This window comes from Methanosarcina sp. DH1 (assembly GCF_020804205.1).
In the GTDB taxonomy this organism is placed as follows: Archaea; Halobacteriota; Methanosarcinia; order Methanosarcinales; family Methanosarcinaceae; genus Methanosarcina; species Methanosarcina vacuolata.
Map to the genome: position 1 here is coordinate 1 of NZ_WJBJ01000001.1, position 57671 is coordinate 57671.

The 57671-nt window shown below is 38.3% G+C and carries 49 protein-coding genes and 1 pseudogene (1 of these 50 running past the window's edge); 20 read left to right on the forward strand and 30 right to left on the reverse strand.

The window, feature by feature from the left end; all coding sequences use genetic code 11:
- Together FXW07_RS00005 and FXW07_RS00010 are read left to right on the forward strand one after the other, a co-directional pair.
- On the forward strand, positions 1-424 hold a 424-nt coding region (locus tag FXW07_RS00005), incomplete at its 5' end, for a GAF domain-containing protein (RefSeq protein ID WP_229393132.1).
- Positions 425-948: 524 nt separating this feature from the next.
- Entirely contained in the window at positions 949-1389 is a 441-nt protein-coding gene (locus FXW07_RS00010) for a pyridoxamine 5'-phosphate oxidase family protein (RefSeq protein ID WP_229393134.1), read from the forward strand.
- A 472-nt stretch (positions 1390-1861) separates the two neighbouring features.
- Here FXW07_RS00010 and FXW07_RS00015 read toward each other — a convergent pair whose 3' ends face one another.
- Positions 1862-2614, reverse strand: a complete 753-nt coding sequence (locus FXW07_RS00015; RefSeq protein ID WP_229393136.1) for a fasciclin domain-containing protein — start codon at positions 2612-2614, stop codon at positions 1862-1864.
- A 367-nt stretch (positions 2615-2981) separates the two neighbouring features.
- Between FXW07_RS00015 and FXW07_RS00020 the strand changes: the two genes are divergently transcribed.
- The 6 genes from FXW07_RS00020 (at position 2982) to FXW07_RS00045 (ending at position 8495) form a co-directional block, all read left to right on the forward strand.
- A complete protein-coding gene (locus tag FXW07_RS00020) occupies positions 2982-3659 on the forward strand; it encodes an SAM-dependent methyltransferase (protein ID WP_229393138.1) in 678 nt (225 codons plus the stop codon).
- A gap of 247 nt (positions 3660-3906) precedes the next feature.
- Positions 3907-4311, forward strand: a complete 405-nt coding sequence (locus FXW07_RS00025) for a pyridoxamine 5'-phosphate oxidase family protein (protein ID WP_229393140.1) — start codon at positions 3907-3909, stop codon at positions 4309-4311.
- 90 nt (positions 4312-4401) lie between these two features.
- Positions 4402-4641, forward strand: coding sequence for a hypothetical protein (locus FXW07_RS00030; protein WP_229393265.1), 240 nt, complete (start codon positions 4402-4404; stop codon positions 4639-4641).
- A 101-nt stretch (positions 4642-4742) separates the two neighbouring features.
- The gene (locus FXW07_RS00035; protein ID WP_229393142.1) at positions 4743-4892 is read left to right on the forward strand and encodes a hypothetical protein; all 150 of its coding nucleotides are present in this window, start codon (positions 4743-4745) and stop codon (positions 4890-4892) included.
- Positions 4893-4999: 107 nt separating this feature from the next.
- Positions 5000-5854 (forward strand): DUF1638 domain-containing protein, encoded by an 855-nt coding sequence (locus FXW07_RS00040; protein WP_229393144.1) that lies wholly within the window; start codon positions 5000-5002, stop codon positions 5852-5854.
- A gap of 451 nt (positions 5855-6305) precedes the next feature.
- On the forward strand, positions 6306-8495 hold the full coding sequence (locus FXW07_RS00045) for a CHASE4 domain-containing protein (protein WP_229393147.1): 2190 nt from the start codon (positions 6306-6308) through the stop codon (positions 8493-8495).
- A gap of 270 nt (positions 8496-8765) precedes the next feature.
- Here the strand turns inward: FXW07_RS00045 and FXW07_RS00050 are convergent, their stop codons facing one another.
- The 5 genes from FXW07_RS00050 to FXW07_RS00070 form a co-directional block, all read right to left on the reverse strand.
- Complete coding sequence (locus FXW07_RS00050; RefSeq protein ID WP_229393149.1) at positions 8766-9437, reverse strand: YkgJ family cysteine cluster protein; 672 nt, start codon at positions 9435-9437, stop codon at positions 8766-8768.
- A gap of 581 nt (positions 9438-10018) precedes the next feature.
- The gene (locus FXW07_RS00055) at positions 10019-10981 is read right to left on the reverse strand and encodes a transglutaminase domain-containing protein (protein WP_229393151.1); all 963 of its coding nucleotides are present in this window, start codon (positions 10979-10981) and stop codon (positions 10019-10021) included.
- Between the two features lie 508 nt (positions 10982-11489).
- A complete protein-coding gene (locus tag FXW07_RS00060) occupies positions 11490-12734 on the reverse strand; it encodes an ABC transporter permease (protein ID WP_229393153.1) in 1245 nt (414 codons plus the stop codon).
- Positions 12735-12863: 129 nt separating this feature from the next.
- Positions 12864-14288, reverse strand: coding sequence for a COG1361 S-layer family protein (locus FXW07_RS00065; RefSeq protein ID WP_229393154.1), 1425 nt, complete (start codon positions 14286-14288; stop codon positions 12864-12866).
- Positions 14289-14297: 9 nt separating this feature from the next.
- A complete protein-coding gene (locus tag FXW07_RS00070; protein ID WP_276573339.1) occupies positions 14298-15254 on the reverse strand; it encodes an ABC transporter ATP-binding protein in 957 nt (318 codons plus the stop codon).
- A 1607-nt stretch (positions 15255-16861) separates the two neighbouring features.
- Here FXW07_RS00070 and FXW07_RS00075 point away from each other — a divergent pair.
- Positions 16862-17386, forward strand: a complete 525-nt coding sequence (locus FXW07_RS00075) for a DUF4405 domain-containing protein (RefSeq protein ID WP_229393155.1) — start codon at positions 16862-16864, stop codon at positions 17384-17386.
- Positions 17387-17647: 261 nt separating this feature from the next.
- Here FXW07_RS00075 and FXW07_RS00080 read toward each other — a convergent pair whose 3' ends face one another.
- Positions 17648-18703 (reverse strand): restriction endonuclease, encoded by a 1056-nt coding sequence (locus FXW07_RS00080; protein ID WP_229393156.1) that lies wholly within the window; start codon positions 18701-18703, stop codon positions 17648-17650.
- A gap of 795 nt (positions 18704-19498) precedes the next feature.
- Here FXW07_RS00080 and FXW07_RS00085 point away from each other — a divergent pair.
- The 3 genes from FXW07_RS00085 to FXW07_RS00095 all read left to right on the forward strand — a co-directional run bounded on the left by FXW07_RS00085 (position 19499) and on the right by FXW07_RS00095 (position 23026).
- Positions 19499-20083, forward strand: coding sequence for an isochorismatase family protein (locus tag FXW07_RS00085; RefSeq protein WP_229393157.1), 585 nt, complete (start codon positions 19499-19501; stop codon positions 20081-20083).
- Positions 20084-21095: 1012 nt separating this feature from the next.
- Positions 21096-21260 (forward strand): hypothetical protein, encoded by a 165-nt coding sequence (locus tag FXW07_RS00090; protein ID WP_229393158.1) that lies wholly within the window; start codon positions 21096-21098, stop codon positions 21258-21260.
- A 71-nt stretch (positions 21261-21331) separates the two neighbouring features.
- Positions 21332-23026 (forward strand): DNA/RNA non-specific endonuclease, encoded by a 1695-nt coding sequence (locus FXW07_RS00095; RefSeq protein WP_229393159.1) that lies wholly within the window; start codon positions 21332-21334, stop codon positions 23024-23026.
- Positions 23027-23613: 587 nt separating this feature from the next.
- On the opposite strand, the gene FXW07_RS00100 is transcribed toward FXW07_RS00095, so the two are convergent.
- A complete protein-coding gene (locus FXW07_RS00100) occupies positions 23614-24345 on the reverse strand; it encodes a hypothetical protein (protein ID WP_229393160.1) in 732 nt (243 codons plus the stop codon).
- Positions 24346-25334: 989 nt separating this feature from the next.
- Between FXW07_RS00100 and FXW07_RS00105 the strand changes: the two genes are divergently transcribed.
- Positions 25335-25934 (forward strand): type I restriction-modification enzyme R subunit C-terminal domain-containing protein, encoded by a 600-nt coding sequence (locus tag FXW07_RS00105; RefSeq protein ID WP_229393161.1) that lies wholly within the window; start codon positions 25335-25337, stop codon positions 25932-25934.
- Positions 25935-25990: 56 nt separating this feature from the next.
- Here the strand turns inward: FXW07_RS00105 and FXW07_RS00110 are convergent, their stop codons facing one another.
- The 4 genes from FXW07_RS00110 to FXW07_RS00125 all read right to left on the reverse strand — a co-directional run bounded on the left by FXW07_RS00110 (position 25991) and on the right by FXW07_RS00125 (position 30545).
- Positions 25991-27379, reverse strand: a complete 1389-nt coding sequence (locus FXW07_RS00110) for a hypothetical protein (RefSeq protein ID WP_229393162.1) — start codon at positions 27377-27379, stop codon at positions 25991-25993.
- A gap of 213 nt (positions 27380-27592) precedes the next feature.
- On the reverse strand, positions 27593-28381 hold the full coding sequence (locus FXW07_RS00115) for a hypothetical protein (protein ID WP_229393163.1): 789 nt from the start codon (positions 28379-28381) through the stop codon (positions 27593-27595).
- A gap of 372 nt (positions 28382-28753) precedes the next feature.
- A complete protein-coding gene (locus FXW07_RS00120; protein WP_229393164.1) occupies positions 28754-29023 on the reverse strand; it encodes a hypothetical protein in 270 nt (89 codons plus the stop codon).
- A 211-nt stretch (positions 29024-29234) separates the two neighbouring features.
- Positions 29235-30545, reverse strand: a complete 1311-nt coding sequence (locus FXW07_RS00125) for a DUF4352 domain-containing protein (protein WP_229393165.1) — start codon at positions 30543-30545, stop codon at positions 29235-29237.
- Between the two features lie 658 nt (positions 30546-31203).
- On the opposite strand from FXW07_RS00125, the gene FXW07_RS00130 reads away from it, so the two are divergent.
- Positions 31204-31398: a hypothetical protein gene (locus tag FXW07_RS00130; RefSeq protein ID WP_229393166.1), complete on the forward strand. Its 195-nt coding sequence runs from the start codon at positions 31204-31206 to the stop codon at positions 31396-31398.
- Positions 31399-31705: 307 nt separating this feature from the next.
- On the opposite strand, the gene FXW07_RS00135 is transcribed toward FXW07_RS00130, so the two are convergent.
- The 6 genes from FXW07_RS00135 to FXW07_RS00160 all read right to left on the reverse strand — a co-directional run bounded on the left by FXW07_RS00135 (position 31706) and on the right by FXW07_RS00160 (position 40867).
- Positions 31706-33142, reverse strand: coding sequence for a hypothetical protein (locus FXW07_RS00135; protein WP_229393167.1), 1437 nt, complete (start codon positions 33140-33142; stop codon positions 31706-31708).
- A gap of 544 nt (positions 33143-33686) precedes the next feature.
- Positions 33687-35114, reverse strand: a complete 1428-nt coding sequence (locus FXW07_RS00140) for a hypothetical protein (RefSeq protein WP_229393168.1) — start codon at positions 35112-35114, stop codon at positions 33687-33689.
- Positions 35115-35483: 369 nt separating this feature from the next.
- Positions 35484-35906 (reverse strand): isoprenylcysteine carboxylmethyltransferase family protein, encoded by a 423-nt coding sequence (locus FXW07_RS00145; protein WP_197078755.1) that lies wholly within the window; start codon positions 35904-35906, stop codon positions 35484-35486.
- Positions 35907-36802: 896 nt separating this feature from the next.
- Positions 36803-38830, reverse strand: coding sequence for a M3 family oligoendopeptidase (locus FXW07_RS00150; RefSeq protein ID WP_229393170.1), 2028 nt, complete (start codon positions 38828-38830; stop codon positions 36803-36805).
- A gap of 394 nt (positions 38831-39224) precedes the next feature.
- A complete protein-coding gene (locus tag FXW07_RS00155; RefSeq protein ID WP_229393172.1) occupies positions 39225-40121 on the reverse strand; it encodes a mechanosensitive ion channel family protein in 897 nt (298 codons plus the stop codon).
- Positions 40122-40123: 2 nt separating this feature from the next.
- On the reverse strand, positions 40124-40867 hold the full coding sequence (locus tag FXW07_RS00160; RefSeq protein ID WP_229393173.1) for a DUF432 domain-containing protein: 744 nt from the start codon (positions 40865-40867) through the stop codon (positions 40124-40126).
- Positions 40868-41016: 149 nt separating this feature from the next.
- On the opposite strand from FXW07_RS00160, the gene FXW07_RS00165 reads away from it, so the two are divergent.
- Positions 41017-41178: a hypothetical protein gene (locus FXW07_RS00165; RefSeq protein ID WP_229393174.1), complete on the forward strand. Its 162-nt coding sequence runs from the start codon at positions 41017-41019 to the stop codon at positions 41176-41178.
- Positions 41179-41259: 81 nt separating this feature from the next.
- Here FXW07_RS00165 and corA read toward each other — a convergent pair whose 3' ends face one another.
- Positions 41260-42324: a magnesium/cobalt transporter CorA gene (gene corA / locus FXW07_RS00170; protein WP_229393175.1), complete on the reverse strand. Its 1065-nt coding sequence runs from the start codon at positions 42322-42324 to the stop codon at positions 41260-41262.
- Positions 42325-42750: 426 nt separating this feature from the next.
- On the opposite strand from corA, the gene FXW07_RS00175 reads away from it, so the two are divergent.
- Both FXW07_RS00175 and FXW07_RS00180 read left to right on the forward strand, forming a co-directional pair.
- Positions 42751-43671 (forward strand): hypothetical protein, encoded by a 921-nt coding sequence (locus tag FXW07_RS00175; RefSeq protein ID WP_229393176.1) that lies wholly within the window; start codon positions 42751-42753, stop codon positions 43669-43671.
- Between the two features lie 504 nt (positions 43672-44175).
- Positions 44176-45231 carry a mechanosensitive ion channel family protein gene (locus tag FXW07_RS00180; protein WP_229393177.1) on the forward strand — a complete coding sequence of 352 codons (1056 nt, stop codon included), beginning with the start codon at positions 44176-44178 and terminating at the stop codon, positions 45229-45231.
- A 133-nt stretch (positions 45232-45364) separates the two neighbouring features.
- Here the strand turns inward: FXW07_RS00180 and FXW07_RS00185 are convergent, their stop codons facing one another.
- From FXW07_RS00185 to iorA, 3 genes are read right to left on the reverse strand one after another with little or no spacing between them, the layout of a single operon-like run.
- A complete protein-coding gene (locus tag FXW07_RS00185; RefSeq protein WP_229393178.1) occupies positions 45365-46672 on the reverse strand; it encodes a phenylacetate--CoA ligase in 1308 nt (435 codons plus the stop codon).
- A 25-nt stretch (positions 46673-46697) separates the two neighbouring features.
- On the reverse strand, positions 46698-47297 hold the full coding sequence (locus FXW07_RS00190) for an indolepyruvate oxidoreductase subunit beta (protein WP_048120785.1): 600 nt from the start codon (positions 47295-47297) through the stop codon (positions 46698-46700).
- Positions 47294-49174: an indolepyruvate ferredoxin oxidoreductase subunit alpha gene (iorA, locus tag FXW07_RS00195; protein WP_229393179.1), complete on the reverse strand. Its 1881-nt coding sequence runs from the start codon at positions 49172-49174 to the stop codon at positions 47294-47296. The genes FXW07_RS00190 and iorA overlap by 4 nt, the downstream gene beginning before the upstream one ends.
- A gap of 945 nt (positions 49175-50119) precedes the next feature.
- Between iorA and FXW07_RS00200 the strand changes: the two genes are divergently transcribed.
- Complete coding sequence (locus tag FXW07_RS00200; protein ID WP_229393180.1) at positions 50120-50362, forward strand: hypothetical protein; 243 nt, start codon at positions 50120-50122, stop codon at positions 50360-50362.
- Positions 50363-50381: 19 nt separating this feature from the next.
- Here FXW07_RS00200 and FXW07_RS00205 read toward each other — a convergent pair whose 3' ends face one another.
- From FXW07_RS00205 to FXW07_RS00220, 4 genes are all read right to left on the reverse strand, one after another.
- Positions 50382-50597: a hypothetical protein gene (locus FXW07_RS00205; protein WP_229393182.1), complete on the reverse strand. Its 216-nt coding sequence runs from the start codon at positions 50595-50597 to the stop codon at positions 50382-50384.
- Between the two features lie 18 nt (positions 50598-50615).
- Positions 50616-50828: a hypothetical protein gene (locus tag FXW07_RS00210; RefSeq protein WP_229393184.1), complete on the reverse strand. Its 213-nt coding sequence runs from the start codon at positions 50826-50828 to the stop codon at positions 50616-50618.
- Between the two features lie 721 nt (positions 50829-51549).
- Positions 51550-52032, reverse strand: coding sequence for an Ig-like domain-containing protein (locus FXW07_RS00215; protein ID WP_229393186.1), 483 nt, complete (start codon positions 52030-52032; stop codon positions 51550-51552).
- A gap of 51 nt (positions 52033-52083) precedes the next feature.
- A complete protein-coding gene (locus tag FXW07_RS00220) occupies positions 52084-52437 on the reverse strand; it encodes a hypothetical protein (protein WP_229393188.1) in 354 nt (117 codons plus the stop codon).
- 1130 nt (positions 52438-53567) lie between these two features.
- Between FXW07_RS00220 and FXW07_RS00225 the strand changes: the two genes are divergently transcribed.
- Both FXW07_RS00225 and FXW07_RS00230 read left to right on the forward strand, forming a co-directional pair.
- Positions 53568-54068: a PASTA domain-containing protein gene (locus FXW07_RS00225; RefSeq protein ID WP_229393190.1), complete on the forward strand. Its 501-nt coding sequence runs from the start codon at positions 53568-53570 to the stop codon at positions 54066-54068.
- Positions 54025-55437 (forward strand): tetratricopeptide repeat protein, encoded by a 1413-nt coding sequence (locus FXW07_RS00230; RefSeq protein WP_229393192.1) that lies wholly within the window; start codon positions 54025-54027, stop codon positions 55435-55437. Before FXW07_RS00225 ends, FXW07_RS00230 begins: the two co-directional genes overlap by 44 nt.
- A 207-nt stretch (positions 55438-55644) precedes the next feature.
- Here FXW07_RS00230 and FXW07_RS00235 read toward each other — a convergent pair.
- The 4 genes and pseudogenes from FXW07_RS00235 to FXW07_RS00250 form a co-directional block, all read right to left on the reverse strand.
- Positions 55645-55967: pseudogene (locus FXW07_RS00235) on the reverse strand (IS1 family transposase); the annotation flags it as partial.
- A gap of 58 nt (positions 55968-56025) precedes the next feature.
- Positions 56026-56313, reverse strand: a complete 288-nt coding sequence (locus tag FXW07_RS00240) for a hypothetical protein (protein WP_229393194.1) — start codon at positions 56311-56313, stop codon at positions 56026-56028.
- Between the two features lie 109 nt (positions 56314-56422).
- On the reverse strand, positions 56423-56821 hold the full coding sequence (locus FXW07_RS00245; protein ID WP_229393196.1) for a molybdopterin dinucleotide binding domain-containing protein: 399 nt from the start codon (positions 56819-56821) through the stop codon (positions 56423-56425).
- Positions 56821-57671, reverse strand: the 3' portion of a protein-coding gene (locus FXW07_RS00250) for a formylmethanofuran dehydrogenase subunit B (protein WP_229393198.1). 397 nt of this gene lie beyond the right edge of the window; only the last 851 of its 1248 coding nucleotides appear in the window; its start codon lies beyond the right edge, outside the window; the stop codon is at positions 56821-56823. The genes FXW07_RS00245 and FXW07_RS00250 overlap by 1 nt, the downstream gene beginning before the upstream one ends.

Below are 57671 nucleotides of genomic sequence, written 5' to 3' on the forward strand. Positions count from 1 at the left end.
GATAGATSAGATCAATGCTGGAGGAATTTATCTTATCGATGAAGAAACAGGAGATATGACACTTGCCATTCACCGTGGTTTTTCTCCTAATTTTGTCGAGTATGCCTCCCATTACAGTGCCAATTCCCCTAATACGAAACTTGTTATGATAGGGCAGCCTGTATACAAACAACACATAGATCTGCTTCTCACGTCAAGAGACGATGCACTCAGACATGAAAATCTCAGGGCTACCGCAGTTATCCCCGTAAAATCAAGAAAAAAGGTTATTGCAGCTTTTTGTCTTGCTTCGAGCCTTGAATTCGAGATTCCGGATAGCGTGCGCACTGTCATTGAAACCATTGCAACACAATTTGGAGTCTTCATATCTCGTATCCGCCTGGAAGAAAAATTAAAAGAATGCAGAAAGAAGAGAAAGTCTTAAATAAGACTTCTTTTTGTTCTTCCAATCCTTTTTAAATCTCTTCAGTCATTTCTTGTTTTCTTTTGGCCTTTATTTTAACTTCCTTCGGCCTTTCTTTAACTCTTTCAGTCCTGTGTTATCTCTGTAAGTCTTATTTCACTATCTTTTTGATATACTCTGGGAAAAATCATGAAGCTATAACCTTGATACTACCACCGACTGAAGATATAAGTAAAATTTATAAATTTTGTCCCTCTAAACTGTATGGGGGAAAGACAGAATGAACCGCGTTTTTCCTTTTTTGTATTATAGGACTAAAAGTTTGTTTAAGGACTTTTAATTATTACATGACTTAATACTTATTACAGAGTCTATTAGAGAGTTAGAGAGTCGAAAATTGTTCAAGATTGGAAGTCATAAGATTGGAAGTCATATCACGGGATTAGAAAAACTACGCCGAATTTATAATATTAATGGCAGAACCGGGGTAAAAATCCAATCAATTGGGGTTTTAGCTGAGAGCTACAAACATTTTGGTGGGGACTATGGCAGAAAAGCTTAAAGATAAGATTTACGAGTACCTTTCAAATCATTACTACCTGAACCTTGCAACCGTAAGCCCGCAGGGCAGGCCAATGGCACATACAATGGCATATGTATCCGAAGATGCTATTGTATACGTGGCAACCAATAAGAATACCCGGAAAGTCCAGAATATTATGCAAAATCCTTATGTAGCATATACTGTCGACGAGGATGATCCAGACTGGTTTGATATGAAGGCCCTTCAGATTGAAGGAAAGGCATCAATCGTTACCAATGAAAATGAACTCCGAGAAGTAGGGGAAATAATGGCAGCCAAATTTCCGGTTGCTGCAGACATGCCCCCTGACCCGGAGAGTATCATGATAAAAATCGAGCCAGAAGTTATCTATTATCTTGATTACAGCGTTAAGTTCGGGTACAGGGAGCAGGTGAACCTATAAAACCTGCATTTTAATTTTTGGGAACAGCCAATGCTGAAAATAATCCCTTCGTACTTAATGTGATTTATTTTCATGCTTCTGAGATCTCCTGAACTCTTCTATGCAATTGTCTTAAAGTTTGTGAGCAATCAGATGATAAAAGCCTGGCCGACGAGATTGAATAAAACTTGACTAATAGAATAATAATTGGCTAGCAAAACTGAACAAAAAAGGTCGCTGACAGTAAGCTGACTGACAGGATAACTATCTAAGAAGTAAGGTAAAAAAGGAATAAAAGAAGCAAATCAAAGTTATCTGAAGTCAATATGATCTTTAAATCAACATGATCTTTAAATCAATATGATCTTTAAATCAACACGATCTTTAAATCAACATGATCTTTAAATCAACATGATCTTTAAATCAACATGATTTTTAAATCAACATGATCTTTGAATCAACATAAGCTTTGCTTCTGTTCCGGGTTTCTATTTCAGACTTCTAATGGAATCACTACTTTGTCAATCCCATGTATTACTCCATTAGCTGCAACGATGTCAGGCTCTATTACAGTTGCATCTCCTACCATTATCATTCCGTCAGTTGTGGTATTCACAGCCAGCTTTTCGGTCTCCAGGGAAGACAAAGAATCAATATTTTTAAGATCTGCAACCCTGTATTCTCCATTGATCACATGATAGGTTAACACACGGTTCAGCTTATTTCTATCATTACGAAGGTCGTCAAGCATGCCTTCTGGAAGGCTCTCAAAAGCTATGTCAGTAGGAGCAAAAACAGTATAAGGCCCTCCTTCATTAAGAGTATATTCAAGTCCTGCATCCCTCGCAAGTGAAGCAAAGGTTGTATATCCTGCTTCTTCTGCAGTATAAATAATTGTCTGATTGTTATCCAGGACCTGGTTTTCAGAAGAAGTTTCATTGCCCTGGCCCGAGTTTTCTTCATCCAACACTCCCTGGCTCGAGTTCTCTTCACCCGGGATTATGACTTCTTTCCCTTCATCCAGGGAAGTTTCTTCCTGACCAGACAGTAACCCTTCTCCAGTGTCCCCATCTGCCGATTCTGTAACTTGTTCTGTTACACCAGGGGTAGCACCTTCTACCGGAGTTACCATTTCTTCACTCCTGGTCTTATTTTCCTGAGCATTTTCCGCACAGCCGGAAATAAATACTATTGCTAAAAGTAAAACTACAAGAGTTCCAGATTTTCTAATATTTTTTCCCCCCAAATATATATTTAAAAGATATACTTTATAATTAAATTTTCATTTCATAATACATGTTCTTTTGATATAATCTTATCTATATTTGCAGGAAAATTATGTTAAAAAGACAGCTAGGCCACTGAAAAGTAAATTCTCATTTACGCTGGTGTCCGCCGAGCTGGAGATTAACATTTAATTAATAATTTGTTTAGTTTGAATTCTGAGACAGCCTCTAAACCTGGTTATTCTTCTAACCATGATTAATGACAACGTTTCAAAACAGTCCGTAAACTTTTATAATTACATGGCAAAGTTAATTATTGGATTGGCTCGTTATTGGGGAATACTAATTTATATATTTTGTATATATATGTACTCTAGTGTACAGCTTATGACAATTATGTATCATAATATCAAGCCATGGGGAAGGTCTCTCAAAGAATACGTCAGAATGTTTAACTTAACACCTGACGATCTCGAGCGAAATATCCTGGGTTGTGGAGACGGACCTGCGAGCTTCAATGCCGAACTTACAGAACGAGGCGGAAATATCATATCAGTTGATCCTGTCTACTTTTTCAGTGCTGATCAGATTAGACCGAGAATTCATGAAACTTATAATGACATTATTGATCAGACCCAGAAAAACCAGGATAAATTTATCTGGCAAGAAATTGGCTCAGTTGAAGAACTTGGAAGAATAAGAATGTCAGCTATGGAGAAATTTCTAAAAGATTTTTCAGGAGGCGTGGTGCAAAATAGGTATGTACCTGGTGAACTTCCCTTTCTGCCTTTTAGTGATAAAGAGTTTGATCTGGCACTGTGCTCGCATTTGTTATTTCTCTATACAAAAAACCTATCACTGGAGTTTCATTTGAAATCGGTAGAGGAATTGTGCAGGGTTTCAAATGAGGTCAGAATATTTCCGCTACTGGACGTAAACGCCGACCGATCACCATATGTCGAGCCTATAATTAATTTTTTAAGGGCAAGAAATCGAGATGTAGAGGAAATAAAGGTAGCATATGAATTTCAAAAGGGTGGAAATACAATGTTAAGAATTTGTTGAAACATTATGAGATAACAGGTTTTGACGTCATCAAGATTTAATAAATATTATTAAACTGTATTTTTTGAATACGTCTACTCCAAGATTCTCCATTGTCATTGAGCTTCAATGTTTCCCCCTTTATATTTTAAAGCTCGACTTAACCTTTTCTAGGAAGGTTATTAAAATACATAAATCCGACTTTCGATACACAATTCTGACGCTTAAATATATAAATTTATACTGCAACCATCTTGATGGTGATATCATGGTAAAATTAAATGAAGAGATGAAAACGGCTTTTTCGAAGGTAAAGATCTTTCCCGTAGCTACGGCCTCAAAAGAAGGAATTCCGAATGTGGTACCCATAGGGTTCTGCCAGCTTGTAGATGATGAAACAATCTGGATATCAGATAACTTCATGGCCAAATCACTGGCAAACCTTAAGGAAAATCCAAACGTGGCAGTCTATGTATGGGGACCAGACACCGGCGGTTGCTTCCAGATAAAAGGTAAGGCTGAAATTATCAGTTCCGGAGAAAAATTTGAAAAAATGAAAGCAATCGTGCATGCAGCAAAGCCCGGGCTTCCTGCAAAGAACCTTATAGAAGTAAGGATTAGCGACGTATTCCAGTGCGCTCCCGGCCCTGAAGCAGGAAAGAAATTACTCTAATCAAATTTAACCATATCTTCAGCATAATATCTGGATAAGCACCCATAAGTACCTGGATAAGAAGAATAAACTATGGCTGAGAGTGTTGAAATGGTTGAAAATAAGGAAGATGCCCCTGTTTTTTGTGAAAAGTACTGTATAGTCTGCAAGGGTGCAAGAGAAGGAAACAAAATTTGCAAGGCTATCCAGAATATTGAGTTGAAAATCTTCGGGAAAAACGGCTGCATCTGGGGAGCCGCAAGGACAAAATATTACGGAGTCACTCCTGATACAAAACTCCCTGTGAATTCAAAAAAAAATAAACAAAAACAGAACGGTAGACGGAAATAAGGGACAGGTATCTATTCTTCCTGTTCCTACTTACTTTCTTTTGTTTTCTAAAATCTTTTTATTAATATTGCATATTATCTGTAAATAACGATAAATTTTTTATGACTGATTTCATAGGCAAATTTGTTAATGCCCTGGATTTTACCATACAAGTTTATCCGGGTATGGAAGATTATCTGGGTATGGAAGATTATCTGGGTATAGAAGATTATCTGGGTATAGAGATCTACAAAGAAAAATCTCAAACATAAAATTACATAACAGAATCCTGGAAACAAAGATTCACCAGAAAAAATCACGAAAATAAAACTTCCAGAAAGGATTCCAGAAAAAAGTTACAAGGAAGGACATCCGAATTATGTCTGTACTGAGCATTGTTGCTTGTGGAATGCTCGAAGACGAGCTTGTACATGTATTATCAAAAGACCGTGAGTTACAGCAGCTAATCGTTGTGGAAAACCGGGAAAGCTCAGGTTTTCTCCGTAAGCTCAGGTTGAGAAATTGCAACCCAAGAACAGCTTTTTTGGACAGGGTACCAATGCTCCTGAAAAGGAGCTCCAGCCCTGGTTTCATATTTCCTGCAAGGCTTCTTTCAAGCTTCCCGATCCTCAAAAAATTTTGCAGGAAAAAGAAACTCAGGGAAGAGGGTATTGTTGTCGTAAACCTGTTAAGCTTGGGCCTGCATGCCGATCTTGAGATTTTAAAGGCTGAAGTTTACAGAAATATCCATGAAATGGCGTCCTTTTCCGACAGAATCCTGGTTTTTTATGGGATCTGCGGACATGCACTTGGAAAACTGGAAGAAGATTTCTCGGATCTGGAATGTCCTCTTTTCTTCCTGAAAGACCAAAACGGAGAAATCATAGAGGACTGCATCAGTCTGGCGCTTGGAGGAAACGAGGCTTATGCAAGGGCTATGACCAGATTCCAGGGCATGGGCACGATCTACCTGACCCCAATGTGGGCTTCTAGCTGGAAGAAGCTGGAAAATAAAAACGGGAACCGGGACTTCAACAACTATTATCTGAAAAATCCACTCTACTGTCTGGCTGCAAAAATCGATAGCGGGCTTGTAGACAGTCCGGAGTTTCATACAAATGTTAAAGAGTTTGCCCGTACTTTTGATATGAAAGTTGTGAACATAAGAGGAAATCCGAAAATTACTGAACAATCATACCTGAACGCCCGAGACGTTACAACTGAAAAACAATAATGAAGCTGGCTTAAGCTTTTATTGAAAGCCTATTCATTTATCTTATCTCTTTAGGTAGAATTCCTTAATGAAAAAGGAAGAACAAACCTCAATTGATCTTAAACTCTGTCTAACATCTACTAAAATTTATATACTTTCTCACCTTTTTAATATCAATAATATATTACTTTCAAACTAGTGTCAGAAAATTTAGTTATTAAGCTCATCCCAAAACCCATTTTTGCTCTCAATTATCAGGATCACTCCGATAAGGACTACTTCGATTATTTTCACGATCAGAAGCTCGGCTCGTCACTTGAAATACAAAATATAGAAAACAAATTTTGAGTTTTGGGATAGATTCATTAATTATCTAATGAGCTCAAAATCATTGTATTCTGATGAGAAGCTACCAGGATTATGCTCAACAATTAAATTGCCAAGACACTAGTTCTTATAATAAGTTTTTGGGGTGTCTGGAATAGATATTAGTAAAAAGGTTCTTCTAATAACTTTCTTAATTTTTGGCGTTCTCACAGCTGCGTTTACACTCACCCATAATATGCAGCTTTCCAATTTTTTAGAGCTTGAAAAAGTGGACACCGCGGACAATGTAGAAAGGGTGCAAAATGTCATTTCAACCGAGCAGGGATATCTTAATCGTACAGTACAGGATTGGGCTTGCTGGGATGATACTTGCAGTTTTGTTGAATGCGAAAATCCGAATTATACGGAAGTAAACCTTCAGAATCAAACTCTTACAGGAATTAAGGTTAATGTGATGCTTTTTGTAAATAAATCCGGATCTGTTGTCTATGCAAAATCAGTAGATATGTATACTGGAGAGGAAAAACCAATTCCGAAAAAGCTTCTTAGAATGGTTGAAGACGGAACTCTTCTTTCAAAATCCGAAAATGACAAGAAGAGCGGTTTCGTTTTGCTCGATGAAGATCCTATGTTTGTTGCCTGCCATCCGATCCTTACGACAAAATATAATGGGCCTATGAAAGGCACCTTGATTTTTGGGAGATATTTCGACGACGTACTTCTTAATGATTTCAAAGATTCTACTCGTTCTTCCCTTTTAATGTACAGAATTGATGAAGATTTGCCTCCTGATTTCCAGACCAAATTAAAAAGCCTTTCAGAGAACCCGGATAGAACTATTGTCGAACCCCTTAGCGAAAATAAAGTAGCTGGCTATTTTGAATTGCTAGATGTATCAGGCAAGCCTGCTCTTATTATAAGGGCGGATTTTCCAAGAGAACTCTATAAGTACGGTGAGAAAACCCTGAATAACATGTATTTCTTCCTTTTGCTAACCGGTCTCATGACCGGAGTAGGGGTTAAATTTGCGTTTGATAAGTTATTTATCTCAAGGTTAATAGGAATTGATAATTTTGTTACTAAAGTCCGGTCGGAAAAGGATCTTTCCCGAAGATTGCCTCTTAAAAACAACGATGAACTTTACCGTCTCTCAAAGGAAATAAACAGAATGTTAAATGAAATAGAGCTTGCCGAACAGGAGTTAAAGGCACAGGAACGAGAAAAGAAGGTCCTGCTTGACTCTCTAAATGAGCTGGCTATTTTCGTAAACCCTCAACTTTATATTATCTGGGCGAACAAAGCTGCACTGGAATTTATGAAGATAGATCTTCAAAAAGCAATGGGTCAACGCCTTAAGAATACCCCTGATATAAGTATCCCATTATTTGACTCCCTGGATCTTGAACAGATTTTCATGACAGGTAATAAAAAATCAGGAGAATTTACTGGGAAAGATGGCAGAGTCTGGATTGTTCAGGCAATTCCTGTAACTGAAGAGGGTGGAAAGATTATAGGAGTCCTCGAAATGTGTAGGGACATTACGGAAAGTAAAGCCGCAGAAACCCTGCTTCAGGAAAAGCAAATCGCAGAAGCCGCAAATCGCACCAAGAGCGAATTCCTGGCGAATATGAGCCATGAACTAAGAACCCCGCTTAACTCTATTATAGGGTTTTCTGACCTTCTGTATGAACAGGTCTACGGCGAACTGAATGAAAGACAGCTAAAATCCGTCGGGAACATCTCAAAAAGTGGAAAACACCTTCTGAATTTAATAAATGGCATCCTGGATCTCTCTAAAATAGAAGCTGGAAAAATGGAGCTAAGCTATAAACAGTTTGATCTTGCCAGTAAGCTTCACATCATCAAAAATCTTTTATCTCCTATAGCCGATCGGAAAAATATTCAAATTGAAATCGATATAGATAGCAGCCTTTCCAATATCTATGCTGACGAAGCCCGTTTTGTTCAGATAATGTACAACCTTGTGGATAACGCCATAAAATTCTCCTATGAAAACGGGTTTGTAAAAATATGGGCAAGAAAAAAGGGAGATATGGTAGAAATAACTGTCACGGATACAGGAATCGGGATTAAACCTGAGGATCAGAGTAAACTTTTCAAGCCTTTCAGCCAGGTGGATTCATTTTTGTCAAAGCAATTTCAGGGAACTGGACTTGGTCTTTCTCTGGTTAAACAGATTGTACAGTTGCACGGGGGATATATATGGTTCAAGAGCGAACCTGAAGAGGGGAGCACCTTTGCTTTCGTGATTCCGATAGAAGGTATTAAAGTCGAAGATGGGACTGCCAGGTTAGATAGTAAAGTGCAGAGTTAAAAGATAAAACGGCGGAAAATATAACAAAGCTGAAAAAAATTAGGACTTACGCAGTTGAACTGAGAAATCAATAGCATTAAACCTTCAACTGTCTGAAACACTAAACAAGTCACAATGTCGAAAGTGCTTGATTTTGTACTCCACGTGCCGTAAGTCCGATAAACAAAAAAGCTGAAAAAGATAGGAAAGCTGAAAAATAAAAATTTGATTTTGCCAGATCGCGAACTCAAACCCCTGCAAGCGCTTGGACTCGACCATTCCAGTTTAAAGTTAAAAAACGAGTTCTTCAACTTTCTGGCCAAAATCACGACTGAAGTCAGCACGCAGACTGGTGGCTTTGATCTCGGCTTTCTGCAAACTCAACAATTCTTCCAGAGAAAAAATTGCATACTTGTTTTTTCCGCGCCTGTATTTTTTCAATTGATCGTAGTCAAAGCAGAGATTATCATAGCTAATTACATGTCTTAACCATTCTATTGGAATTGCAAGGCTTAACAAAAGCGGGATGGCAGTTTCAAAATAAAGCCTGCAAGCTTTTTTTCTTGACAGTTTGCACCGTTTATCTATTGTAAAATTTATTTTGTTATCTTCAAGCGTCAAAACTACAGGATAGATTTTACAGAATATAGGCTTAAAATTCCGGCACTCACATTCTTTATTTTCTTCACTTAAAAATGGACACAACTTCCCTAATTTTAATACATGTATTAAAGTTTCGTCATCCATTTTCAGAGCATCAAGGTAGCGAATTTTGAATTCCGAAACACTTATACCCAGTTTTTTTGCCATATATTCCTCTTCCCCGGGCAACAGAGTTCCGATTTTATTATGCTCGCACACTCCACCACATTCCCTGCAGATTTTTAAAGTATTTTGATTACTTCCACTGAATATATTGTGGAAGTTTTCATACATTTGAATTGGTATTTTCTTGTATAACACCCAAAAACCTCTTTGAAAATCTTTATATATTTTCACATTATTTGCCTGAAATCGACCTGTAAACCCACTCTTATAGCATTACCATTGCATATATTTTTTATAAGTTATATTTACATGTATTCCTGATCATACTTCCTTTTTCGGATACTAAAAAATAATAATCAGGTTATATTTAAAAAGACTAATTTTGAAACGCCCATCTTACGAAAAAAATATATACTATAAAAGTTTTAAAAGATGCCCTCACCTTATAGGAGTCAATGCGTAAGAAAATATACTAAGTTTAACTCTAAATAAGTAAGACTTGTTACATCTGTTAATCATTAAAAAATAAGAAAAAATAGAAGAAGAAATAGCTTCCAATAAAAGAAATTTTTCGATCCCTGCAAGATAATCTGAGTAATCTAAGGCTCAAAAATGAAGCATGAAAGGAAGTGCCTCTGGTTTTTCGTTTCCCTTAAATGAAAAGAACGAAAATCTTTGAGGTGTTCCTTCCCTTCTTTTTTCGAATACCGATTTCTCAAGGATCTAAAACACTTGATAATTCTGCGAAGATTAAAAATACCTTATCCGCCAGGTGTTCAGTTAGGATAACTTTCAGGTTGTTCGTCCCAGAATGTTGGAACATCTCCGTTCTGCTTTCCTACTTCCATAAAGTACTTGTCATTGAAATAATACCAGACTCTTACAGCCGGATATGTACTTTCCAGGTACTCATCATAATCGATGTCTGATACATCCGCAGACACTATAGAGCAATTGTCATCATCGTAGTAGGGTCCTTCAGTTGGGTCAAGCGGGAACCATTCCCCGTCTTCATAAACTTCTACCCAGGCGTGTCCACCACTGACATTTCCAAAATCTACTTTTCCTATAGCCACACGCACGGTACTTTCATTATATTCTCCCGAAGCAATCAGCAGGGATGCAAGAGTGTTTGCCTGTTCTTCACAATCACTGACAGGCTCTCCATAATCCGGATTGCTGGAATATGCAGGGGTTTCATCAAGAAACTCTGTTGGAGTAAGCCATTTTTCATCTACACCGTTCAGGGTCTCATCGGATACCCAGGTCCACGATAAAGCGGCTTGATAGATCTCGTACTTATCGTCAAGATCATTTTCCTCAAGGTAAGAGGTTACAGCATCTGCATATGGGGTAACACAGGATTGATAATAGGAAGTGTTTTGCTGCGTTATGTTTTGTTCATCCAGAAAACTCCTCGCTCTCATGTCAGGAGGCATCCCTCCTGAATTTCCTTCTCTGGAGACAGTCGAAGGTAACTGTTGAGGTCTTCCGTTATTATAAGTGGGTTGGAAATTTTGTGGCATATTTACGTTTCTTCCTCCAGGAGACAGAGAAAATCTCGAATTTAAGTTTTGAAACTCATGTACTCCACTTTCAACAGTACCTATGAAACTGCAGCACTGAACCCCAAGATTCTGAGGTTCAACAGATAACCAATCTAGAGTATTCCTGTATTCTGGACTGCTTCCCATGTCTACGTTTCTAGCACTCGCACCAGTACAAAGAAATATAGCCAATATAAGGGCAGCTGTCAAAATTAGATTCATTTTTCTCATTCAATCATCTACCAGTATGTTTTGCAATTTCTTCATATTCTCACACTAATTTTTTCTGTTCATGATTCAACATGTCAAAAGCCCAGTTCTGAAACTCAGGTTCTGAAACTCAGGTTCTGAAACTCAGGTTCTGAGGCTTCCTCATAAAATTCATAAATTTTTCTCAGTGTAATGCATATTTTTTCCACAAATTTTCTATATAGATTAAGAATTTCTGAATGGAAGCAGGAGACGAAAAATGTAGAAATCTTCAAAGTTTTATTGAGGTTAAACCGTGACTCTTTAACTGATTTAGAACATTTCTAGAGTTTTCTCTAGAGTTTTTTCTCCGAAAATCAGTGAGTCCGGCAACTCAGTCAAACTCTTGATTCCCGGTACTGCGATATCTGATAATCTACACCTTCCGTTTTCTTCTTCGTCTCAAATTAAGCAGGAAATTAAGAAAGAGGCGATTCCTTTTCTTTTCCGTTTATTCGTATCTCAGTGCATCTACTGGTTTTAACTTTGAAGCCCTGTATGCAGGGACGATTCCTGAGATTACTCCTATTAAAATTGCCAGTAGAAGCCCGAAAGCCATCAGGTCAGGAGCAAAATAAATTTCGGAAGAACCGGAACTTGCTCCTCTCATCATTTGTAGACCCAGCATAGGGAAGAGAGTTGAAACAAATGCTCCAAGAATATCTCCAAGGATACCACCAACAAGGCCAACCATTGCGGAATTAAAGAGGAAAATCATTAGTATATCCATGTTTTTTGCCCCAATGGCTTTCATGGTCCCGATCTCTTTTGTCTTTTCCAGGACAGAGGTAAACATCGTGTTTGCAATCCCAACGGCTCCTACAAGCAAGGATACGGCTGCAATAGCTCCAAGAAACAGGGTCATTGAACTCGTCATTTCGGTAACAGACTCGGCCATCGATTTAGAAGCTGTCACTGAAAAATCCCTGTCATCTTCCTGAATAATGTGCCTTGAAACCATGAGTTTATCCACGATATCTTCCATCAGTTCATCAACCAGATCTTCACTCCTGGCTTTCACCGTGATGCTATCATAAACACCTTCTTCTGCGTCATCAAGCAGGTTTACTGCCCCATCGATCGGCATGTAAATGCTTCGGTCTCCACGTCCACCTTCTTCTTCCAGGATGCCGACAACGCGCACGGCTTTACCGTTTACAGTTATTACCTGGTTGACCCCTATTTCCTGGTCATAAATTCCACTTGCAACCCCGCTTCCTATAACTGCAACATATTTATCAGCCGGTTCAAGCAATCTTCCGGATTGTGTTTTCAGGGTAGTCATGTACTTCCAGACCTGAGGGTCCACACCAGTAATTGAGAGAGTTGCATTTTGAGCTGCGTAAATCACTGATTCACTGCCGGAAATATCTCCTGCTATGTACTGTATTCCATCCAGGCCATGGAGAGCCTCGATGTCATCATCTGTTAATTCAGCATCTGTTGATGAACCCCTCATCCCAGGAGGGCCAGGCATGTTGGATGACGCTTTGGTATACCCCGGACTTATGGTTATCTTCGTCAGGTCCATTTCGGCGAGCCTGCTCTGCACCTGTTCCTGCATAGCATCTCCAAGAGAGAGGATGCCAACAACAGATCCGATCCCTATAACTATTCCAATAATGGTCAGCCAGCTTCGGAGCTTGCTATGCACAAGCATGTTCAGACCCATTTTCAGGTACGTTGAGTTTCTCATCTCGCATCTTTCCGTTCGTTGCTGGGATTTTCGCTTAAGCCTTTTTAAAAAGGCTTGCAGACAAGCAGTTTTTTGAAAAGGCTTGTGTTTTTCATCTTGCACCCTCCATTTTCTATGGAGATTTCCTTTTCAATCTCTAATTGTCCCTGAACCTGTCCCTGAACCTGTCCCTGAACCTGTTCCTGAGCCGTGCTTCTGGTCTTCAGACTTTTTATTTCCGGATTTTTTCTCGCTTTCGGCCTGTTTTTTTCTGCGGTAAACGAATAAACCTGCTATTGCAACCGCTATTAAAACAATATAAATCAGATATGAACTGAATACACCGCTGTTACCTGCCGCTCCTATTCTTCCTCGTCCCTGTGCAGTTACATTCCCGGTATTCGTTTCGAGTTCTACTTCCTTATCAACCGTTACTCTTTCCCCTCTTGCATCCGTATATTCAATCTGAACTTTCAGGGGATTGGAAACCGTGGAAGTCACATTTTCGTCTTTCTCGCTTGCTCTTGCAACCCCTGGTGTTCCTCCACTTTCAGCACTTCCAGGACTCTGTGTGCTCACAACATTGAAAGATGCAATTGTATAGTCACCTTTCTCAAGGTTTCCAACAATCGTTGAAGAGCTTCCTGATACCCTGTAACCATCCTGATCAGGGACTGAAACTTTCACGGAATAAGCCATGTTGTTGCCCACATTTGCAACTGAAAGGGAAACTTCTCCCTGGTCACTTTCTGAAAAAGAAACATCAAAATCAGTTTTCCCACCAACGAAAAGCCCTGCTGTGGTAGCAATGCTTTTCTCATTCGATTCATAGTCTTCAAATTTGAGGTCTACATCCAGAGTATAGAGTCCAGGGTCTGCGTTTACATCTGCCATTACCGAGTAAGATATGGTTACGGAGTCACCTGCAGCCAGGTACTTGATGTACTTTGTATTATCCGAATATACCGGCAGAATTACCCCTTTTGGGTCTTTCCAGGAAACTACCATGTTTTTCAGAGGTGAGTTTCCGGTATTTGTTATTATGAATTCCAGAGGTTCTTCCTGTGCCAGGTCAATGCTTGCTTTGTTTATGGTAACAATCTGAGCGTACTCTTTACCCCTTACCTCAAGCTGGACGGTTTTTGTAGTAGTAATCGTGTTTAATGAGGACCCGCTTTCTTTAGCAGTGGTGGTAATATCGATATCATATGTGCCTTCTGAAGCATTGGCATCTGTCATAAGCTTGAACTTAAGGACCGCTGCATCGTCATCATCCTGCCGTGCATTCAGGTAGGAGACTTTTTTTGTCATGTCTTCTCCGGAAACCTTACTGAAAGGATATTCAGGGTTAACTGTGACAGCAATGTCTTTCAGGTCAGTGTTTCCTACATTTTGCACGCTGATTGTGAGTTCAACAGGTTCTCCAGGACGGGCAGTATCAGGGTTCTGTTTAGCCAGGTTTACTTCCAGAGATGCAGACTTTATGTCCCCATTAGAGGCAAGCGCAGTCCCAGCCCCAGGGTATATGAACGCTGAAAACAGCAGTAAAAATATTAGTAAAGAGCACTTCTTCATTTTAATTCCTCAATTTAGATTTATTTCATTTTTCGTACCTCGTTCATTTTTCATACTTTGTTCGTTTTTCGGACGTGTTTCTATTTTTTCAATCTCGCCGTCTCGGATGTACACAATTCTTGTTGCATATTTTACAAGTTCAAGGTCATGTGTTACAATGATGATCGTCTTACCTTCACGTTTCTGCAGCCCGTCCAGAAAATCCAGGATATAATCTCCTGTTTTACTGTCCAGGTTTCCTGTGGGCTCATCTGCCAGGATTATGGGCGGGTTTACACCGAGGGAGCGAGCTATTGCAACTCTCTGCTTCTGTCCGCCTGAAAGCTGTGATGGAAGGTTCTTTTTCTTATCTGAGAGTCCGACAATTTCAAGCAGATATGAGACTTTTTGTCGGGCGGTTTTTCGATCCTCTTCCTGGAATTCCATAGGTAAGAGCACGTTTTCTTCCGTATTCAGGGTTGGAAGGAGGTTAAAGCTCTGGAATATGAAGCCAATCATCTGTCCTCGGACGACGGCGAGTTCGGATTCACTTAGTTCTGAGATGTCTTTAGAATTCAGGCAAACAGTACCTTTTGATGGCATGTCCAGACAGCCCAGCAAATTCATAAGCGTGCTTTTTCCACTTCCACTGGGGCCCAGGATTACAAGGAACTCCCCTTCATAAATCTCAAGGTTTATTCCTTTAAGGGCCGCAAACTCAACTTCTCCCATCTGATAAATTTTCCAGACATCGGTCAGTTTGATAAATGGAATCTCTACGTTCCTGGAGGCATTCCCTGAATCAGGACTTTTAGCAAAATTACGGGCTGGACTGCCGTAAGGGCTATTTTTCGTGAACCCCCCTGGACCATTTATTTTGGAATCATTCTCCGATTCACTGTAGAAATCTGCTGCTTTCTCAAGTGGCTTTAAAATTGAGGTATTTAATTTCTTTTTAAATATCTCTATGATCTTGATAAGCGTCATACATACCCTCTAAACCATGTTCATGCTTCAGAGTTGTCGGATTAATTTTGATTTTGTTTACATCTGCCTGAATCATCGAATCCTATAATACATTATTATCTTTTTTATACTGTAATTAAGTTTTACTGTTATTTAACTGTCCTTCTTTAATTACAGGATTAGTAACGGATAATAGTGATATGCGTTTAGTGATATGCGTTTAGTGATATGCGTTTAGTGATATGCGTTTAGTGATATGCGTTTAGTGATATGCGTTTAGTGATATGCGTTTTTGAGGCACCTGCGAGCTGCACAGTGCCTCATCTATGGAGTAGGATTTAAATCGATCTTCGTTTTTGAGGCACCTGCAAGCTGCATAGTGCCTCATTTTCTGGAGTGTAGGTTTGACTGCTCCCTTCTATCGCTTCTCAATGGTGAACTTTTGTGTTGATCTAATGGTCGCTAAGAGTGGCGAGGTATCCTGTTTCTATTTGCTTCATTCCCATTGAGCCATACAGGATTAAAGGTATCTGCTAGATGCAGATGCCTTACCTGTCAGTTTCTAGGAGAAGGCAGTCATCTCCTTCATTTGCATTTAATAATAAAAGCATACTTAGCAAAAATAGGAGATATAAGGAATTAATTTATCAATGAAGCTTTTCTAGGCGTTATTTATTGAATTTAATCTTTAATTGCATTTTAAGTAAAAAATTAAATCTCAGTAAAGTATTATTTGCTAGGGGGTCTTCTCAAAAAATCTTTAGACCTTTCATAGAAGCCGTTTCCTTCGACAAAACTAGGTTTTAGAGTGTTATTTTTCAGGACTTTGCCCCAGTTTCGGAATTTTACCTTAGATTGAAAGGCAAAAATTTTCCAGGACTTCTCGGATTTTCTTAGGCCGATGCCCGAGCTAACAGGACATACTTGAAAGCTGGAGTAGCTAAAACTGGAACCGTTCATTAAAAATTATTTGCAAAAGTTTTATATATGAAGACATAGTGAAAGCGATCACTACGAAATCCCAAACTTCCCCATATAATTAATTTTTTATTTACATTCAAGTTTTACTCATTATATCTAATATTTTTCTGAAAAAATCGGAGAAGGCTTATTTAAGTAATACTCTGTGTTTACGATTCCGGATAAAACAATGTTTACTATTCCTATCAACGGTAATAAAGTAAGGAGTCCTGCATTCAGGAAAGAGGATATTCATGAGTGCCCAACAAGAATTAACCTGATTTTACCTTAATTCTGGGAGTATTTCATCTTCTGGAAAGTTTTTTTTCTTCTCCTGAATTTCTGGTTCTTATTAAACAGACAATTAAGAAACATAGGTTAAAAGTTTTTATATTCAGGTAAATATTCCTTAATTAAGCTTTATTTGCAAGTAAATGAGTTTTTTAACTTTTAAATTGAAAGTAAACCTCTATTTACGTCTATTTTTTGCAAGTATCTTTATTTCTTTTTCTGCCAATTAAGGGAGCGCACAGCAGTCATTGGAGAACAGCAGAACCGCTATGTAACGGTTCGTGAAGCAAAAATCAATAAAACGAAAATCAATCAGACGGACTGAAATTGATAATCTTACAAAAATGTCGCTGTAAATAGTAAAAAGGAGGGAGGAGATGAAAAAAATAAAGCTCAACTATCTAGTAGACCTGGCACTTTTTGTTCAATTTGCCTTGGTCGGTTATTCAGGTCTTATAATGTATTTCAATCGCTATGCTGCAGGTTCACTCTTAAGATTGATCCATGATAAAGTTGGAATCCTGATGCTGGTTTTCTTTGTTGCCCACATTGCACTCCATTGGAGATGGATCGTGTTAACCACAAAGAACTTTTTCAGAAAAGAAAAACAAATCAAAAAGTCGAGAAAAGTAAAACTCAACTATCTCGTAGACCTGGCATTTTTCATTCAATTTGCCTTGGTTGGTTATTCAGGTCTTATAATGTTCTTCAACCACCATGCAGCAGGCCAAATCTTAAGATTGATCCATGATAAAGTTGGAATCCTGATGCTGGTTTTCTTTGTTGCCCACATTGCACTTCATTGGAGATGGATCGTGTTCACCACAAAGAATTTGTTCGGAAGACAAAGAGAAATGAAAGAGGGTGAAGTTATCGAGGCAAACTATATGCCTGTGGACTAAGGTCGGTAAAAATCTAAGGCAGAAAAGGGATTCATTGTTCATCGGTTCAGAAATCATCGGTTAAGGAATCATCGGTTCAGAAATCATCGGTTAAGGAATCATCGGTTCAGAAATCATCGGTTCAGAAATCATCGGTTAAGGAATTTTCTTGCCTGAAAGCTATCGATTTTGCATTAGAAGTCAGAAGTAGTTGTATTATGTAATAACAACAAACGGTGACAGATATGGCACTAACATCCGTCACCGTATATCAACCGTTGTTTAAATATATGCTTTCTTAATGATTTTTGTAAGCTCGTCTCTGTCAATTAAACCTATACTATTCGCTTTAGCTAATTCAATTGCAGAATTTGTAAAATAGTTATTCGTAACTACCAAACCTTCAGTACATTTGTATAAAGCTTTAGATGCTACAACTTCCTGTACTGCTTTATTTGAAACTTTACTTGAATAACGTTTAACTTGAACAGCAGTTTTTTTTCCATCTTTTGATAGAATAAGATCTGCACCTTGATCGCCTGTTCTTCTGGTCCCTTTTACTGAATATCCTAAGTTTTCAAAAACAGACTTCAAAAAGTTTTCAAAATCCTCGCCTTCCATCACATCTATTTTAGTTAATGTTGCATTTAGGTCTCTTGGCCGGCTTATTTTTGGTCTTTCTCGCTTTAACCATTTTGTCAACCAGCTAAAAAAATTCGTTCCGGAGACATTTATCTTATCTGATCCTGGATTTATATCTCTTGATCTGTTTATTTTTGGTCTTTTTTGTTCTACCCCTTTTTCTAACCCCTTTTCTAATCCTTTCAAAAAATTCTTCCAGGCGATCTCTGAACGGCTTATTTGTTCTTCAGGATTCCACAAAAAAGCAAAATTTAAAAATATAATTGTCATCAAAATAAACAATATACCCACTATCGGAGTACCTACTATGGTCAATAACCCAAAAATAAAGCTAATTGATGCTACAATAAGATAACCTATATACAAGACAATGTGTGAAAACTTTGGTTGCGGTGGAGCTATTAGAGTACCAACTTCAAATTTAAAAGTTGTAATTGCAATTAAAAAGCAAACTAAACTCCCAAAAAACAATCCTTCTGATAACATACTCAACCCCGCAAACACAAATATTGATCCTACAAAAAAATAAATAAATTTCCGGGCAATATTTGAAAACTTAGGTTTTTGCTGGGGTACAGGAGTACTGGATATTGGGGAATCTGCTATAGTATTATCTTCTGATGAAATTGGTACTGTACTCACATCTGAGGGGGTTGTAAGAGTACTTTTATCTCCCACTGACGAAAAATCTTCCATTTTTTAGTCCTCTTTATAAAAAGTAATAATGAAAATAATGTTTTATTCCAAAATCAGTTCACTTTTTTAATTTTTTATTACAATAACCTATTGTATCGGATGATATACTATTTCGCTTCAACTTCGAATTTTTTTTCTTTTACATAATCATTCCACATTACCAAAGTGAAGCTTAAATATATTCAACATTTAATCTTTCAGCTCGACTGCTGCTGTATTGAATGTTGAAATTTCAAATGGTTTTGAATCTGCGAAATCATTTCAGAATACAACAAATAATAAAAATAGAGAATTAATTAAAAAGCTTTCTTTTTTTAAAATTCATTATTATAAATATATTACATGCAATACTAATTATTGAAAAACGACAGTGTGCTAATTTTTCTGTAAAATTACAACTATCAAGAAGTTATCAAGTATAATTAAAAAATTATCAAGTATAATTAAATAGTCATCAACTATAATTAAAAAGTTATTAACTATAATTTAAAATTTCTCAAGTATAATTAAGAAATTATCAAATATAATTAAAAAGTTATCACATATACAATTCCGTATCGGAAGATCAATTTTCTCTATAGTACACAAAAACTTGATTTAGAGCTCATCCCAAAGCTTGAAATTTGCTTCTTGGGCCTTGTATTTCTAATATTCAATCAAACACGAGATCATGATAATATCTTTGAGACCCCTCAACGATTAAGAATAAAATATCTTTTGGGATAGGCTCAATAAATTAAAATTAAGATCGATAAAAATAAATGTGGTACGGAATCAAAGAGGAGTGGTGAAACTTTGAAAGCTCTGGTTATTATAGATATGACTAATGATTTCGTATATGAGACCTACGAACATGAAGGAACGTTATATGAGGGAAAACTTGTAGCCCCTATGGCAAAGGCAATTGTTGACAAAATAGCCAGGCTAATAATAAAGGTAGTAAAAGGGGGAACAGTCAGTGTTATCAGGATTCCGAAAGATCACCTAAATGCCTTTATGAACCCCGAACTCGAACTGAAAGCTGCAGAGCTGGGAATCGATGAAGTATTCATGACGGGTCTGGTTGAGGAAGTCTGCATATACGTTAATAGCCTTGGTTTCCTTGAAAGGGGCTTTCGAACAAACATCGTAAAAGGTTGTACTGCACCTTTTGATGAAGAAAAAGGAAGAGAAGCCTTTAGCGAACTTACGGGATGCGGAGCAAAAATGGTCGAGGATATTCCTGAAGACATAAAGGTTATCCTGCTCCTCGAAGACGAACATGATGAAAATTCCGAAGAAATAACGTCAGGAGAATGGCCACCCCATAATATGAAAGGAACCCCTGGGGCCATGACCGTAAAGACGATCAGGAATGTGCTTGAGGGAAGATATAGTTGAAATACATCAGGTTTTCTACAGGGAAAAGTCTCTGGCTTTCTATTTACCGGATTAGATATATTGAGAGAGTCACGTTCGATGATTCTCTTTTTAATTTTTAGTGTCAAGTCAATCATTAAGAATTCAATGATCCCGAATAATTGCAATCGATTTTATATGATATTTTATGTTTGACTCTACACTAGTTTTCAAAATAGAATCATGCTAGGATCTAGGATTGACAGGGTTCATAGGTTCAAATACGTACTTTGCACTAAGATTTTGGGATATACACAACGCTAAAAAAGTATACAAAACTGTGAAAAAATTACATTACTAATTTTTATAAAATTGACTTATCTAAAATTAATTTTTATTTGCAGTTTTTGTTTTTAAGCATATGTAAAAATTTTTGTATTTAAATGTAAAGATGATTCCCAATATATTTTCCAAAATAAGTTTCATTTAAAAGTTTTTATAAAATATTCCGTACGAAGGTCTAGGCCATCGTTTGTATCCAGATGATTAAATATATTCAGGAATAGTTTATAAATAATTATAATAAGTATAATGACTACTCTACGTTAGCACCTCTTTGGCAACTGTTTTATTATTTTCTATTCGATGTTTTAGATCTGTGACATCGAGAGGCTTCCGTGATATATGGAAGGAGGTGCAGTCCTCTATCCCGAAAGAGCACATGTACAGGAGATATTCTAAAATAAAACAAAAAGTGTGACATAAAACAAAAATTGGAACATTCTACATTTAAAAAGATGGTTATTGGTATTATTTTAGATAGGCTAAATAGTTACTAAAAATTTAATCCTAATTTAAAATTCCAAATAATTATATTCATTATTTCTAATATTATAATGAATTATGTGTAAAAATGCTATAAACTGGATTACATTATTTGCTTCTTAATGTAATATCTAAATTATATTAATAAATTTATTCAAAAACTTAAAGCCTGTTCCCTCAGGTTATAATTATTTCAATTTGTTGGGTTATGATGGGGAGAAGGATATGCTTGAAAATGCCCGAGAAGAGCAACAGAGGAATGCCTCTGAAAGGTATTATGCCCGAAAAGAAGAGCAACAAAGAAAAGCCTCTGAAAGGTATTATATACGACAAAAAGACGCTGAAGTGGAGCGACCAGGCGAAAGATTCAGGCGCAAAATCATCAGTCCCTTGACAGAGGCACAACCCATAGAGAGACGACTGATCTTTCTTGAACCAAATGATAACTTAGCCCTGGAGAGGATCATGGGAAAGAGCGATCTTGTTGATATCTCCTATCTGGAACTTGGACTACTCGCAGCCAGACCAGTTTGCAGGATACAGGTCATGAACCTCTTCGGCAGACCAGAAGGTTACGGTACAGGTTTTCTCGTCGGCCCAAATCTGCTGCTAACGAATAACCATGTCCTCGATACAGCAGAGCTGGCAAGGAAGAGTTTTGCAGAGTTCGAATATGAACAAGATATAAACGGTCGAAAAAAGATGTCAAAATCCTTCGACCTGCGACCTGACGAGGTCTTCGTCACCGATCCAAACATGGACTTCACATTTGTATCCGTGGCTCCCATTGCCACAGAAGGGACAGAGCTTATAGATTACGGATTACTACGTCTCGTGGAAGACACCGGTAAGGTCCGGACCGGCGAATACGTCTCTATTATTCAGCATCCTGAGGGCGGTTTCAAACATTGCTGCCTGCGGGAGAACGAAGTCGTAGATATCTTCGACGACTGGCTGCACTATCTGACCGACACTCAATGCGGAGCCTCAGGCTCGCCCGTATTCAACGATCAGTGGCTGGTTGTGGGCCTGCACCACTCAGGAGTGCCGATGAAAGATGCTCTGGGTAACATCCTCAAGACAGACGGTCAGCCCTATCGAGAACACATTGACGATCCCAGTACCATTGCCTGGGTGGCCAATGAGGGCGTACGCATCAGCCGCATCTTCCAGGCACTGGAGTCGCGCAGTGAGAACGAGCCGATGGCGGCCGAAGCTCTGAGGAGGCTTCGCAGCCATGGCACCTGTCCAGTCGGACCTGCGGTCATAACCGCCCCAGAACCCATCCCCGATGCAGTAATGGAGCTGGGAAAACTGCCCATGGAACATTACAGCCTGGCAGATGGATACAACCCCGATTTCCTGGGTTCTCTGTACCATCTGCCGCTTCCCAAACTGGCCGATAATCTCCAGTCCAAAGTCGCAACGCTCAAGGATGGAGGTAAGATTCTCACTTATCTGCACTTTTCAATTGTGATGAATGCCGATCGAAGGCTGGCTTTCTATACCGCGGCCAATATTGACGGCAAGAAGCTGGAGAAGATCAAACGCACCCGCGACAAATGGTACTTTGATCCACGTCTCGACCAGAAATATCAGGCTGGGCCCAAATTGTATGAAGACAATCCACTTGACCGAGGACATCTGGTTCGCCGGCTGGACCCCTGCTGGGGGCCAAATGCCAGGGACGCAGGAGAGGATACATTCCATTTTACTAACTGCTCGCCTCAGCACAAGCGCCTCAACCAGCATGATTGGCTTGAAGTAGAAGACTACATACTGAAAACCGCAGATAATGCCAATGCGCAGATATCGGTATTCACCGGTCCTGTCTTTCGAGAAGACGATATGATTTACCGCAATGAGTACCTTCTGCCTGCCGATTTCTGGAAGGTGGTGGTATTCGTCAATAAGAACGGGAAGTTCGGCGCCACTGCCTACCTGCGCACGCAGAAGAATTATTTGGAGAGCAGGGAGTTCTTCGACGATGAGTTCAAGACCTGGCAAGTGCCGGTAGTTCAGGTTGAGGTTCTGACCTGCATATCATTCGGCTTACCTAAAGATGCCGATCCTATGGCCCGGGCAGCAGCCGGAAAGGGTCTGGAACGCCAGAGGAGCTATCTCCGGAGGATTCGCTCTGCTGCGGATATAATGCTCTGATACGATTACTTGATGGTTGTTGCCACGGATTAGACAATGAAGCACAGTCTTAACAATGAACTAACAGGGCTTAAGCCGACAAGCTGTTTTTTGCGTGTTGGCTTCACTTCATTTTGCGGGCAAGCTCAATGATTGGTCTTTTTTTTCAGAGTTTATAAAAAATATTATTAATGAAAGGTCATAACGTCTGCAATCTTGTTAGAAAGAAGCATTGAGAGTAAAGTTTTCTACCAACACCTTCACCACACCTATTTCATAGTTCAGTTTTTTATCTTACCTTATGTTAAGGTCTGGTATCGAAGAGGTTCGTGGGTTCGAATACCATGCCTCGCACTAAGTTTTGGGGTAGTGGGTAACTCAAAAAAGTGTACATAACTGTTGAATTCTCGCAGTATCTATTTCCTTAAAGTTGTCATAACAAAAAATGTCCTATTTCTATAAACGTAGTAAGACAAAAAAGTCAAATTTTTTGTTCGCAAGTGAAGGACTTATAGCACATATTAAAGAGTCAGGAAATCTAAACTATATGCCATAAAGGTACGATATATAGTTTAGAAGAAGGTTAATTTCTGCTTACTAGATAATGACTACTTTTGATCTCGCTTCCGTTTCGAAATTGTATTTCGAATTAAATCTGCAAACATAATCATAATTGTACCAAAGATAAATAAAGTAGACACACTATCATAAATTGAGTTAGCAGACTTATTCTCGATAACTCTGATGTCTTGGATATTATATGAGACTAATGAATTTGAGTTATTGTCAAGAAGATATATGTATATCCTCCAATTCCCTAATATTTTTTGATCTTCTGGAGGCATCTTAAATATAAAATTTAACTCTTTTTCACTTTCTTTTAATGAAATATCATCTTTTGTTAGGAGCAAATCATCAAAATTATTAATAGATGTAATACCTTTTGGGTACATGCCTCTTATGCGTCCTAAAGGATCACAAATAAGAATCCTATATTCAGGATCTTCAACGCTGTTCTTGCCTTTATTTGCTGTGTCAATAGAAAAGCGTAGGTATGATAGATCTAACATGGTTCCATAGTCTGCGTCTGGATTTTTTACTTCCATTACTACATAATATACTGGACTAGTGTTTAATAAAGATAGGTCTAAAGGGTAATTTTTTGGGTCAGTATTGTAAATTTGGTATTCTTTTTTTTCAAAAGAAGGCATAGGAATTTGAACATTAAAAAGCTGAATTATTACTATTAGGAGCATTACAAAATTAATTATAACTCCCAATTTCACCCATTTTAGATTTATTTTATCTAAGCTTTTTGAAATGTCATCCTTACCTATCATAAGGATTTATTATTACTAAATAACCATATAATAATTACTAATTTTTATGATTTTTTTGTATGATGAGAGGTATTCTCTGGTTGAATTATTAATCATTGGTCACCGGTTAATGAATTTTCTTGCCTGAAGGATTTCGATTTTATAACCGAAACTTGCCTCGAATTTCAGCTGCTTTGCCTAAAATCGATCCCGTATTCCAGTTCAAGGTCTATTTGAATTTTTGATGTATGCCATGTGAATGGATATAATTTGTCATGATTCCTCACTTTAACCGAAGAAGTATGAATTATAAATATTAGTTCATCTTTAAATCAATTTTTTTTCAATGTCACGCAGGTTTTCAGAACTATTTTCCATTATCTGAAACTCGACTGATTACTAAAAATTCACAATTTACAGAAATAATTATAACTATTCAGCTTGCCAAAATCAGTTGCTTGATATAGATTTTGATGAAATCTATGAATCTGATTAGTAATCAATGAAAATTGAAAAAACGCCATCAATAGCCAACAATCAACTAAAATTAATTTCCAGATATTTGCCTATTGAATCATAACAAAGATGGCGATTGATGTTGTTTTTCCCAGGCTGAATAGTTACAAATAATTTTGTGTTTTGGGATTGTTTAATCATTAAAAAGAACTATTCCAGACTTTAAAATGACTACAAAAAATTCATTAAAAATAAATACTTATCAAATTGTCTTAATTCTACCAAATAAACGAAGACGAAAGAGCTACTTTTGCGGAAAAAGCGAACGGAAAAACGATCAATCAGACAGTTAAAGACTTGCTCAATGCATATAATCCTGACATCATTGAGCTCAAAGCTTCTGAGATTAAACAACTCCAGCCGGAAATTTTAGACGCTGATGCAAAGAAAAAGGACATGAAAACCTGATTGATACTGCCAGATCAACTTTTTCAGGCGAGCTGAATGAATATATTGAAAATGTCCGCAGAGTCCATGAGTAGATTATTGATACCGTGAACCTTGACACCGTTAACAGAGCCGGCTGGGATAAAGACGCTGTGGTACGGGCGGATGAACTGGTTAATGACTTTAAGGCGTATATGGAAGCAAATAAAGATGAGCTCACAGCCCTGAGGATTTTCTACAACCAGCCCTTCAGGCGCAGGGAAGTTACTTATTCGATGTTAAAAGAAGTGATGGAGAAACTGAAGCTGGAAAAGCCCCAATTCGCTCCTTTGAGGGTCTGGCAGGCTTACGAGCAGCTGGAAAAGGTGAATGGAAATTCCCCGAAAAACGAATTGACTGCTCTGGTTTCCCTGATTCGCAGGATAACCGAGATTGATCCTGTGCTGACGGCCTATGACCAGACCGTGAACCGGAACTTTCAGGACTGGGTATTTAAAAAACAGGCAGTAACTCTGAAATTTAATGAAGACCAGATGAACTGGCTCCGTACGATAAAAGATTATGTAGCAACCAGCTTTCATCTGGAAATCGACGACCTTGATTATACTCCCTTTGATGCTCTTGGAGGTCGAGGCAGAATGTACCAGCTTTTTGGGGATGAAATGAATCTGGTTATCAATGAATTGAATGAGGCTCTAGCAGCTTGATTTTTAGCAATAATCCCGTTTACGCTATCCAGTTTACGCATCAATTTTTTAAGGTCTTAGCTTATAAAATTTCTAGCGCAGTTTCTTGCCGCAATTATATTCAGTTCTTTATCCATTATGACATCCTGGTTAACAGATGTTATATGCCCCCATTCATAAAAACTCGTTAAATGAATCTTTACTATTGTGACATTAGAGAAATTAACCTGCAGAGTGGCTCCATTCTCTCCGGAAAAGGGTTCATATGTTTGATTCTTTAAAATTGCTATTTTATCACTATTTGATGCGTTAATTAGTTCTTTCCCAGTATTATCTACAACAATGAAGTTGTTTTGTGAAAGTTTAGGTTTTTCAGACGTTAATGTTATGTTCCTTTCAGGTATAACCTTTAATACGTAGACGACTTTTGTCCGAGGTATATATTCCAAAGATAAATTTTCCATTTCTTCGTGATCAGCCTTGTCAAAGAATTCAAATATATTTCTGTTTACCCAATTGGCCCATATGTACGGATACTCCTCAAGGTCAGGCTTAAAAGAGTTATCGTCAGGGGAACCACTGTTGTAAGGCGGTATTCCTAAAATTACCGAGTAATCGTAACCTTCTGCTATTTTCAGAGCTTCAATACTTTCTTCGAAAGAGGCTGAGGGAACAGGAGTTTTATTATACATCAGCAGGAACGATTTGTTATACAGAGAATTAACCTGAAAAACAACAGATCCATTTATAGTCTTCCCAGGAGATAGAGTTGTATCTTCAACTTCAGTTTCATTTTTAAAATCTGGTGGGACATTTAAACAGGATGAGAATAGATCCTCAGGTTCAATTGAGGTATTAGATACGTGGTCTCCGTCACGCAGATAAAGTTCATTCAATTTAAAATCGATATCATTTGGACAGTTATTCTTTATTGAAAGTTCATATACAGCATAATAACTTTCTGTTATATTATATCCAGGTCTTTTCTTAGAATAATCAGTTTCAACTTGATATATTTGAAGATTATTATTTTTAATTTTTACTTTTAATTGGATTTGATTTGGGGTTATTAGAACTGTATTTTTATCATCCGAGAGCTTCAACTCTATAGAATTTGTGGATGTAAAAACACGGATAGTATTATTGTCATCGGTTTTAATGATCTTCGCAGTACTTACCCAGTCAATTCCCAGATCATTCCCGAGGTAATAGCGGAGTTTAGAATCTTCGGAACCTGGGACATTATCCCAACTAAAAATATAGTCATAATTTTCTACGTTTGCTAAATTATCATGCATATAGATGCTTGAAAAGGATGTTACTTCAATTTCAGGAACATTTCCTTCTTCGGATGACGGGGTTGTTGATAATAGATTTCCTGACTCATTTGATTGAGTGGCATTATTTTCTTCAATACATCCACTAAAAATAAGAACGATTGTCAGAAAAAATAGTAGCTTTCGCAATCCAAATCATCCCGGTTAATTCTGATTAGCTTTGTAGAAATCCTCTTAGAGAAGAGTTTTCATGAATTCAAAATAAACGAAATAGTGTATTTTCTTGTTTATTTTCAGCTTTATCGAAGCTATTTTAGATATGTTTTCTACAGAGCCTGAGTTATTACATTGGGATTGTTGAGAAGGTATGAATACCCCCTTCCTTTACCGCTTTTTTAAATTTCAAGTTATGATTTTAAGACAATGATATCTTGCTACAACTAGATTCATTTTTTCGTCCAATATAAGGTCCTGATCAATGATTGGTACACGCTTCGCTAGTAGCCATCCATAGTCATTAAAATATGAAATTTTTACTACTGTTGCATTAGAGAAATTCATCTGTGGAATATCTGTATTTTTGGAATAGCGTTTATAGGTTTGATTGTTTAATATTGCTATTTTATCAATCCTGGATGTGTTAATTAGTTTCTCTCCGGTATCATCAATGACAATGAAATACTTTTCTTGGTAAGATGATGTTGTGTCTCTTTCAAGTATTGAAGTTATGTTCCTTTCAGGTATGACCTTTAATGCATAGACAATTTCTGTATGGGGGATATCAGTACTATAGGGACTGGGTATTAGTAGTCTCTCTGAATCAGTCTTATTAAAAAATTCAAATACACTTCGGTTTACCCAATTTGGCCATATGTACGGGTACTCTTTAAGGTCAGGTTCAAAAGAAGATCGCTCATAAAAATCTGTATAAGGCGGTATTCCAAAAACTACCGAGTAATCGTAATATTCTACGGTTCTCAGAAATTTTATAATTTTTTCAAAAGATACCGAGGGAATAGGAGTTTCATTATACATCAGTAAAAACGATTCATTATACATCGAATTAGCCTGAAAAATGACAGACCCACTTATAGTTTGTCTAGGAAATAGAGTGATATCTTCAATTGTAGTTTCTGTTTCAAGATCTGACAATACCTCATTATTACACAAATATTTTTCAGGTCCAATCATAGTGGTATTAAATATATGATTCCCATCACGTGCGTGAAGGTTATTTAACTTAAAATCGAGGTTATTTGAACCATTATTTGTTATTGAAAGATTATATACTGCATAACAATTCTCTGTGATATTAGATCTATATTTGGAATCATAAAGCTTGTATACACAAATGTTACCGTTTTCCTTTTTGATTTTTTTCAAATCGTAATATGGATAGTAACCAATGGTCGTTAAAATCTGACTTTTATTGTCTTTAAGCGTTAATTCCAGCGAATTTTCGGATGTAAATACACGAATAGTTTCATTATCATTAGTTTTAACAATCTGTGCATTATCTACCCAATCAATGCTCAGATCATTCTTGAGGTGACTTATGAGGTTCTAACTTTCGTTCCCAGGAACGTTATCCCAGCTAAAAATGTATTCATAAACTCTTTCTATATTATCATGCATATAAATGCTTGAAAAAGATGTCACTTCGATTTCAGGGATATTTTCCTCTTCTGAGGACAGGTTTGTAGGCGATATATTTTCTGGTGCCCCATTTACTGACCCTTTATATGCTGACTCATTTGATTGAGTGGCATTATTCTCCTCAACGCATCCACTAGATATAACAAAGATTGTCAGAATTAACAGTAATATTCGCAATCCCAATCATCCCCGGTTAATTCCAATTGGCTTTGTAGAAATCCCTATGGGAATAAGAGTCTTCATGAATTTAAAATGAACGAAATAGTGTATTATTCTTGTTTATTTAAGCTTATTGAGGCTATTTTAGACAAGTTTTCACAGAATCCGGACTATTACAAGGGATTGAGGAGAGGCATGAATAACCCTGTCTTACACTACTTTTAAAATTTCAAGACATGGCTTGTACACGTCGCCATCTTGCTACTACTATGTTCATTTTATCATCCAGTATTAGGTCCTGATCCACAAATGAAAAACGTGCCCCATTATAATCGTTAAAATATGAGATTTTTACTATTGTAGCATTAGAAAAATTCATCTGAGGAATGTCATTCTTATCTGAATAGAGTTTATAGGTTTGATTGTTTAAAATTGCTATTTTACCAATCAAGGATGTGTTAATTAGTTCTTCCCCAGTATCATCAACGACAATGAAATTATTTACAGGAGGAACTGAAGTTGTGTCACTTTCAAGTATTGACGTTATGTTCCTTTCAGGTATGACCTTTAATGCATAGATAGCTTCTGTCTGAGGTATGTTCTCCATGGATGACTTTGCAAGATTTTCGGAGTCAGCCTCATTTAAAAATTCAAATACGCTTCTGTTTACCCAGTTGGGCCATATGTATGGATACTCCTCAAGGTCAGGTTCAAAAGAATTATTACTGTATACAGTATTATAAGGCGGTATTCCAAAGGTTATTGAGTAGTTGTATCGTTCCGCTGTTCTCAGAGCTTCAATACTTTTTTCAAAAGAAGCTGAGGGAACAGGAGTTTCATTATACATCAGTAGGAAAGATTCATTATACAGAGAATTAACCTGAAAAATAACTGATCCATTTATAGTTTGTCCAGGAAGTAGAGTTGTATCGTCAATTTTAGTTTCTTTTTTGGAGGTCGAAAGCACCTCAAGATATGGTCTTTTTTCATAAAGACTGTAAGGGTCCAGAATTGTAGTATTAAATATTTGATCCCCATCACGTATATGAAGCTCACTTAATTTAAAATCGAGATTTTTTGAACCGTTATTCTTTATTGAAAGGTCATATACTAAATAATTCCTTTTTGTGATATTAGGTACTGATTTGTACATTTTATCAGGCCCGTACACAAGAATCTTACCTTTTTCCTGTCTTATTTCCCAATTGTACCAGGGGTGGGAGTCAATGGTTACTAGAATCTCAGTTTTATTGTTTTTAAGAGTAAATTCCAGTGAGTTATTGGAAGTAAAAACACGAATAGTTTCATTATCGTTGATTTTAGCAATCTGTGCATTATCTACCCAAATAATATTCAGATCATTCTTAAGATAACTTATGAGCCTCAGACTTTCGTTCCCAGGAACATTGTCCCAGTTAAAAAAGTATCCATTTGCAATTTCATTGTTGTTGTGCATATAAATACTTAAGAAAGATTTTACTTCAATCTCAGGAACATTTCCTTCTTTGGATGACAGAGCTGCTGATGATTGATTTTCCAACGTTATGTTTACTGAATCTTGATATACTGACTCATTTGATTGAATGGCATTGTTTTCTTCAATGCATCCACTAAAAATAATAAAGATTGTCAGAATAAAGATTAAAGTTCGCAATCCCAATCATCCTCGATTAATTTCTAAATTACCATGTTTTCGAGATGTTTTTTTCTTCGTTTGTGACTTTAATAAGGTATATATGCTTCAATACAGTTTAAATTTCTGATTAAATCTTTGAAAAAAGCAAGTAGACAATTATTTAATTAAAATACATTTTAAAATACTTCAAAACTGATAATGAAAGTATCGACAGAGTATATGACTGATAATTTTGGCTGATGATCTGCAGGCAGACTTGCCAAGAAAACGAACTATGTATATTACTATCGGTAATTATACCGCCAGTATTATATACAGGAACTTACATAGTATATATTGTTCACAAGGAACTAAACTGTAAAATGAAGCAAATTCAGGACAGAGTAAAATTCGATCCCGCAATGAACTTCATTGACGTGCAAGCTTAAAATGGAGAAAATTCAAGACGGTTTGAAAACCGATCTCGAAATCTACTTCATTGATGCGTAAGCTTAAAATGAAGCTAATTTAGGGCAGTCTGAACCTGATCCCGTATTAGACTTCATTGGCGCGTAGCTATAAGGTGGAGCAAATTCAGGACGGCTTAAAAACCGATCCAGTAATATCCTTCATTTATGGCGTAAACTGCGAGATGAAGCAAATTCAGGACAGTCTGAAACCTGATCCCTTAATAGACTTCGTGATGTGTAAGCTTAAAATGGAGCAAATTCAAGACGGCTTGAAAACCGATCTCGAAATCTACTTCACTGACGCATAAGCTTGAAATGAAGCAAATTCAGGACAGAATAAAATCTGATCCAGCAATAAACTTCATTGTTGCAGACCAAACCTTGTGAACTCTTTATTCACTCTTTTAATCAAACGTAAAGCGTATAGATATCGTTTTCTCTTCTTTTACTGCTTTTCTCAGCTTTTCATTCCTGATGTTTAACAAGCAACATCATGATACTGTTTTGAAACAAAGTGAACAGAATACTGGTCACTGATATACTGACTTATTTTATCGAGTGCCATTATTTTCTTCAACGCATCCATAAAAAATAATGCAGTATAAAATCCTGATATTAAACGAAATGATAACCTCCGTCACTATATCTTACCAGAATTGCATTCAGGTCATCGTCCAGTATAAGATTCTGGTTATTAATCGAAACGTAAACATTCATAGGAGTTCCATAAGTACGTTCAAATGAAGTTCTAACGAATGTGTGGTTAGTTAAATTCATCTGTGGGACATCTTGAGAATTTCTGGAATAGTGCTGATAGGTTCCGTTTCTTAGAAATGCTATTTTTTCAATCTCGTGTGTGTTAATTAGTTCCTCTCCGGCATCATCAACAACAAGAAGACTGTACGTATGTGAGTCCCTATTTTTTACTGGAAGCGTTGTTATGTTTCTTTCAGGTTTGACTTCCAATGCATAGACAATTTTGGTCCAGCTTATCTCATCGGGAGAGTAGGGAGAAGGTTCCATCACGTTCTCCGGATCTGCCTTATTGAAAAATTCAAATACACTTCTGTTTACCCAGCTGCAAAATAACGGAGTCCCTTCACTATTTAATTCAGAAGGGTCTTCAGAATAAGGCGGTATGCCAAACACCGTTGAGTAATTGAAGCGTTCGGCAACTTTTAAAGTTTCAATTCTTTTTTCTAAAGAGACTGATGAAACAGGAGTTTTGTTATACATCAGTAAAAATGATTCATTGTACAGCGAATTAACCTGAAAAACCACAGATCCGTTTATAGTTTGTCCGGGAGACAGAGTTATATTTTCAATTTTATTTTCTTCTTTGAGGCTTGAAAGCACCTCCAGATGTGATCTCTCATAAAAACCGTAAGGGTCCAGATTTATAGTATTAAATGTACGATTTCCATCACGTACATGAAGTTCGTTTAATTTAAAATCGAGGTCATTTGAACCGTTATTCTTTATTGAAAAGTCATATACCGCGTAATACTTTTCATTGAGATTATATCCGAGCTTGACTTCTGTGGGATCACTTGAACCACGATATTCTTTAACTCTGTATATGCAAAGCTTACCATTTTCCTCTTTTACTTTTAATTGAATGTTATTAGGAGTTATTAAAACCGTATTTTTATCGTCTGCAAGCTTTAACTCCAGAGAATTGTCGGGTGTGAAAACACGGATAGTGTTATTGTCATTGGTTTTAACGATCTGCGCGTTACTTATCCAATCAATTTCCAGATCATTCTTGAGGTATTTGCTGAGATTATTACTTTCGTTACCCGGGACATTATCCCAGCTAAACAGGTAACTTAATACATTTTCTGAATTATCGTGCATATAAATACTTGAGAAAGATGTTACTTCGATTTCAGGGATATCTTCATCGGATGACAGGGTTGTTGATGATAGATTTTCTGGTGTTGTATTTCCTGACCCTTGATATGCCGATTCATTTGATTGAGTGAGATTATTTTCTTCAACGCATCCACTAAAAATAATAAAGATTGTTAGAATAAGTAGTAATATTCGCAATCCCAATCATCCCCGGTCAATTTCGATGGGTTTTGTAGAAATCCTCTTAAATAAAAAGTCTTCATTAATTTAAAATGAACTACATTATATATTTTTGTTTGTTTATTTTCATCCTCTTGAAGCTATTTTAGAGATATTTTCTACCTAGCCTAAGTTTTGATTACATCCAAAGACACAAGTAGACAATTATTTAATCAACTGACATCTTAAAAGTACTTCAAAATTGATAATAAAAGGTTCGGAGAAAGGTTCGGAGAAAATACTCGGACTTAATCAGAAAATAAATATATTTCTGCCTAGGAATTAGCTGAAATCTTAGGAATTAGCTCGCATGCAGTTGAGATACAGGTAGCAAATCTTAAAGACAAAGGGCTTTTAAAGAGAATAGGTCCAGATAAAGGCGGATATTGTGAAGTTAATAAGGAAAATAGAGAACTTAATTTTTGAAAGTAAGTTGAGAGAAAAGTTCGGTGAAAAGTTCCGTAAAAAGTTTGAACACTGAATTGAATGAGGCTCTGGCAGCGTAAAAATGAAATCCTGATTATTAAGGGAAATGAACCCCTAAATTATTAGATATCGCTATATTTATCTTTTGAGAATCATCCATTATAATATCCTGATTATTAAAACAAATAATGCCAACATCCATATTTCCATAACGTTCAAATGAAGTTTGAATGATTGTAACGTTAGATAAATTTGTCTGTGGAATGTCTATACTCTCTCCTGAATAGAGTTCATAGGTTTTATTCCTGAGAATTGCTATTTTATCATCCCCATAAGAATCGGATGTGTTAATTAGTTCTTCTCCAGCATCATCAACAACTTTGATACGTGTTTTTCCAGAAAGCATCGTTATGTTTTTTTCAGGTACGACTTTTAATGCATAGACAATTCTGGTAAAATTCATGTCATTGGGAGAGGACATCAAAACGCTATCAGAATCTACCTTGTTGAAGAATTCAAATACACTTCTGTTTACCCAGTTGGGATATATGAACGGATACACTCTAAGGTTCGGTTCAAAAGCTTCAAGATCACCATTAAAATAAGGCGGTATGCCAAAAACTACTGAGTAATTGTAACGTTCTGCTGTTTTCAGAGCTTTTATACTCTTTTCAAAAGATGCTGAGGAAATAGGAGTTTCATTATACATCAGTAAAAATGACTCGTTATACAACGAATTAACCTGAAAAACCACAGATCCGTTTATAGTTTGTCCTGGAGATAGAGTTGTATTTTCAATTTTATTTTCTTTTTCTAGGGTTGAAAGTACCTCCAGTTTTGATCTAACAGAAAAACCGTAAGGGTCCATATTTGTGGTATTAAATATCTGATCTCCATCACGTATATGAAGTTCATTTAATTTAAAATCGAGATTTTTTGAACCATTATTCTTTATTGAAAGCCCATATGCTGCGTAATATCTTTCATTGAAATTATATCCAAGTTTGTTTTCTTCGGGGTCCGCTCCGCCATATTCTTTAACTCTGTATATGCAAAGCTTACCATTTTCCTCTTTTACTTTTAGTTGAATGTGATTGGGGGTTATTAAAACCGTATTTTTATCGTCTGCAAGCTTTAACTCCAGAGAATTGTTGGGTGTGAAAACACGGATTGTATTATTGTCATTGGTTTTAATGATCTGCGCATTACTTACCCAATCAATTTTCAGATCATTCTTGAGGTAATCACTGAGTTTTTTACTTTCTTTCCCGGGAATATTATCCCAACTAAACAGGTAACTTAATACATTTTCTGAATTATCGTGCATATAAATACTTGAGAAAGATGTTACTTCGATTTCGGGGATATTTTCTTCTTCGGATGACAGGGTTGTTGATGATAGATTTTCTGGTGTTGTATTTCCTGACCYTTGATATGCYGAYTCATTTGATTGAGTGAGATTATTTTCTTCAACGCATCCACTAAAAATAATAAAGATTGTTAGAATAAGTAGTAATATTCGCAATCCCAATCATCCCCGGTCAATTTCAATGGGTTTTGTAGAAATCCTCTGAAATATGAAGTATTCATTAATTTAGAATGAACTACATTATATATTTTTGTTTGTTTATTTTCAGCCTCTTGGAGCTATTTTAGATAATTTTCTACCGAGCCTAAGTTTTGATTACATCCGAAGACACAAGTAGACAATTATTTAATCAACTGACATCTTAAAAGTACTTCAAAATTAAGAAAGGAAGGTTCGGAGAAAACCTTTGGGGAAACTATGAGGAAAAATTGGGTGAAAAGTTTGAATACAGAATTATATGAAGCTCTGGCGGCGTAAAACAAAAGTAAGTAACAAAACAAAAGTAAGTAACTTCGCAGGTTCTTTTCAAAAACCTGGAAATAGCTTATATGTTCTATTTTTGTACTCCTCATATTCTGAACCAAAAGCTTCTTGCAATGCCTCTTCTTCAACACGTATGCGGTACTGATATGCGATTAAGCTTAAAAGGAATGCAACGAGCGCTCCGAACCAGGTTCCAATCGCTAGAGTAATCCCTATCAGGGACAGCATACCTCCAGTATAGGATGGGTGTCGAATATATCTGTACGGTCCATTTGTTACGAGTTTTGCTTTTTCACGAACCTGTACCTGCCCGGTAAAATACTTTCCAAGAATCCAGATTGACCATTCGCGGAGTATAATACCGACCGCAATCAAAACAAGTCCTGCATATTGGAAATTTCCGCCGAATATTCCTATATCAGAACCACGTAACGTAAAAGCAATAAAGAGTACTGACCAGGCCATTGTTATAATTGATCCAACAAGAACCCTTATCCTTATTTGTCGTCTGAGAATTTTTCCTGCTAAAAAGAAAGTTTATAATTTCACTTAAAATCCACACACAAAAGAGAATCATGAAAGATGAAACTGCAAATTGAGAAGGAAACCAATCATCAGGAAAAACTGAGCGGTGTTGCAATTGAAAAATGGCAAATAATAGCAAAACAATAACCATTGACGTGATCGGAGCATCCTCGAAAATATGACTACCCAGTGTCTTTTTCATAATAATTCTTCCTGAAGTACTAAAAGGATTAGTGATTTATTTTGAAACTTAAACAATCAGATTAATTTTTTATTCAGAAATCTTACATTACAAATTTTGGTAATGTTAAATATAAATTTCGAGTAGAATGGGCGAAAGTTCGGTGAAAAATTAGAAGAAAAGTTGGGAGATAAGTTGGGAGATAGAATTAAATGAGGTTCTGGCGGCATAATGAGAGTATATAGGAATAAATATTCCAAAATAATCTGTTTGGTTCAGCCAAATTCTAAAAGAGAACGATTATATAAATTAAGTTCTTTTGAAACTCACGGAGATCCAGATAACTGACACTGAAAATCTACAGACACTTCCAACAGGATGGAGCTGGACTACAATTAATTCGGTCTGTAAAATAACGTCTGGTTTTGCATTTAAAAGCAAAAAATTTTGTGAAAAAGGAGTCCCAGCAATAAAAATATCTAATATCAGCTATGGCGAATTTTTATGGAAGCACCAATACCGACGTTAGAGGAAGTTATGAAATAGTTTTTTTCTGCTTTTTCATTTTTTCTGCTTTTCCTTTATAGGTTTCCTGTAATCTCCCTCGTACCCAGGCTATCCTTTTTCTTCGAGACTTTCCTCCCTCAAACACCTTTCAGTATTCTCCTTCCCTTGCCAGCTTATACAATTCCTGAATCCTCAATTCAACAACGTCCATCGCGTCTTCAAAGAGCTGCCTGTCGATTTTGATCCCGAAATATTCCTTGAGTTTTTCTTCCGGAGGCATTGTCGAGCCTGCCGAGAGGTACTCAACATAGTTTTTGTTAAAAGCGTCTGGCTCTTCCCTATACTGTTTGAAGAGAGCAAGGGTTATTGCCTTTGAAACTGCGTAGTTGAAGGTATAGTAGTTGCTTGTCAGGTAAATATGGTTGATATAAGTCCATTCTGCGGAATCTTCAGGGTAATACTCAACTGAACGGCTCCTGTATTCTTTAGAAAGGTCGGTCCAGATAGCATTAAGTTCTGCTCCGCTTACCGCTTCTTTTTCTGCACAGAGCCTGTGTGCTTTATATTCGAATTCCGTAATCAAGGGCTGCCTGGTAAAGAAGTTCTGGTAATCATCGACCTGCTGGGAAAGGACTGCAACTGCGGTATCCCTATCCGAATTCTCGACAACGTAATCAACAAAGAGCTCTTCATTAAAAGTGGAAGGAATTTCCATTTCATAGATCGTACCTGTGCAGTAAAGATAGTCTACGGAGTTGCCCATGAGGTAGAAATTAATGGCATGTCCCATCTCGTGGGTTAAAGTTTTCTGGTCTCTGATAAGGCCGTCATAGTTCATAAAAATCAGAGGCGGAGCTTTCAGAGCGCAGGAATCGGTGCAATAACCCCCTGGCTGTTTTCCATGCTCAGGGTCAGGGTATACATCTATGAAACCGCCAGTAACCATTTTCAAAAAGATCTCTTTGAAATTGGGGTCCATCCTTGAGTAGGATTTCTGAATCTCTTGCAGAGCATCTATGTAAGCGTATTTCTTGCCAGGCTGGTTCGTCAACTGCAGAATAAGGTCATATGGTTTGAGCACGTCAAGCCCGAGCTTTTTCTTTCTGAACTCATTGTAAGCCTCAAACACCTCTTTCCCCTGCTTGAAAACGGCATTCATGTCATCAACCTGGGCATGGGTAAGATAGAGGTTATACAGACTGTAGTCATAGAAATCCGTATAGTTCAACTCTCTGGCAACAAGGTCATCAAGCCTGGCTTTTCTGGAATACAGGGCTGCCATGGAATCGGATTCATTAACCAGGTGGTAGAACCTCTTATCATAACAGTTTTTCCTGTTTTCCCGGCTCGGGTCTGTTGATAATAACGTACTGTAGGATTGGGAATTGACAGAAAACTTCTCTCCGTTCTCAAGCGTGATTTCTCCCGCCTTTGTAACTTTATTCGTGATCTCGGAAAGTGCTTCAGTTTCCAGTTTCATGCGCTGGTTTTCAAGCTCTGCAAGATACGCAGCCTGGGCCTCATCCCTGGGCCTGTGCTCTATAAACCTCATATAGTTGGCTTCAAGATAGGCCCTGTAAGACTCAAGTCCGGGTTCTTCGGAAAAGAGCCTGTCCCATTCCTCTTTCCCAAGCGAGGTCAATTTTACAGTTGCAAAGGCTGTGGCTTTCTTGTATTCGGTAAGCAGATCCTGAACACTTCCAAGCAGGGAAATAAGGAACGATTCATTAACGTTTTTACTGAGCTGAGTATATGCATAAGTATACAGGACATCAATCGATTTTGAGTAAGCCTTTTCGGTTTCCAGATACTCAAGCATAACAGGCCCTGACAATTTTTCAAATTTCAGACGAAAAGTTTCGTTTATTTCCTGTGGCCCATTTTTTAGTCTATCGAGCTCTTTCGAAGCATCTCCCCTGCTGCTGAAAAGATATGCATCATTCCATTCTGTCGGAACCTTACCGGGATCAAGTATCTCGGAAGTATGTTCATTGCCTGCATCTTCATTGCCTGCATTTCCATTGTCTGTGCTATTGTCTGTGCCTTCAAAAGATTTCTCCAGCTTTCCAGAATCCCTGCCTTCCGGAAAAACTGCAAGAGACAGTAATGCTCCGAGAGCTAGAGGGCCTTTGAACATCCCTGAAGCTATAAGCTCTTTAACCGATTTTAATTTCATAAGATCGCTATCCTCTGGTATAATATCAAACTTGGTATAATATCAGAATATCCATCTGTGATATATCTGTTATATTATCTTTCCATTGACGTTGATCTAAGGACCATTGATTTCATTAATATCATTATCTCATTGACTTCATATTTCACTATGATCTCATAGTTTCACTTAATTTATGTAAAAATGCTATTCGTTTTAGACCTATTACTATATACTAACAAATATAATAATATGTTGCTTTATTTTAGTCAAAAATCCTTTTTATTTCGACATTCAGGGACTATTTAAGCAAACGTGTCTGCCAACCGGTTTACTCAATAACAGATTTACTCAATAACAGATTTACTCAATAACAGATTTACTCAATAACAGATTTACTCAGTAACAGGTTTACTCAGGCTAAAACTCTTTCTTCGTAATTCAGTACGCTTTCGATTTCTTTTTCCGGCACCGGTTCCAGTTTATCAGGAACCTTTTTTGAATCGGTCTGAATGTGAACTACGCGCTGCGGTAACGGAATCTCTATGCCATTTTCTTCCAGGGTCTGTTTTATATCCCACAGAATCCTGGTTTTTATTCCGAACCACTCGTTCACAGGCGCCCAGATCCTTACAGTAATATTTACCGAGCTGTCTCCAAGGTCGCTTACGAAAACCGAAGGTGAAGGATTCAGGAGGGCAAATGGTTCTTTGTCGATAAGATCCTTGATAAGCCAGATTGCGGCATTGGCATCGTCGCTATAACGGATCCTGATTGTATGTTCAAACCTGCGGACAGGATGCTCTACAATATTTGTGATATTTGTTGTAAAGACCTGCTGGTTAGGGATGCGAACAAGGAGCCCATCATAAGTCCGTATAAGGGTAGAAATAATTCGGATATCTATAACATAACCCGCCACATCACTGATTTGAACCTGATCCCCTATTTTAATTGGCCTTTCGACCATCAGGAAAAAACCCGAAACCAGATTTCCCACAATGTTCTGGCTTGCAAAACCAAGGACAATACCTGCCACCCCTCCTGCCAGCAGGAACCCTGAAGGATTAATTCCTATAAGGCGTAAATTAGAAAAAAACACGATAGTAAGTATGCCATAGTAAACGATTTTGATGATAGTCTCACCTGCATCCTTACTGACCTTATCTTTGAGAGACCTGCGCATATAAAGTGACAGAATTTTAGCAAAGAAGGTTGAAAAAGAAAGAAGAAGTATAAACTTTATTACAGATCCCAGAGTCACGGTGCCATCAAAGATGGGCAGGTTGGTGTCAAGGAAATCAAGATCCATAATCAAAATCCCCACCCCATGTAAAATTTAAGAGGTACGAAGCCAAGCTTCTGAAGGCTATAGACCCCAAAAGCTTCTTTCCTGGATTTAAAATCTTTAAGAGAACTGCTCTTTAGCTCCCCGCTAAGGTGCTGCAGATCGAAACCCGTTTCAGCTGTGTTTCTGTTGAGGATGTCCATACGCGCTCGCATGAAAACATCACCAGCATAGTAAAGTTTCATACCATATGCACTGAAAACTACTTTTGAGATCGAAGCCCAATCCGAGGAGGTATTTCGAAGGGTCAGTTCAATAATCCCTTCCTGCAGAGGGTTAGGTGAAGGAGAAATTGAATATATCTGGCTTTTCCAGTGCTTACAGATGACTCCGTTTGAAACCTCTCCGTAAAGGGTAAACTTCTGCTTCACCAGGCTCAGCACATCAAGAAGCTGAAGATTTTTTTCTTCTTTATCCGCGATAAAAACACCTATCTCTATAGGAAAAGTCAGGAAAATCTTCCTTTTAGCTCCTCCCGAAAGCAGCAGGTGTTTCTCAAACTCTATAAGCAGGTTTGGCGTAATTTCTTTAGGAGTGTTTAAGGGCTCTACTGGATTTATAATCAGGCACTTTTCATCTCCAAGAATAATTTTCTCTACATTTTCCGTTCCTAGCGTCCTTCTGTATATCCACTGCTCTCCGGTTTTTTCCACGGAAATGGCAATTTCTTCCTGTTCAACTGAAAAAGGGGGATTATAACGGCCGTACATAATATCCCGGAAACTAATACTTTTTAAAGAACTGTTTAAATTTATTAATATAGATGTACTACATTATAAAAATTTTGCTTTTGAATCACTTTTCTAAACGCATATGATATTCTTCGAATAACATGCACAACCAATGAAAGTGCTTGCAGATGGCAGCATTTTCATGGCAATCAAAAGAAAAACAGAGTAAAAGCCAGGAGAGAAGACAAAGGAGAGAAAACATAAAAGAAAGATGGAAAGCTGACAAAAAGAAAGCTGGTGTAAAACCTGACAAAAAAAAAGTTGGAGAAGAGGAGCAAAATGAAGGATGAACACGGATAAAAAAGAATAAAAAGCTTAATGGATTGCTTAATGGAATAGGAGACAAAAAAAGTCTCAAGGAAAAAACAAAGTCAAACCCATTTCCTTTTCTTAAAATAGATAAACATGCTGACTGCCAGAAGGATCATTCCAAACATTACTGTCGGATATCCCCAGCGCCATTTGAGTTCAGGCATATATTCGAAATTCATTCCGTAAACGCCCGATATGAAAGTAAGGGGAATGAAAATCGTTGCTATGACCGTCAGGACCTCCATAACTTCATTCATCCTGAAGCTTATGCTGGAGAGATAGATATCAACCATTGAAGATAAAATATCCCGGAAATCTTCGACGGTATCTATTACCTGGATGGTATGGTCATAAACATCTCTAAGGTAAACTCGGGTAGTCTCTTTAATAAGATCAGACTCAACCCTCTGCAAACCGCTTATCAGCTCCCGAAGAGGCCAGATAGATTTACGGAGGGTAATCATGTCCCTTTTATACTTTTGAATAGTCTTGAGGGTCTCAGGCCTTGGATGTAATACCAGCCCTTCTTCAAGGTATTCGATTTTATCACCAAAATGCTCAAGGATCACAAAATAGTTATCGATAACAGCGTCAATAAGGCCGTAGGCAAGATAATCCACCCCGCTTTTCCTCAGGCGAGAAGCCGGATTTTTAAACCTTTCTCGCACCATTTCAAAAACGTCCCCCTCCCTTTCCTGAAAAGAGAGGACATAGTTAGGGCCGATGATAATGCTTACCTGGTCTATAGTGATCTCTTTCGTTTTCGTATCAAGGAGAATCATTTTTAAAACCGAATAGATATATGAATCATAATCTTCAGTCTTGGGCCGCTGCCTTGTATTGAGTACATCTTCAAGAGTAAGAGGATGGATATTGAAGTAGCTTCCGAGCTTTTCTATAATGTCTACTCTATCCAGCCCGTCCACGTTTATCCAGAAATTGAGATTGGGATGGTCTTTAAATTCCAGGCAATCTTCAATCTTCTCCAGTTTTCTTTCTACAAGCTCTTCACTATTATAGGCCAGGACCCTGATTACTACCTTGTCTACCTTCTTTTCTCCGACATGGACAAGCGATCCAGGTGCAAGTCCAATTTGTGATCCTCTTCTTCCAGAAGTCACCATGCTTATTTCTCTGCCTCAGATTCTAATAAAAATAGATTATTCAGTAATTAAAGCTCCATTGATTTAAGCCTGCGCACGTTTTTTATCCAGATAGTTATTTTGAAGTTTAAAACAGTTTGAGTAGTTTTAAAACAGTTTGAGTAGTTTTAAAACAGTTTGAGTAGTTTCAAAACAGTTTGAGTAGTTTCAAAACAGTTTGAGTAGTTTCAAAACAGTTTGAGTTGTTTCAAAACAGTTTGAGTAGTTTTAAAGTATATAAGACTTACATTCAAAAAAAGGCATTTTAAACGCTTGCAGGCAAATTTCAGATAAATATATGTATTATTTGGTGGATATAATAATAAAATAATTATATAAACGTTTTTCCAGGAATTGGGGACTGGAAAAATTGTCATTTTTAGGACAAAGATCTAGGGAGTGGTTAATTTGGTTGGAACTGAAATTACGAATAGTTTTATCAACATAATTGATCAGTTTATTGCATTCATTCCTACTTTAGTGGCGATACTCATATTGATTATCGTAGGAAAAATAGTAGGAACTTTTCTTGGAAAGCTCGGAGCAAGGTTTCTGGATAAAGTCGGACTCGATGACCTTGTCGACAAAACCATAATTGGTGGAATGATAAAACGAGCGCAGATGAGTACGGTAGGTTTTTTTGACGCCGTAATCAGGTGGTTCATCTACATCGTCTTTGCTATGATCATTCTGGACCTGCTGAATATCCAGGCGGTGAATAATTTCGTCAGCATGATCGTACTCTATATCCCGCTTATGGTCTCCGCTTTCATCGTGCTACTCATTGGTCTGTTGATAGTGGACTTCATTAGTGACCTGGCCAAAAAAGTACTTGTTTCAACAGGAGTAGATGAAAAATTTGAAGAAACAGCTTTTGGATCCTCAGTCAAATCTGGAGGACTGACAGTATCAGGAACTGTATCTGGACTGATAAGGCTATTTGGGTACCTGATATTTCTCTCAATTGCATCTAATATCTTAGAGTTGACCATGATTACTCAGTTATTTATAGATATTACTCAGTACCTGCCACGCCTTTTTACAGGTATCTTGATCCTGATACTCGGATTCCTTTCCATTGATGTGGTCATGGACTATATTTCCGGTGCTTTTAAAGGCATTAACGTCGAAGAGGTAAACATCTTTTTCCCTCTTCTAAGAGGCTTCCTGTATCTGATAGTAATCTTGCTTGCTCTGGATACTATGCTGGTTAATACGAGCATACTCTACCTGTTCTTAGGGCCACTTGCATGGGGACTTGCAGTTGTGATTGCATTTAAATACGGAGTTAAAGACGCAATTGTTGCATATGCCAAAGAAAGGAAGTAATTCCTTTCTTTCATTTATTTAGGACAACTCTTTCCAGTCCTGATTAATCGAGTCTATTTTTCACATAACCTTTCCTGGAACAAAACCTGTATGCCTGAGGAGACTGAAAGGTAAAACCAGATAGGATGAGATGTAAAGAAGGATAGGATGAGATGTAAAGAGGTAAAGAAGGGTAGGATGAGACGGTAAAGAGGTAAAGAAGGATAGGATAAGATGGTAAAAAGGTAGAAAAGAAAGGAACTAAAAAACCCTATAAATGAACTAAAAAACCCTATGGAACACGGAGAAGGAATTTTCCGTTCACGAAACTACTTTTTTCGGTTTACTAATCTATATTTTGGAATTCATTTCGCTTAAATTTCCTGAATATTCAGGCTGGAAAAACTTTCTTTGCCTAATAATAATTTGATACAGTTTCCACTTTTATACAGTTTCCACTTTTATACAGTTTTCATCTTTTTTAAATCAATATTTATTTAAAGCTTCTTGCCAATCAAGCATGGCATGGAAACCCCCGATAACCACACTTCTTTTGCAGAGAATATGTCTTATTTTGACACAGTATTAGGGCAGGCATTTACGTGGTTTTCAAATAACTTCGGTACATTTTTATTCATACTTTTTATTGGCCTGATCACTGCCATTGTTGCACGGAACGTAAACAGTCTTCTGGAACACCATTTCATAAAAGTAAGTAACAGGCTGCATATGGACCCGACATCCTTCCGGATGTTCAGGCATATTGTGGTCGCATTAATTTATTTTATGGGGATTGTTGTTGTTATTTTCAGCATTCCCAGTCTTCGAAACCTTTCGGTTGCCCTCTTTACCGGAGCAGGGATTGCAGGCATAGTTATCGGTTTTGCGGCCCAGAACACACTGAGCAATATAATCGCAGGTATTTCCCTTGCCGTTTTTCAACCTTTCAGGGTTGGAGATCGGCTTGATATTATGAATGAATATGGAAAAGTTACGGACCTTAATCTCAGGCACACTGTCATCATAACCTGGGATAACAGGCGGCTTATAATCCCGAATTCCATGATCAGCAATGAAGCGATAATTAACTGGACTATAGAAGACCCTGCAGTAATCTGGCCAATAGACGTCGGAATAAGCTATGATGCCGACATTGACCAGGCGAGAAAGATCATGATCGAAGAAGCCCGAAAACATCCCAATGTAATGCCCCCTCAGGAAGTTCAGTATAGCGTTGTAAAACCCAGCTTACTCAAGTCCGAAACTCTTAGAATGGGATTTATTGACCCTCCGGTGCTTCATCCCGTGGACCCGGACTTCAGGGAGAGAGGAGAAGTTAAAGTAAACGTTGTCGAACTGGGGGAGTCTTCCGTAAATCTCCGCATGAATGTCTGGTTCAAAGACAGGAGTGTTGCGTACAGTTCAGGATGTGAAATCAGGGAAGCTATTAAAAAGCGTTTTGATAAGGAAGGAGTAGAAATCCCGTACCCTTACAGGACTATTGTATATAAAACCGATCTTGAAAACGAAAAGAAGGCAACTGAAAAATTATCCCATACAGAGGGAGATAAAGTTGACTAGGCCGTAAAATAGTTGAATAGCGTAAAATGCCGGGCAAAAGATATTGACGATTAAGCAATTAGCCGGTTGATGAGAAAATCAAGTAAAAATGAATTGAATAAAAAAATTGAGGATGAAAGGTCAAAAGGGGATTTCACAGTTCCCTTTCATCAATTACTCTTTTTGTCTTTTTCATACTGCGAGGAAGTTCCCCTATCTTTACGCCCATAACGTCAACGGTTACGCCTATAAAGTCCTTGAAAGCTTTTCCGAGAGCTTTTTCGGTTTTTGCTTTCTTTGCGGGGTCTTCTGCATCTTCGATCTCTACCCTGAAAATCATGCTGTCCCTTCCGTCCTTACGGGTAAGCAGGATCTGGTATTCGCTGCTTACGCCAGGAATCCTGTGGACAAGGTCTTCGATCTGGCCAGGGTAGATATTTACAGCCTTGAACTTTATGCGGTCGTCCGACCTGCCAAGGATCCTGTCAATTCTCGGAAAAGGACAACCACATTTACAGAGCCCAGGAATTATCCGGGTCAGGTCTCTTGTCCTGTAGCGGATGAGGGGAGCCCCTTCCTTTGTGAGAGTCGTAATTACAAGTTCTCCAAGCGTGCCGTCAGGAAGCTGCTCGCCCGTAATAGGATCAATTATTTCAAAGAGCAAGTGGTCAGACCAGTAATGGACGCCTTCGTGAAGAGAACAATCAAGGCCTATTCCTGGCCCGTATATCTCGGTCAGCCCGTAAATATCAAAAGTCTCTATCCCCAGCTCGTTTTCGATTCGGCTGCGCATCTTTTCGCTCCAGCGCTCCGAACCTATAATGCCTTTTCGGAGTTGAATCTGAGACTTAAGCCCGCGCTTTTCAATCTCTTCAGCAAGCAAAAGCGCATAAGAGGAAGTACTTGCAAGGGCTGTGGATTTCAGGTCAACAAACAGCTCAAGCTGTTTTTCGGTATTTCCCGGGCCTGTAGGTATGGCCATTGCCCCAAGGCGCTCAGCACCAAGCTGGAACCCTATTCCTGCAGTCCAGAGCCCGTAACCCGGGGTAATCTGGATCCTGTCCTGATTGGTAAGGCCTGCCAGCATGTAGCAGCGCATCATCATCTCGGCCCAGACATCCACATCTTTTCGGGTGTAAGGAATAATTATGGGTTTTCCTGTAGTCCCGGACGAGGAATGGATCCTTACGACTTCTGAGTCAGGCACGGACTGTAACCCAAGAGGGTAAGCGTCTCTGAGTTCTTCTTTATTCGTAAAGGGAAGAAGTTTCATGTCATCAAGCGACCTTATATCCTCGATATTGACATTTGCTTCCCTGAACTTTTTCTGGTAAAAAGGACTATTTTCAACTACGCGCTTCAGCAGTGCCTTCAATTTTGCAAAGGTATCTTCTTCCGAGATTTTGGGATGGTAAAGCTGTACATTGGGATCAAGTTCAGCCTCAGTGGGTGCTTCATACATATCATTTCACCTTCTGCTCCTCAGTTCAGGTGCTGGAGACAGATCTAATACATTTCCTTGCGCGTTCGAATGCTGCATCGTTTACAGCCCTGTATTTTTCAGGGATTTCGGCATCCAGTACTGCCTTTAGAATTTCTTCCGGAAAAGGTAGTACTCGTGCGCCTGCAGCCGCTCCAAGCATTGCAACATTTGCAGCTCTGTATGTCCCTACCTTGTCTGCAAGCTCTGTGAAATCCGAGCAGAGAATATCAGGGTAGTATACATACAAAAATGAGATCAAAGCTGCAGGGTCATACTCAGGGCTTCCAGGCGGCCTTGATGCCGGCGGGATGGCATGGGTATTTACCAGAACCTTTCCGCCTTCCTTAAGAAAAGGCAGGTTTCGTACGGTTTCTGCAGGTTCCAGGCCTAAAAGCAGGTCTGCCTGTCCGATGGGAATAAGTGACCCGGAAACTTCGTCTCCTATCCTTATATGGCTGCTGACCGAACCTTCCCTCTGAGACATGCCTATGGTTTCGGCAGTGCTTACGTGGAATCCGGCTTTCATCGCAGCAAGTGCAAGCAAGCGGGAAGCAAGCACAACACCCTGCCCACCAACGCCTGCAATAAGAATATCATATTTCACAGCTTTACGCCTCCTATACAGATGGCTTCCGATGGGCAGATCTGTGCACAGAGCCCGCAGCCGCTGCAGTTGTCCTGTATGACAGGCTTATCCCCAGCAAGGTTAAGCGCAGGGCAGCCGAGCTCTTTTATACAGAAACCACAGCCTGTGCAGACTTCAGGTTTTATTGTGTAGTATTTGTCGGGTTTTGTAATCCCTACACACTTGCCTTTGAAGACCAGAACCGATGGCCCATTGAAATTCATGGCTTCCTTTGCGGCTTTTACGCAACTCTCCAGGCTGTCCGGTTCTATAGTATTTACTGTCCTTACAAATTCAACCCCACAGCTCCGAACAACGTCTGCAATCTCAATGGCCTTTGAGGCATTTCCAAGTACGGTTAAGCCTACACCTGGATGGGGCTGGTGTCCTGTCATTGCAGTTGTGCGGTTGTCAAGGACTGCAAGGGTAATGTCAGCTCCGTTATAGACAGCGTTTATCACTGCAGGAATGCCTGAGTGGAAAAAAGTAGAATCCCCGATAAAGGCCACATTTTTTGCCTTTGGGTTAGTACGGGAGAGCCCGCCTGCAAGGCTTATCCCTGCACCCATGCAGAGGCAGGTATCGACCATGTTAAGGGGATAGGCGTTTCCAAGGGTGTAGCAGCCAATATCTCCTGAGAAAATCGTATCAGCTTGAGCCTCTTTTTTAAGCTGTTTTGCAGCCTGTTTGAAAGCGTAAAAAACATTTCTGTGCATGCAACCGGCACAGAGGGTAGGGGCCCGGATCGGAAGTGGAGGAAGCTTTTCTTTTGACACAGCAGGGGAAGCATGAGAAAGGCGCAAACTTTCCCCATACGCTGCAAGTGCGCGGTTGATGCTGTCAATGACAATATCCACATTGTATTCCCCACTCACTGGGAAAAAGCCGTTCTTCTTTCCATAAACATCAACATGCAGATGGGCTTTTCCTATAAGCTGGAGCACCTGTTCTTCAAGATAAGGGTCAAGCTCTTCGGCCACGATCAGCCAGTCAATGCCTTTCAGGAAAGAAAGGGCTGCCTTTTCCGGAAACGGATACACCGTCCCGACCCTGAAGAGCGTAAACAGCTCTTCAAAACCCCTTACAGCTTCTATAGCCTCCTTTACATAAAGGGCTGAGACGCCTGAAGCAATAATCCCTATTTTTCCCGATCCCGATGCCGAATTGAAGGAAAGCTCGGAAAAGCGTTCGGAAAACTTTTCCTGCACATTTTCAAGCCAGGGGTGCCGTTCGGCAGTAAGCTTCGGAAAGATCGTCCACCGCCTATCTTTTACAAAGCCACCCTCAATAGCTTCAACCGGAGCAGGTTCTGCAGATCCTACCTCTACATCCCCGCAACTGTGGGAGACCCGCGTGGTAGTTCTCAGGATAACGGGAATTTCGAATTCATGCGAAAGCTCAAAAGCAAGCTTTGTCAGTTCGTAGGCTTCCTGAGGGGTTGCAGGGTCCAGGACAGGGATATTTGCAAAATGCCCGAAAGCCCGAGTATCCTGCTCAGTCTGGGAAGAATGAGGCCCGGGATCGTCGGCAACGAGCAGGACAAGGGCTCCTTTTACCCCTATATAGCTCAGGCTCATAAGAGGATCGGATGCAACGTTTAGCCCTACCTGCTTCATGGTTACAAGTGCCTTTGCCCCGGAATAAGCTGCTCCAACGGCTGTTTCAAGTGCAACTTTTTCATTGCTGGACCACTCGGCATAGATTCCGCATCTGTTTGCATACCGGGCAATCGTTTCCAGAGCCTCGGTTGAGGGAGTTCCGGGATACCCTGTAACCACCTGGACGCCGGCTTCTATGGCTCCAAGTGCGATGGCTTCATTACCCATTAACAGTTTTTTATCAGTCAATAAACTCATCTCGAATTCAGGGTAATATTTTAACAGTTTGATAAATCTAGAAGGAAATAATTAAAGTTGAAAAGAATTTGAATTCTCAAGCTATTTATTAAAGTCATTTTGAGAATTTGAAAATCTATTTTAAAGTCTTTTACCGCAATTTTACGCCACGGAAAAGGCGATGTTCATCTATGTACAATGCTGTCTGGAAGAAGTACGTAAAATTTGCATATAAAGTTTTTGTTTTATGAGTCTTTGTAATTATCGATTTAATATAACAGAAAAACAGATCGCGACAATAAAACAATTCAAGACAAGTTTTTTTCACGATAAGAGTGTAACGGTGGCATAAGCTTTAATTGTTTAACTTATCTGCCAACAGATATCAATATTTTTATAGTGTAATATAAGAAACTCATGAGGTACTGTGAAACTCGTATTTTACTCGTCTGCTGCCTCATCACCACTCTTAACTCTTTTTGTCGACTGGTTTTTTGGGTACATATTGCTCTCAGTGGCCTTGTTCCTGATAGATTATTGACTCATTAAAGCATAAGCCTCCCGCAGAAAATATCGAAAACTAGAGTGCGAATAGAAACATTAAGAAACATTTCGAAACATTTAGAAATATTCCAAAAAAGTATCTTTTTTATAACCTGTAGGGTGTGGGGTTCATGATAGAGGTTTTATCCAATTTAGAGAGATCCCGTTACATACGCTATTTTTCCCCACTGCCCATCTAATATAATGTTACAGTTCTATTTAAACCTGACTCTTAAAAACGAAGAACGAATTTTTTTAGTCACATATGGTTAATATTATCCAAATAATCTTTATGGAAAAGAGAATCTGAATTTCTATCCGGGTTTCAAGTTCAGACTGAAAGTCCTGGATGATTTGACCCGGAAAAATAGATTTCGTAGCATATCGGAAATTATTTCTACATTTTGCAGCATTGTTAAAGCCATGAATCAGGAAGATAAAACGATAGCTATCTCTGACAAAAGCCGTGAGTTTGGAGCAATGGGACAACTCTTACGTGAACTCCAGGAGGAAGAACAGGAGCAAAACGACAGTTCCCCCGAGGAAACTCAGGAAATCGGGATAACAAAAAATACAACCGAACTGATGGTAGAAATCAATGCAACGTTAAAAGAGATTGCAGAAACGCAAAAGAGTATACTTGAAGAGATTAAAAGGAGAAAATAACTAAAAATACAAGGCCTTTTCAACAAACCTTTTGAAAAACTGCTTGCTCATAAGCCTTTTCAAACAACCCTTTTAAAAAACTTGACCGAAAACCCGATGAGCATTTGAGTTGGAGAACCTTATCCTCAAACCCTGTCGGCGTGATCACAAGCATTTTCAAAAAAGCTTGAGCGAAAATGGTGCGATGAAATTCTTCCCCAGGAACGGCGTGGGCAAGCAGCGTGGCGTTTGACACTCTCGATATCCTTAAATCTTATTTTCTCATCGTTTGCTGGAACTTTTTAATATTCTCGATGGCTTTTTTCTTTAACTTAATCATATTTTCCATTTCGCTGATTTTCATTTCTAACCATTGGATTTTCATATCCATCTTCATTAGTGCAATTTCTTTTTTCTGTTCATCAGTTAGCATTTCCCAAATTTCAGGCATCGAGCCGCAATGATGCATATGACTTTGCCCCATCATTCCTTCGTGCGTGTTTAATTACCCCCTTTCTATAACATTGATTTCACTGGCACCTACTGTTATTAAGCAAAGACTCATAAATCAGGAAAAAGCCTCTGGGTGTCATAAATAGATTATTACTGTTGACATATAATAACTAAAGAAATATAACTTAGAATCCAATAATATATAGAATAAGACTATGAAGAGGAAATGATGGCAAAATATGTACTGAAAATTCGATCTTTAGTTTGAAACTTAACCAGAGGGGTTGAGGATTAAGGTGCGCTATAGCTTTTTTCTGTCATCCACAATAGGTACACTGATCGCAATGATATCGATTTCATTATGTTTTTGGTTTCGGGAAATCCATTTCAAAACAGTAAAAATTATTGATCCGAGAAGAAAGATTAACTCAACCCGGTCTGACAGCCCGGACTTTATAGAGATACTTGATTCCTCAGGTTAGATTTATAGAAGGAACGCAGTTCAATGTTTATATGTGTCGTGGAAGTTAAGCTACAAGTTAACCAGTTTTAAATCTAATGCAAATTATCATATGTTCTAAAAAGATATCAAAAAACGATTTAAGTTCTTTATGGCGACCTGCCGAATCTCGGCCCTTTTATTATAAAAAATAATTTATTTTTATAAAATTAAAATTTTATTGTTTTGCACGATTTAAAGTGGAAATCTGAAGAGACCAGAAAATAATAAAAAGTCTCTCAATTTTATCTTATAATTATCTTATAATCTTGTAAGTATATTCATAGTTTCCGCCAGGCTTTCCGTCTTCATCTCCATCCAGAGCAATACCACGCTCATCCATTATGAATCCTGATCCGGTTTCGCTCCCAAGTAAAGTAATTGTTATTTTGGCACCTGATTCGTCCATAGGATATTCCCCATAAGGGCGGAACATTAGCATTCTGGACCCTATGTCCAGTAATCCGTCCACAGGCTCTTTTGATGCAGAACTTCTAACTATTACGGTTTCTTTCGTAATGGTTGCATTGTTCATAGGCTTATCGAACTCGACCCAGATAGGGTGGTCATGCCTGAAAGCAAAGGTTTGTCTGTCAGGATAGATGGATTTTACCTTTGGAGGAATTTGTCTGTGCTTGAAATAAGTGGAAAAAGATTTAAAAGATCCTGGAATAACTCTGTTGCAGCACATATATTTTTTAACGGCATGTATAATGGCAGCTCCTGCAAGTACACCCATCAGGATTTTACACCATTTATTTATTTTGTGCAGGTCTACCCTCCTCCAGGCTCATTCCACTTCGATTCTATGCTTTCTTTTTTTAGCAGCATGCCTTTTAACAGCGTATAAGAGTGTTGTACCTGCCAGAACACCAAGAATTATTTTGCCCATTTTCATTGAAGGTCTCCCCTTACCTTTTTCCACTTCTTTTGCTTCACTAAGCATTACTTCTTCCGGCTCAAATTTGGCTTCGACTTCCTTTTCAAGCCTTTCTGACCGGAGTTTATTCAGAAGATATGCACCAAGGGCCAGCTTAGCATATTTACGTAATATTCCTTTCTTTCCTGGAGACCTGACTGACTTCATTTTCTTCATGATATATGCACTGAGCAATAGCTTACCATATTTGTTTACATATTTCAATATTGCACCCCCTCAATTTTTCCCTTACCGGATAGCCCCTTGCAATTTCGTCCGGAAAGGGGAGCAATGAATTTAATACTCCTGTAAGTATCCTATGGCTCGCATATTATTTAACGGCAACTATATAAGACATTCAATAATTTTTAACTGAGTGCCGGCTTGTGGGGATGTTAGATTCCCGGCTAAAAAAACCGAAAACTATTGGTAATGGTGCAGCAATCACCTCATTGAAAAACTGTCTTTAAGACTCTAACGAGAACAGAATCTTTAGAAATAGTAACGAAGACTGAATTTTTATGGATTTAATGGTAGATAATTTCACTAATTTGCCAGAATATATGATAAATTATTACAAAAATACCATAGGTTTGAACATGAAACATAGTACCAAATTCAAAATATTAGTATTTCGTGTGGGGTTATTCATATCAATTTCAAAACTTAAAAACTAATAAAAGTTATCCATAATCGTTATTATTAGGACTAATTTTAGACATAATTAGTGATTGTGCGGTCTATTTATATCGTTTTTATTCTATTTTTGAAAAGTGAGTTATAACTCTGAAAAAAGGGAAAACAAAGTCAGAAATACTGAATATGGAAGAAATTCACTGGAAAATATTGAGTTTCATGGGAGAGGAATATGAAAATATATATCTCTAGTTGCGTTAACCTGCCGAATTCAGGATATATGAATCCAGGTCAATAGTTCTTTTTCAATCCGATGGCGTGTAAAAATATAAAACTTAAAATGTATTGGGCTGGAAATGTACAGAGAGCTAAAAAGCATCTGATATAAAGAAGAAAATAATAATAAAACAATCAATAAAACAATCAATAAGACAATCAATAAAACAATCAATACAATCAATAAGGCAATCAATAAAACCAAAAAGGTAAAATCAGACAATAAATACAAAAATATAATGAATAATGCAAAAAAATAATGTAAAAATCGTCAATTGCGGCTTTTTTGAATTAAAAAATGCCGAGTCCAAATAGAAAGAAAGTTCCAAATAATAAAGAAAATTTTTAATTAGACTAAATTTTTAATAAAGTGAATAGTTTTGAATAAAGCGGAAAAGATCGAATAAAATTGAAATAAATAGCCAGAAGGGGTATCCAGAAATATGGCAGTAAAACTTGAACAGCGTTTAACTGAACTCAGGGCAGAATACGAATCCGGACAGAAAATCCTAAAAGACATCGAATTAAAGCTTGCAGAACTTGAAGACCGGAAAACAAATCTGAAAGAGACTCTCCTTCGTATTAGCGGGGCAATTGACTTGCTCGAAGAGGTGCTCGAAGAAAAAGAAAGTACGGAAGTGCCAGAAACCAGGGCAGGGCCCGGAACTGTCACAGGAAACGTGGAAGTTCCGAATGTTATAAGACAGCCCCTTGAAAAAGCTATTAAAGTTCTGGAAGACGCAGGGCTTACCGCGGGAGAGATTGTTGAGCAAAAAGGAATTCTTCCCATCGGGGTTACGGCAGGAGAGATCCTCAGGCAGGAACCGAAACCAGGTACTCAGTCTCCGGCAGGATCATCTGTAAAACTTGTAGTTGCGGTAAAAGGCAAGCTTTTACCACTTGATCGAACCTCACTGTGCGACGCTTTTTCCGACCATAGCTAAACAAGGAAAAGGAGGGATTAAAACGGAGGCTTACTCTTCCAGAATAAATATTTCCCTGAACGAACTTCGGAAACATTGCAGGGCAGCAATTTCAGCCTTTTCTGCGCTTGAGCGTTCCGGGAGTCATGCATCCCAGAGGCTCTGCCTGGAAAAATTCCTCCACGAATGCCAGGGCGCTTCAATGGTCTTATGGGACAAAAATGATAGAAAACTCGGGAAATACCTCAGATCTGTGCTTTCAGTCTCTAATAGTTCCCCTCTTTCTCCAACAGCTTTTTCCGGGCTGAAAGCAGCGATTAAAGGAATAGAGAAAGAGAAGACAGCAGGAGTAGGAAAAACTGAAGGAATAGAGAATACTGAAGGAATAGAGAATACCGACAGAACAGAAAAATCTGAGGATATAGAAAATAACGAAAAAATAAAAAAAGCTGGAGAAATAGAAAATAGTCCCGAAATTGAAAAGGCTTTCAGGAACAAAAAAAAGCAAGGTTTATCGGAAGAAGATCTCGATCAAGGAAAATCGTCCTCTTTTCTATATAACACTGAAGCAAAAGAACTTACCTATCATGGAAACACCTACAAAATCCTGCCTCTTTTCCTGGCTGTAAGAGACATTTATGGCTCCTTGCCCCTTTTCGAAGAACTTCGTACCTGCGCTGAGCAGCTTGAGAAAGATCCCCAGGATGCTACAGCTCTCTTTCAGAAGGCCGTGCTCATGTATAAGGCCAGGCGGTTTGAAACTGCCCTGCAGCTTGCCGAAAAGGTGCTGAAAATTATTCCTGAAGACCACAGGGTCTGGTATAACAAAGGCGTCATCCTCTCGGAACTGGGCCTGCTTGAAGAAGCGATTGCGGCTTATGACAGGACAATTGAGCTTGAACCGGCTTTTGAAATTGCCTGGGACAACAAAGGAGTTGTGCTTGCAAGGCTTGGCAGGTTTGAAGAAGCCCTGGAAACCTACGATAAAATTCTTCGGAGATATCCAGAGTATGCTGAAGCCTGGGCAGGAAAAGGCTCCATACTTTCGGCCCTCGGCAGAGAAGACGAAGCCCTTGAAGCTTACAGTTCAGCTCTTCGAATCAGGCCTGAATACCTTGAGGCCCTTACTTCGACCGGAAGTTTGTTTTCCAGGCTAGGCAGGTACGAGGAAGCCCTGAAGGTTTACGATAAGGCGCTTCATCTCGCCCCTGAAGAGCCCCGCCTCTGGGCGATAAGGGGTTTTGTCCTTTTGGAAATGGGTAAACAGAAAGAAGCACTTGAAAACTGTAATCGAGCCCTGGAATTGCAACCTGGCTTCGCTCCTGCGCTTGAGATAAAGGTGCAAATCCTTTCTGAAATCCAAAGACAGAAGGATAAAACCTTTAAGTAATTTCTTTTTGTATCCTCTTCAAATTCAATGGGGAATTTTCCAGCTCAATGGGGAATTTTCCAACTCAAAAAATGTGCAACAATTTTATCATACGGTTACAAAGTTTTAATGCATCGCTTGAGGTTGTTTTCAGATTTGGTTAAATTTTTACAATTTCAGTACATACATGAAATTTACTTTTACCCATATAGTTTGAAGAGGATACCATTGTTCAGCTGCACGAGCTATCGCTTTACACTGGCAGATATATCTCTAAAACATCGGCAATGGCTTCAATACTCATGCCTTTCATAGGCATTTTTGGAGATAAATCAATAGTTTGCTCATCTTTGCGAAGATCGTGATAAAAAGTGCCGGTGTGGTCATTGAATACTTTACCGCACCGGTGTAAGATATCTCTGGTTTTTCCCACAACTTATTTAAATTCCATTTCCAGTAATATTGCCCTGGTTAATAAGACCATAGAGCTTTCAGTTTTTGTTCGGATAGGCAACGTCAAAAAATTGTGGTTTTGGACTTCTTTTTCTCATAATGTAAAAATATGAAGCTTAAATATAATACCAACCAAATATAAATAACCCTCGATCTTTAATTATACATTTTATATTTTATCTCTTTTAGCCTTTGTTTTCCTACTTGAATAATTTCCATCAATTCCTGATACTCACTCAAGGAAATCAAGTTACCTGGGCAGAGAGTTTTTATCTTATTTCCGCCAGAATACAGAAAAACACCATTCCAGGCTGCAAAATGAGGGCCTGAAAGATACTCACAGGGCAGCTCCCACCTTGAGTCCACATTTTCAAAACCTTCAAAGCGATAAAAAGTAGTTCCGTTTTTCAAGACTTTTGTAAATTTTAAAAGTACATCAACCATGCTTTCATCCAATCTGCAGCTAATCAAGTTATGAAAAAAGAATAGAAAATAATTTTGCCGCTTTTACGGCAATTTTTGAGGGATTTGTTAATCTTACTAGGGAAAGCACTTAAAGCATGAGTTCAGTTACTTTTTCCCCTTTTGCACTGGAAACGGTTACGGATATATCCTTGAATTTGGGTACTCCTGTACCTCCGGTTTCATCTGATACCAGCATGTTGGACCAGGGGCTTTTGGGCATATATGCGATGCCTTTGTGAGGAGTTTCGTATCCAGATTCCATAGCCTTTACCACAACTCTTCCAAAGGAATTTTTTAAAATTACTGTATCGCCTTTTTTCACATCCAGCTGTTTGAGGTCTGCATGGTCCAGCTTTATTACCGCCGACAGGTCTTTGTATTCGTTCCCAAAGCGGTTTTCGAGCATAGCCTTATCCTGAAAGATGTCCCTGTAAGTTATGACTTTGACTTTTATTTCGGGAGCTGCAAGAAAAGATCCGAAATCCATCAGAGTGCCTCCATTATTTTCTTGAGAATTACTTCCTCAGACGGGTGCTTTGTCTCAATAGCAGGCTCAAAGCTAACTTTAACTCTATCCATGCGTGTAGCACTTCCCCCTGCTTCTACTCCGTTTATTGCAGTATTCATGTAGATCTTTGCATGCTTTGAAGTCAGGGTTTCACAATGGTCCATAGAGATAACAGGAATCTCCAGCATGCTCTTTGCAATAGATCCGGGAAGGATTAAAAGCGGGTCCGAACCTATTACAAGGGCTGCATCCACAGTTTTTGCCTTAAGAGACTCAACAACTGAGTACTCAGGCCCATGCTTTACAGTCCCGTTTTCGAACTTTACACTGTTCACGTATCCGGTTTCTGCAAAGAGGTTTTCGTTAAAGCCCATTGTGTTATAGCTGCTTATCATTGGTATGAGGTGGAAATTTGCTTTTTCATTCAGGGTTTTCATAAGCTTGAAAAGGGGTTCAAGGTTTTCAAGCGAGTAAATGAGCCCGCGTCCTACAAAAATAACTCCGAACTTTGCTCCTTTAAGGATATTTGCCAGCTCAAGGATTTTTTTAGGCGGGTAATTGTAGGAGGTCTTGGGAAGCTTTCCTGAAATCCCTGAAATTAGAGCATCGATAAATTCTGCATCCCCTTTTGGAGGAATCTGGAAGAAATAATTCCCGCAGATTTTTGCAGTATGTGACTTTCGGACATCGATTGCGATGGCTGTCCTTTCTTCTTCCCAGCCCCTCTGCTTTTCAATTCCTCTTGGGAAATAGGAATGCTTCGAAAGCTGGCGAGGATGAGAGTCCGATGGATCTGTTCCCCAGTATATAATAACATCAGCTTTATTCC

Excerpts from the sequence above, each read along its gene's own strand:
- FXW07_RS00115 (WP_229393163.1), bottom strand. The coding sequence starts at position 28,381 with ATGATTGGACCTGAAAAATATTTGTGTAATAATGAGGTATTGTCAGAT.
- FXW07_RS00075 (WP_229393155.1), top strand. The coding sequence starts at position 16,862 with ATGAAAAAAATAAAGCTCAACTATCTAGTAGACCTGGCACTTTTTGTT.
- corA (WP_229393175.1), bottom strand. The coding sequence starts at position 42,324 with ATGGTGACTTCTGGAAGAAGAGGATCACAAATTGGACTTGCACCTGGA.
- FXW07_RS00185 (WP_229393178.1), bottom strand. The coding sequence starts at position 46,672 with ATGTATGAAGCACCCACTGAGGCTGAACTTGATCCCAATGTACAGCTT.
- FXW07_RS00100 (WP_229393160.1), bottom strand. The coding sequence starts at position 24,345 with ATGATAGGTAAGGATGACATTTCAAAAAGCTTAGATAAAATAAATCTA.
- FXW07_RS00225 (WP_229393190.1), top strand. The coding sequence starts at position 53,568 with ATGGCAGTAAAACTTGAACAGCGTTTAACTGAACTCAGGGCAGAATAC.
- FXW07_RS00070 (WP_276573339.1), bottom strand. The coding sequence starts at position 15,254 with ATGACGCTTATCAAGATCATAGAGATATTTAAAAAGAAATTAAATACC.
- iorA (WP_229393179.1), bottom strand. The coding sequence starts at position 49,174 with ATGAGTTTATTGACTGATAAAAAACTGTTAATGGGTAATGAAGCCATC.
- FXW07_RS00010 (WP_229393134.1), top strand. The coding sequence starts at position 949 with ATGGCAGAAAAGCTTAAAGATAAGATTTACGAGTACCTTTCAAATCAT.
- FXW07_RS00155 (WP_229393172.1), bottom strand. The coding sequence starts at position 40,121 with ATGGATCTTGATTTCCTTGACACCAACCTGCCCATCTTTGATGGCACC.
- FXW07_RS00065 (WP_229393154.1), bottom strand. The coding sequence starts at position 14,288 with ATGAAGAAGTGCTCTTTACTAATATTTTTACTGCTGTTTTCAGCGTTC.
- FXW07_RS00210 (WP_229393184.1), bottom strand. The coding sequence starts at position 50,828 with ATGATGGGGCAAAGTCATATGCATCATTGCGGCTCGATGCCTGAAATT.
- FXW07_RS00030 (WP_229393265.1), top strand. The coding sequence starts at position 4,402 with ATGGTTGAAAATAAGGAAGATGCCCCTGTTTTTTGTGAAAAGTACTGT.
- FXW07_RS00240 (WP_229393194.1), bottom strand. The coding sequence starts at position 56,313 with ATGGTTGATGTACTTTTAAAATTTACAAAAGTCTTGAAAAACGGAACT.
- FXW07_RS00215 (WP_229393186.1), bottom strand. The coding sequence starts at position 52,032 with ATGGGTGTACTTGCAGGAGCTGCCATTATACATGCCGTTAAAAAATAT.
- FXW07_RS00080 (WP_229393156.1), bottom strand. The coding sequence starts at position 18,703 with ATGGAAGATTTTTCGTCAGTGGGAGATAAAAGTACTCTTACAACCCCC.
- FXW07_RS00160 (WP_229393173.1), bottom strand. The coding sequence starts at position 40,867 with ATGTACGGCCGTTATAATCCCCCTTTTTCAGTTGAACAGGAAGAAATT.
- FXW07_RS00200 (WP_229393180.1), top strand. The coding sequence starts at position 50,120 with ATGAATCAGGAAGATAAAACGATAGCTATCTCTGACAAAAGCCGTGAG.
- FXW07_RS00020 (WP_229393138.1), top strand. The coding sequence starts at position 2,982 with ATGACAATTATGTATCATAATATCAAGCCATGGGGAAGGTCTCTCAAA.
- FXW07_RS00145 (WP_197078755.1), bottom strand. The coding sequence starts at position 35,906 with ATGGCCTGGTCAGTACTCTTTATTGCTTTTACGTTACGTGGTTCTGAT.
- FXW07_RS00060 (WP_229393153.1), bottom strand. The coding sequence starts at position 12,734 with ATGAGAAACTCAACGTACCTGAAAATGGGTCTGAACATGCTTGTGCAT.
- FXW07_RS00025 (WP_229393140.1), top strand. The coding sequence starts at position 3,907 with ATGGTAAAATTAAATGAAGAGATGAAAACGGCTTTTTCGAAGGTAAAG.
- FXW07_RS00245 (WP_229393196.1), bottom strand. The coding sequence starts at position 56,821 with ATGGATTTCGGATCTTTTCTTGCAGCTCCCGAAATAAAAGTCAAAGTC.
- FXW07_RS00040 (WP_229393144.1), top strand. The coding sequence starts at position 5,000 with ATGTCTGTACTGAGCATTGTTGCTTGTGGAATGCTCGAAGACGAGCTT.
- FXW07_RS00165 (WP_229393174.1), top strand. The coding sequence starts at position 41,017 with ATGGCAGCATTTTCATGGCAATCAAAAGAAAAACAGAGTAAAAGCCAG.
- FXW07_RS00150 (WP_229393170.1), bottom strand. The coding sequence starts at position 38,830 with ATGAAATTAAAATCGGTTAAAGAGCTTATAGCTTCAGGGATGTTCAAA.
- FXW07_RS00180 (WP_229393177.1), top strand. The coding sequence starts at position 44,176 with ATGGAAACCCCCGATAACCACACTTCTTTTGCAGAGAATATGTCTTAT.
- FXW07_RS00035 (WP_229393142.1), top strand. The coding sequence starts at position 4,743 with ATGACTGATTTCATAGGCAAATTTGTTAATGCCCTGGATTTTACCATA.
- FXW07_RS00095 (WP_229393159.1), top strand. The coding sequence starts at position 21,332 with ATGGGAAAGAGCGATCTTGTTGATATCTCCTATCTGGAACTTGGACTA.